Source organism: Burkholderia paludis, assembly GCF_000732615.1.
GTDB classification, from domain to species: Bacteria; Pseudomonadota; Gammaproteobacteria; order Burkholderiales; family Burkholderiaceae; genus Burkholderia; species Burkholderia paludis.
The window spans coordinates 112,634-156,119 of the sequence record NZ_JPGL01000015.1; the positions used below are offsets into that span (position 1 = coordinate 112,634).

General features: G+C 62.1%; 45 protein-coding genes and 2 pseudogenes (1 of these 47 only partly in view). 37 read left to right on the forward strand and 10 right to left on the reverse strand.

What is annotated here, in order from left to right; genetic code table 11:
- Positions 1-840, reverse strand: partial view of a helix-turn-helix domain-containing protein gene (locus GQ56_RS0111520; RefSeq protein WP_052007248.1) — the 5' portion only. It extends 60 nt beyond the left edge of the window; 840 of the gene's 900 nt are visible here — the first part of the coding sequence; the start codon lies at positions 838-840; its stop codon lies beyond the left edge, outside the window.
- 188 nt (positions 841-1,028) lie between these two features.
- Positions 1,029-1,247 carry a hypothetical protein gene (locus GQ56_RS47210; protein ID WP_152601738.1) on the reverse strand — a complete coding sequence of 73 codons (219 nt, stop codon included), beginning with the start codon at positions 1,245-1,247 and terminating at the stop codon, positions 1,029-1,031.
- 563 nt (positions 1,248-1,810) lie between these two features.
- Here GQ56_RS47210 and GQ56_RS0111525 point away from each other — a divergent pair.
- The 10 genes from GQ56_RS0111525 to GQ56_RS0111570 all read left to right on the forward strand — a co-directional run bounded on the left by GQ56_RS0111525 (position 1,811) and on the right by GQ56_RS0111570 (position 10,508).
- On the forward strand, positions 1,811-2,956 hold the full coding sequence (locus GQ56_RS0111525) for a helix-turn-helix transcriptional regulator (protein WP_031398800.1): 1,146 nt from the start codon (positions 1,811-1,813) through the stop codon (positions 2,954-2,956).
- Between the two features lie 322 nt (positions 2,957-3,278).
- The gene (locus GQ56_RS45855) at positions 3,279-3,722 is read left to right on the forward strand and encodes a hypothetical protein (protein WP_152601727.1); all 444 of its coding nucleotides are present in this window, start codon (positions 3,279-3,281) and stop codon (positions 3,720-3,722) included.
- A 138-nt stretch (positions 3,723-3,860) separates the two neighbouring features.
- Entirely contained in the window at positions 3,861-4,292 is a 432-nt protein-coding gene (locus GQ56_RS0111535; protein ID WP_031398802.1) for a hypothetical protein, read from the forward strand.
- Positions 4,293-4,415: 123 nt separating this feature from the next.
- Complete coding sequence (locus tag GQ56_RS0111540) at positions 4,416-4,691, forward strand: hypothetical protein (RefSeq protein WP_052007249.1); 276 nt, start codon at positions 4,416-4,418, stop codon at positions 4,689-4,691.
- A 122-nt stretch (positions 4,692-4,813) separates the two neighbouring features.
- Positions 4,814-5,878 (forward strand): helix-turn-helix domain-containing protein, encoded by a 1,065-nt coding sequence (locus tag GQ56_RS0111545; RefSeq protein ID WP_031398804.1) that lies wholly within the window; start codon positions 4,814-4,816, stop codon positions 5,876-5,878.
- A 144-nt stretch (positions 5,879-6,022) separates the two neighbouring features.
- A complete protein-coding gene (locus GQ56_RS0111550; RefSeq protein ID WP_031398805.1) occupies positions 6,023-6,574 on the forward strand; it encodes a hypothetical protein in 552 nt (183 codons plus the stop codon).
- Between the two features lie 419 nt (positions 6,575-6,993).
- Complete coding sequence (locus GQ56_RS0111555) at positions 6,994-7,536, forward strand: hypothetical protein (protein WP_031398806.1); 543 nt, start codon at positions 6,994-6,996, stop codon at positions 7,534-7,536.
- A gap of 340 nt (positions 7,537-7,876) precedes the next feature.
- Positions 7,877-8,236, forward strand: a complete 360-nt coding sequence (locus GQ56_RS47215) for a DUF4189 domain-containing protein (RefSeq protein WP_075122919.1) — start codon at positions 7,877-7,879, stop codon at positions 8,234-8,236.
- Between the two features lie 762 nt (positions 8,237-8,998).
- Positions 8,999-10,015 carry a helix-turn-helix domain-containing protein gene (locus GQ56_RS0111565; RefSeq protein ID WP_031398807.1) on the forward strand — a complete coding sequence of 339 codons (1,017 nt, stop codon included), beginning with the start codon at positions 8,999-9,001 and terminating at the stop codon, positions 10,013-10,015.
- A 148-nt stretch (positions 10,016-10,163) separates the two neighbouring features.
- Entirely contained in the window at positions 10,164-10,508 is a 345-nt protein-coding gene (locus GQ56_RS0111570; protein ID WP_031398808.1) for a hypothetical protein, read from the forward strand.
- A 603-nt stretch (positions 10,509-11,111) separates the two neighbouring features.
- Here GQ56_RS0111570 and GQ56_RS44170 read toward each other — a convergent pair.
- Positions 11,112-11,324, reverse strand: a complete 213-nt coding sequence (locus GQ56_RS44170) for a hypothetical protein (RefSeq protein WP_152601728.1) — start codon at positions 11,322-11,324, stop codon at positions 11,112-11,114.
- Between the two features lie 9 nt (positions 11,325-11,333).
- On the opposite strand from GQ56_RS44170, the gene GQ56_RS0111575 reads away from it, so the two are divergent.
- Positions 11,334-11,831: a hypothetical protein gene (locus GQ56_RS0111575; protein ID WP_031398809.1), complete on the forward strand. Its 498-nt coding sequence runs from the start codon at positions 11,334-11,336 to the stop codon at positions 11,829-11,831.
- A 98-nt stretch (positions 11,832-11,929) separates the two neighbouring features.
- Positions 11,930-12,547, forward strand: a complete 618-nt coding sequence (locus tag GQ56_RS0111580) for a hypothetical protein (protein ID WP_031398810.1) — start codon at positions 11,930-11,932, stop codon at positions 12,545-12,547.
- Between the two features lie 27 nt (positions 12,548-12,574).
- Here the strand turns inward: GQ56_RS0111580 and GQ56_RS0111585 are convergent, their stop codons facing one another.
- The gene (locus GQ56_RS0111585) at positions 12,575-13,318 is read right to left on the reverse strand and encodes a helix-turn-helix domain-containing protein (protein WP_031398811.1); all 744 of its coding nucleotides are present in this window, start codon (positions 13,316-13,318) and stop codon (positions 12,575-12,577) included.
- Positions 13,319-13,399: 81 nt separating this feature from the next.
- Here GQ56_RS0111585 and GQ56_RS0111590 point away from each other — a divergent pair, with 81 nt between their 5' ends.
- The 13 genes and pseudogenes from GQ56_RS0111590 (at position 13,400) to GQ56_RS44180 (ending at position 22,727) form a co-directional block, all read left to right on the forward strand.
- Entirely contained in the window at positions 13,400-14,218 is an 819-nt protein-coding gene (locus GQ56_RS0111590) for a hypothetical protein (protein WP_152601729.1), read from the forward strand.
- Between the two features lie 132 nt (positions 14,219-14,350).
- Positions 14,351-14,983, forward strand: a complete 633-nt coding sequence (locus GQ56_RS40110; protein WP_052001395.1) for a hypothetical protein — start codon at positions 14,351-14,353, stop codon at positions 14,981-14,983.
- Between the two features lie 264 nt (positions 14,984-15,247).
- Complete coding sequence (locus GQ56_RS0111600) at positions 15,248-15,934, forward strand: lysozyme inhibitor LprI family protein (RefSeq protein ID WP_031398814.1); 687 nt, start codon at positions 15,248-15,250, stop codon at positions 15,932-15,934.
- Positions 15,934-16,458, forward strand: coding sequence for a hypothetical protein (locus tag GQ56_RS0111605; protein ID WP_031398815.1), 525 nt, complete (start codon positions 15,934-15,936; stop codon positions 16,456-16,458). Before GQ56_RS0111600 ends, GQ56_RS0111605 begins: the two co-directional genes overlap by 1 nt.
- Positions 16,459-16,581: 123 nt before the next feature.
- On the forward strand, positions 16,582-16,965 hold the full coding sequence (locus GQ56_RS0111610; RefSeq protein WP_031398816.1) for a DUF4087 domain-containing protein: 384 nt from the start codon (positions 16,582-16,584) through the stop codon (positions 16,963-16,965).
- 146 nt (positions 16,966-17,111) lie between these two features.
- Positions 17,112-17,531 carry a hypothetical protein gene (locus GQ56_RS0111615; protein WP_152601731.1) on the forward strand — a complete coding sequence of 140 codons (420 nt, stop codon included), beginning with the start codon at positions 17,112-17,114 and terminating at the stop codon, positions 17,529-17,531.
- Between the two features lie 238 nt (positions 17,532-17,769).
- Positions 17,770-18,165 carry a hypothetical protein gene (locus GQ56_RS0111620; RefSeq protein WP_152601732.1) on the forward strand — a complete coding sequence of 132 codons (396 nt, stop codon included), beginning with the start codon at positions 17,770-17,772 and terminating at the stop codon, positions 18,163-18,165.
- Positions 18,166-18,237: 72 nt separating this feature from the next.
- Positions 18,238-18,921 (forward strand): lysozyme inhibitor LprI family protein, encoded by a 684-nt coding sequence (locus GQ56_RS40115; RefSeq protein ID WP_152601733.1) that lies wholly within the window; start codon positions 18,238-18,240, stop codon positions 18,919-18,921.
- 141 nt (positions 18,922-19,062) lie between these two features.
- Positions 19,063-19,746 carry a hypothetical protein gene (locus GQ56_RS0111630; RefSeq protein WP_031398820.1) on the forward strand — a complete coding sequence of 228 codons (684 nt, stop codon included), beginning with the start codon at positions 19,063-19,065 and terminating at the stop codon, positions 19,744-19,746.
- Between the two features lie 331 nt (positions 19,747-20,077).
- Positions 20,078-20,530: a DUF805 domain-containing protein gene (locus GQ56_RS0111635; RefSeq protein ID WP_265183111.1), complete on the forward strand. Its 453-nt coding sequence runs from the start codon at positions 20,078-20,080 to the stop codon at positions 20,528-20,530.
- A 60-nt stretch (positions 20,531-20,590) separates the two neighbouring features.
- Positions 20,591-21,001 (forward strand): annotated as a pseudogene (locus GQ56_RS46490) (integrase); the annotation flags it as partial.
- Positions 21,002-21,259: 258 nt separating this feature from the next.
- Complete coding sequence (locus tag GQ56_RS44175; RefSeq protein ID WP_152601734.1) at positions 21,260-21,799, forward strand: hypothetical protein; 540 nt, start codon at positions 21,260-21,262, stop codon at positions 21,797-21,799.
- Positions 21,800-22,064: 265 nt separating this feature from the next.
- On the forward strand, positions 22,065-22,727 hold the full coding sequence (locus tag GQ56_RS44180; protein ID WP_152601735.1) for a hypothetical protein: 663 nt from the start codon (positions 22,065-22,067) through the stop codon (positions 22,725-22,727).
- A 31-nt stretch (positions 22,728-22,758) separates the two neighbouring features.
- Here the strand turns inward: GQ56_RS44180 and GQ56_RS0111650 are convergent, their stop codons facing one another.
- Positions 22,759-22,998 carry a hypothetical protein gene (locus tag GQ56_RS0111650; protein WP_152601736.1) on the reverse strand — a complete coding sequence of 80 codons (240 nt, stop codon included), beginning with the start codon at positions 22,996-22,998 and terminating at the stop codon, positions 22,759-22,761.
- 87 nt (positions 22,999-23,085) lie between these two features.
- On the opposite strand from GQ56_RS0111650, the gene GQ56_RS44185 reads away from it, so the two are divergent.
- Positions 23,086-23,571, forward strand: a complete 486-nt coding sequence (locus tag GQ56_RS44185; protein WP_031398823.1) for a hypothetical protein — start codon at positions 23,086-23,088, stop codon at positions 23,569-23,571.
- A complete protein-coding gene (locus tag GQ56_RS40120; RefSeq protein WP_081894896.1) occupies positions 23,540-25,057 on the forward strand; it encodes a DKNYY domain-containing protein in 1,518 nt (505 codons plus the stop codon). Before GQ56_RS44185 ends, GQ56_RS40120 begins: the two co-directional genes overlap by 32 nt.
- A gap of 361 nt (positions 25,058-25,418) precedes the next feature.
- Here GQ56_RS40120 and GQ56_RS41130 read toward each other — a convergent pair whose 3' ends face one another.
- The gene (locus GQ56_RS41130) at positions 25,419-25,904 is read right to left on the reverse strand and encodes a YunG family protein (protein ID WP_235212689.1); all 486 of its coding nucleotides are present in this window, start codon (positions 25,902-25,904) and stop codon (positions 25,419-25,421) included.
- Between the two features lie 359 nt (positions 25,905-26,263).
- On the opposite strand from GQ56_RS41130, the gene GQ56_RS0111665 reads away from it, so the two are divergent.
- Positions 26,264-26,932 (forward strand): HAD family hydrolase, encoded by a 669-nt coding sequence (locus GQ56_RS0111665; protein WP_031398825.1) that lies wholly within the window; start codon positions 26,264-26,266, stop codon positions 26,930-26,932.
- 218 nt (positions 26,933-27,150) lie between these two features.
- Here the strand turns inward: GQ56_RS0111665 and GQ56_RS0111670 are convergent, their stop codons facing one another.
- Entirely contained in the window at positions 27,151-27,552 is a 402-nt protein-coding gene (locus GQ56_RS0111670; RefSeq protein ID WP_031398826.1) for a hypothetical protein, read from the reverse strand.
- Positions 27,553-27,716: 164 nt separating this feature from the next.
- Between GQ56_RS0111670 and GQ56_RS39305 the strand changes: the two are divergent.
- Both GQ56_RS39305 and GQ56_RS44190 read left to right on the forward strand, forming a co-directional pair.
- A pseudogene (locus GQ56_RS39305) lies at positions 27,717-28,344 on the forward strand (tyrosine-type recombinase/integrase).
- Positions 28,345-28,504: 160 nt separating this feature from the next.
- Positions 28,505-29,053: a hypothetical protein gene (locus GQ56_RS44190; RefSeq protein ID WP_152601737.1), complete on the forward strand. Its 549-nt coding sequence runs from the start codon at positions 28,505-28,507 to the stop codon at positions 29,051-29,053.
- A 318-nt stretch (positions 29,054-29,371) separates the two neighbouring features.
- On the opposite strand, the gene GQ56_RS0111680 is transcribed toward GQ56_RS44190, so the two are convergent.
- A complete protein-coding gene (locus GQ56_RS0111680; protein WP_011549124.1) occupies positions 29,372-29,605 on the reverse strand; it encodes a hypothetical protein in 234 nt (77 codons plus the stop codon).
- A 520-nt stretch (positions 29,606-30,125) separates the two neighbouring features.
- Between GQ56_RS0111680 and GQ56_RS39310 the strand changes: the two genes are divergently transcribed.
- Positions 30,126-30,422 carry a YrhB domain-containing protein gene (locus GQ56_RS39310; protein ID WP_043301305.1) on the forward strand — a complete coding sequence of 99 codons (297 nt, stop codon included), beginning with the start codon at positions 30,126-30,128 and terminating at the stop codon, positions 30,420-30,422.
- A gap of 160 nt (positions 30,423-30,582) precedes the next feature.
- On the opposite strand, the gene GQ56_RS0111690 is transcribed toward GQ56_RS39310, so the two are convergent.
- Complete coding sequence (locus GQ56_RS0111690) at positions 30,583-31,497, reverse strand: glutaminase (protein ID WP_031398827.1); 915 nt, start codon at positions 31,495-31,497, stop codon at positions 30,583-30,585.
- Between the two features lie 220 nt (positions 31,498-31,717).
- On the opposite strand from GQ56_RS0111690, the gene GQ56_RS0111695 reads away from it, so the two are divergent.
- The 3 genes from GQ56_RS0111695 to GQ56_RS0111705 all read left to right on the forward strand — a co-directional run bounded on the left by GQ56_RS0111695 (position 31,718) and on the right by GQ56_RS0111705 (position 34,541).
- A complete protein-coding gene (locus tag GQ56_RS0111695) occupies positions 31,718-32,428 on the forward strand; it encodes a response regulator (RefSeq protein ID WP_031398828.1) in 711 nt (236 codons plus the stop codon).
- Positions 32,429-32,492: 64 nt separating this feature from the next.
- Positions 32,493-33,623, forward strand: a complete 1,131-nt coding sequence (locus GQ56_RS0111700; RefSeq protein WP_031398829.1) for an ATP-binding protein — start codon at positions 32,493-32,495, stop codon at positions 33,621-33,623.
- 294 nt (positions 33,624-33,917) lie between these two features.
- Positions 33,918-34,541: an FMN-dependent NADH-azoreductase gene (locus GQ56_RS0111705; RefSeq protein WP_031398830.1), complete on the forward strand. Its 624-nt coding sequence runs from the start codon at positions 33,918-33,920 to the stop codon at positions 34,539-34,541.
- 57 nt (positions 34,542-34,598) lie between these two features.
- Here GQ56_RS0111705 and GQ56_RS0111710 read toward each other — a convergent pair whose 3' ends face one another.
- Positions 34,599-36,986, reverse strand: coding sequence for a patatin-like phospholipase family protein (locus GQ56_RS0111710; protein WP_031398831.1), 2,388 nt, complete (start codon positions 36,984-36,986; stop codon positions 34,599-34,601).
- Between the two features lie 270 nt (positions 36,987-37,256).
- Between GQ56_RS0111710 and mreB the strand changes: the two genes are divergently transcribed.
- The 3 genes from mreB to GQ56_RS0111725 all read left to right on the forward strand — a co-directional run.
- On the forward strand, positions 37,257-38,291 hold the full coding sequence (gene mreB, locus GQ56_RS0111715; RefSeq protein WP_031398832.1) for a rod shape-determining protein: 1,035 nt from the start codon (positions 37,257-37,259) through the stop codon (positions 38,289-38,291).
- Positions 38,292-38,562: 271 nt separating this feature from the next.
- Positions 38,563-39,195 (forward strand): YdcF family protein, encoded by a 633-nt coding sequence (locus GQ56_RS0111720; RefSeq protein WP_052007251.1) that lies wholly within the window; start codon positions 38,563-38,565, stop codon positions 39,193-39,195.
- Between the two features lie 659 nt (positions 39,196-39,854).
- Positions 39,855-43,486 (forward strand): beta strand repeat-containing protein (locus GQ56_RS0111725; RefSeq protein ID WP_043301311.1); only part of this gene is annotated, 3,632 nt, incomplete at its 3' end.

Below are 43,486 nucleotides of genomic sequence, written 5' to 3' on the forward strand. Positions count from 1 at the left end.
CTTGAAAATCCGGCTGAAGTATTTCTCGTCGATGAAGCCGAAGCGTCGTGCGATAGTCCGGATTTTCTCGCTGCTCCGCTGGCCGCTCGAAAGCACCTGATGAGCCAGATGGAGCCGACGCTGACGGATCTCGCGCATGACGCCGCCGGAAGGGGTGAAAAGCTGATACAGCTTGGCACGTGATATTCCCGCTTCCCGGCAGATACGATCGGGCGTCAGGTCGGCCTCGAGCAAATGCATGTCGATGTAGTGACGTATGCGCCGGGCAAGCAGTTCGTCGACGACGTGAGGGGATTCCGGGAGCCCGTCGGACGCATTCTGCACGCAGGCCAGAAGCAGTTGCGTCGTTGCATCGGCAATGTAGGGAAGCTCGGCCGCGCTCAGTCCGGGCAGGTTTTCGCGAAGCGAAAGCAGGTGGTCCCGTAGCAGGGCGACCGACCCTTGGGATAGCGAATACCCGTGTAGCCGCTCTACCTTCGGAGGTAGCAGTGAGCGCGGCACCGCGAGGGAAATCTCGTGGCCGCTGGTGGCGATGTACTCGAACGGTCGTCCGTAGTCGAGCAGGTACAAGTCGGCGGCCCGCTTGATCTGCGAGACGGATCGGGTGCGAAGGCTGAGCGATCCGCTGACTTGCAGGTTGAAGCAGTAATAGTCGTGATAGTCCGCACGGACATGGCGCGGGGTTCGAGCGGCGCCGAAGCTTGCCGCAGCCGGCCCGCCTTTTCCTTTCCAGACGCGATTTTCGAGGACGAACGGTCCGAACGAGACATGCTGGCAGTGCAGGTCGAACGCAGCACGTGCGCTCCCGTCCGGAGAAAAATCGAAGAACGGCACTTCCACCGCCCATGCTTCGAATTGCTCGTCAGGCGGGGCATCGGACGTCGAAAATCGTTCGACATGCGGACGCGATGGGTCGCTTGGCATAGGAAGTCAAGATCGTTGGCAGACAAGCCAACATGCTCGCGCGGCATCGTGCGGCCAGTCAGTTCATCCGCGGTAGCGATACTGCCGGCGCCGCAGGCCGGTGGTCATCCGACGAGGCGCCAGCAGGGTCTTGCCACGATAGCATGCCTGGTGAAGAAAGCGAAAACCATGGCGGCACGATGATTGCAATAAGTTAGTTCGACTTTGCAGTCGGCCCCACACCCGTCGCGGCAATCCGGCACAGCCAACTGCACGGCGTTACTTTCGGATGACTGATTGGTTAATGCGCCCGACACGGCGTTGGGCGCGACGGGCGGTGCGATTGCTCCCCAAGTCGTGACCCGTCGCTGAAAGGTTTACCTTTCTGTGTTGTAAAAATCATGACCGCCCGGGCGTCAATCGTCAGTGGGTACGTAAAAAATTTATCGTTCAGTAGCTAATTCGTGTTTATTAAAACGCGTGTCCACCAAGTGTAGACGCTACGCTACCTTCAATTGAAACAGTATGGATTAAGATGCTTCCGGTGTCATCTCTGCCTCTAAAATCGACTCCCTGGCGCCTTCTCCCGCGCTGGCGGGCCGCGAGCACGGTCGTGGCATACGTCGGAGCATGAATAAAAAGCGTGGATTTTAGATGAAATGAAGTGACGAGATTAAATGAATTCGAATTTGGGTATTTAAAAATTATAGGCCTGGTGCCTTGGAGTGTCGGCAGCGGTATCTCCTGGATGGGAGATGTTTTGAAAAGCGTGGCAAGCATTAACCTGTCGCGCGTTATTTGACAATGAAAGGTCCAGCTTGCGGTGGGCATGACGGCATGTCGCTTTTGCCGGCGATTGTGTTGCCCGGCCCGGCGGACCGGAAACCCACGGAATGGGGAAGCGGGTATGACATTCCTCGATAACGGTCTGTCCGCCCTGGTCGGCCGGCTTTACGACGCCTCGCTTGACGGTAGTCGATGGGCAGGGATGGCCTCGACGATCGCAGCGACGTTCAACGCGAATAGTGCCGTTCTGAAGCTCCATGACGGTGCGAGCGTGCAATTGCTCGAGTGCACCGATAATCTGCAGATACCACCGGCACGCCTGGATTGGGCAAACCACTGGCACCAGAACGATCTTTGGGTCAATCGCGCGGTGGCGCGCAGCGTTGAGACCATCTTTACGGATCGCGATCTCGTTACGCCGCGCGAGCAGCGCGAAAGCGGTTTCTATCAGGAGTGGCTGTGTGAACTCGACATCCATCATGTCGTCGGCACGCTGTTTCCGGTCGGTGACGGTGCGCTTGGGGTGCTGGGTATTCACCGCCCGAAATCGGCGCGCCACTTCGGCGCCAGGGACCGCCGGAGGGCAGCGTTTCTCCTTCCGCATATCCAGCGCGCTTTCCAGTTGAGCCAACGCTTGTCCACCGTCCGGCACGAAGCCGCGCTGGAAGCGCTGAACCGCGTCGATACGGGCGTGCTGGTCACGAATCAATCGTGTCATGTGCTGTACGCGAACGCGATGGCGGAGTATCTGCTTCGCGCGAGCCAGGCAATTCATGGTCTGGCAGGACGCGTACGCCTTGACGATAGTGCGTTGCACGAGCGGCTTGTGCAGTTGATCCGGTCCTCGGTGTCGACGGCGTCCGGCCGGGCGAAACCGCTGGGCCGGACGTTGAAGGTTCCACGCACCGGTCGTTTGCCCCTGACGCTGAGCGTCAGTCCGTTGAGGCCGAGCGGCCTGATCAGGACGGCCACGCCGCTGGCGCTCGTTTTGCTGCGCGACCCGGAATATCCGACAGCGAGCGTGTGCCATTTGCGAGAGTTGTTCGGCTTTACCCCGACCGAAGCAGCCATTGCCGCCGACCTCGGGACGGGGCTTTCGCTGGATGAGATTGCCCGACGCAAGGGTATTGGCATGGGCACGGTCCGATCCCATCTGAAGCGAATCCTGTTCAAGACCGGCACGAATCGACAGGCTGAAGTGGCAGTGCTCGTGGCGCGAAGCGTGGCGTTGTTTCGACCGCCGGAAGAGGAAATCTCTCCCAAATGAGAGGCGACAAGTATCCCCGTCGTCGGTAATCTCGTGCCTGAAAACGGGAGCGCGGCTTGCCTCGCTCCATACATCGCCGATGGGATTCGGACGGCGATGGCGAGACGCGAAGAATCATGTCGAGCGATGACCGGAAATTTAATGCAGGAATACTGATTAGCTGTCGAGGTGACCATGCAATGTGGTGAGTGTTCGGCGTCTGTCGATTCCAGGCGGTTGAGCGAGGCGCCGCGATGGATGATCCAGGCACGCGATACAGCATGCTTGCAAGTCTGGAGAGCACGGCCGCGCCGGCTGGAGATTGAATAAAAAAGGGACGCTTATGAAACCCATTGCATGGATGGCGATGGCTACCTGTCTCGCGCTCACTGCGTGTGGCGGCGATGATGCTTCGACGGGGAGCGGTTCCGCCTCGTCGCTTTCGGGGCCGTCGTCTTCGGGCGGGGGCACGGCGCAGGCGCTGTCGACGAAACCGGACCTCGGCGAAAACCATCCGCCGCAACTTGCCCTCGACGATGCCGGGAATGCCACGGTGGCGTGGAGCGATGTGGGCACACCGGGTTCGACGCATATCTTTGCGAGCCGCTACGTGAACAATGCCTGGAGCACGCCGACGCTGTTCGGCAAAGATCCGCAGGGCGCGTTTGCGGCAGCCCTGGCAGGCAACTCGGCCGGCAATCTCGCGCTGCTGTATGTCCTTGACGTCATGGAGCAGGGGGTGACGGTCAGTGAGGTGCAGACGAGCTTCCTTACCCCCGGATCGTGAGTCCGCCACCGAGTACGTGAGGCTGGCTGCTACGCCCTTGGGGGCGGCGGCCTGGTCCTCATCGTCCGAACGGCTGTTTGCTTGTACGGCGCGTTCTTCGGTTCGCATGTCGCAACACCTATCTTTCAGGAATTCAGCATGCTTCGCAAAATCGTGTGTATCGGACTCTGTGTCGGGATGTCCGCCTGTTCAGGTATGGGGGGCGATGATGCCAGTCGTCCGTCGCCATTCGACAGCGCTTATCTCAAGGCCCATGTCATTCCGGGCAAGACCACCGAAAGCGACGTCGCGCAGATGTTCGGCGACCCCTTCCAGAAAAAGAGCTTCCCTCAACTGGGCAAGGACATGTGGGTGTACTCCAACGTCCATATGCCGGGGCAGGGAAACCGGTTGCTGTCGATGGCGGGCATGGCCGCGGGCTTCATCCCCGGTGCGGGGCTTCTCGCCCAGGCGACCAACGCCGGACAGATGGTGGATGCAACGTCGGGGCCGACCAAGGCCAAGACGATGCAGTTCGAATTCAACAGCAGCAACGGCACGGTCAAGGACTGGTTCGGCGACGTGCAGTAAGACGAACCCGGGTAATGGAGAGGTCGCCGCGACATGCTGGCGTGTTGCGGCGCGTGTGAGGGCATGAAACCTCGGGAAGTTGATAGAACATGACCATGCGGAAGGCGTTGCAGCCGACACGGAATGCCCCTCGTCTTGTCGGCGCGCGGATCCACGCAGATCGACATGGCTTGCGTCGAGAAGTCGACGGCGCGGACGTTGGGGTCGGGATCGTCCGACGACGTCATGCTTGGCAACGCGCAGGATGGACCGACCGGGATGTCGGGCGGAAGGAACGTCGGGTACGACGCGACCGCCGGCAAGGGAAGGCGTTTCGGCTGCACGGTTTTCATCGTGCCGGGCATGACGCCGATCGCCTACCCGATCGGCAGGGACCGGGAATGCTTATCGGCGGATTGATCGAGTCGACGCATGCGATGTGCCCGGCAAGACAGATATCGGCGGCACGAGCCGGTCGTGCCTGTCGTCGTTGCGTGGGCGATCGTCGCGTCGGCGCCGGCTTCCGGTATCGGTGATCCACGATGGTTGCGGATTTCCCGCTGGATACCTATCGGTTCACCACGCTGGGCGTGCCGGAAAGCGAACGCTTCGACGCATGGGCTGCGGCGCTGTCGCTCTGCGATTGCGACTCGCCCACCGACGCAACGGTGCCTTTCGATGCCGAATTTCATGCGATGCGTTTCGGGCCCTTCGTGCTGACATCGCAGCGCTGGGTGCGAACGGAGCATCCCGTGTCTTACCGCGCCGTGCGAAGCGCTCGGAAGATCGTGGCCGATGGCCTCGATTACTTTCACGTGATGTGTCAGTTGACGGGCAGCGCGGTGGGCGAGTTCGGATCCAGGCGGGTTCATGCCGAGGGTGGGGCGCTTTATGTATGTGACATGAGTCTGCCGTTTGATTGTGTCGTGACGGCGGGCGATGCCATCGGCTTGCTGGTTCGCCGCGATATGCTCCAGGACCTGGATCCGAATCGACGCGGCGACATCGTCAATCCGACCATGGGTGCCATTCTCACCGAGCATTTGCTTACCCTGCGAGGCAACATGGAAAAGCTGGGCGTTGGCGATATCCCGTACATCGTGCGGGCCACCAATACGCTTCTGCGTGCAGGGTTGACGCGACCCGGCGAGGTGCTGCCCGATGGCCTTTCCGAGGTTGATTTCGCGTTGATTCGTCGTGCAAGGCAATTCATTGACGCGAACCTGCCACGGGCCGATTTGACGCCCGAGAAGATCAGCGACGCTATCGGTATCTCGCGCTCCAGGCTATACAAGCTTTTGCAGGGCAGTGGCGGCATCATGCGCCAGATTCAGCGGCGGCGACTGTCTCGTGCGTATGACGTGCTGACGGATCCGGATCTGCCGAAAGAGCGTATTGTTCAGGTGGCCCGGCGTCATGGTTTCGTTGACGAAAAATACTTCAGCCGGATTTTCCGGGCGACGTTCGGTTGCACGCCACGGGAAGCCATGGCGCGTCGACGCACCGTGCAATTTCAACCACGCGCGTCTGTAATTGACATATCCGGTCCGACGTTTGTTCAATGGCTCAAGGCCGATGGAGACATGCCCGTGTCGTTCGGGATCTGACGACGACGCGCGTGGCGAACGCGCAAGCAACGGTGACGCGTCCGGACGGAAGTCGCACGACTGGACACTGACGGTTCCGCGCTCGCTGTCTTGTGCAGGTCGTATGACAGAGACGGAACTCGATATTTTTCGCAGGGGAAATTGATGCGCACATCGATCATGGCCGCCGGGCTGATTCTGGCAGGGGTTGGCGTTGCCGGCTGTGTTGCGCCGCGACAGCCTTGGGTGGCTCAACCGGCGCTCACTCAGCCCGCCGCGCCTGCCGCGGCCAAGGCGCCACCGACGCTAGAAGAAGTAGACAAGGCAATCGAAGCGATCGACAAGATCACCGCGGATGACCGTGACAGGATTGCGCGGGATTTCGCTCCCAAGGAAGACCTGGAGATCGATCGCGAAATGCGCCAATTGCTGATCGAAGCCAGGCCCATCGTGATCTCGCGTGACAAGGACAAGGCGCGCGATTGGCGAGCGAAATACAACGCGCTCGCGGCGCGACGGAATCAGGCCGAAAAGCGCTTTACCTACGACTGGTTCAGGCGGCATCCGGGTATGGCCTCGCAAGATACCGGCTCGCCGTTCGCCGGACGCACGGACCCGGGCTGCATCGGTGGACATTGCCAGTGGACGCCCCCTCCGGCTGAACCGCGGACATGTACCGTCAATGGGATCGGGTGGGTCGGGCAGGCGCCGTGCTGAACACGCGGATTGCATGAGCGATCAAGCGCTCCGGAACAACTCTTTCAGGGCAATGGCGGCATCTTGCGGCAGATCCGGCGACAGTGGCTGAATGGTGCTCATGATGTGTTGACTGACCCGGATATACCGAAAGAGCGCATCGTCCAGATGCGTCCGGTGTTGCGGCTTGGGTGACGAGAACTATTTCAGCCGTAGATGACTGCATCGCGAGTGTCGGGTCCGACGTTTTTCAAGGACTTGAAGATCGCGGGAAAATGTCGGTATAGCTCAGGCTCAGAAAATAGCGCACGTGTCGGGTGTGGAAATGAAAGCAATGCGTAATAAATTTTCCGGTCGAGAGGACATCCCGTCTCGCGCCCGATGCGCCGCGTATGTCGCATGACCGGGATGGGAATCGATAATTTTCACAGGGGAATTCGATGCGTACCTCGATCGTGGCCATGGGGCTGATTCTTGCAGCGGCCGGTCTTGCCGGCTGTGTAGCAACGGGGCAGCCCTGGGCGGCTCAACCCGCGAAATCTCAAGCTGCCAACGGGAAGGCGCCTGTCTCGACGCCGGCCCAGATAGATGCGGCGATCGCGGCGATGGACAAGATCACCGAAGGGGATCGGGATTCGGTCGCGAAAGATCTTGTTCCCAAGGAAGATATCCAATTCGATCAGGAAAAGCGGCAATTGCTGGTGGAGGTTAAATCCGTTCTGGCTTCCGGTGACAAGACCAGGGCGCGAGACTGGAAAAGACGATGGGACGAGCTTGAAGCCCGGAAGGCCGAGGTCGACAAGCGCTTCCTGAATGCCTGGTTTGCCAGGCATCCGGGTATGGCCGGGCAAGATACCGGTTCGCCATTCGCGGGGCGAACGGACCCGGGTTGCATAGGCGGACGTTGCGAGTCTCCGCCGCCCGGGCCGTCGCGGACATGCATCGTCAACGGGAACGGGTGGGTCGGGCAGGTACCGTGTTGAGCCGATTGCCCGGCAGCCGGATCGGGGTGCATTGGCGCGCCGCAGCAACGGTAGCTGAAGCCATCCCCAAAGCCATGGCGGCCCGCACCGGAGGCGGTGCCTCCGAATTGCCGTGTCCATGACTCCGGTGTGGCGTCCCTGTTCGCGTTCAATCAATTCGAGAGCGTAATGAAGAAGATCCGCATCGTGAGCTGGCTGCTGGTGCGGGGATCGGAGTGGCGTTCAGCACCGGCGCGCGTGCCGAAGGAGGCTGTCCATCAGGCATGATTCCGTACAGCGGCAGCGATTTCAGAGTTGCGGACCTGCTCCGGGTTCGGGCGGTTCCGGACCGGGCGGCCAGGTGTCCGGTCCAGTCGAAGGCCCGGCGGTTCGCTGGAATGACCATTGGCGTGCCCAGGCGACCGATGGACCCAGCGGCAGTCTGGGGGCAGTCGAGAATGCGGTCAGCCAGGGTGAAGCCACTCGCCCGGCATTGGCCAGGTGCCATGCTCGGCATGGAGCCTCATGTGTTGTTCAATCCGTTTACCGAAACGGATGCGGGTCCATGGTCATAGGGGACGGCGGAAAGTTTTTTGCCAACAACTCCGATCAGGAATTGGATAAGGCGATACAGAAGAGCACGGCTGCATGCACGGCTCACGGCTATCCGGATTGCCACGTCTATTGTTTGGGCGGCAGCCTTCCGGAACGCGTTCAATAGTTCTTCAGACTCCGCGCCGAGGGGTAGCCGCCCCCCGCTCCTTGTCGAGACGCCATGACAATGCGGGGCGTTCCTTGATTCTTCCTCGCGTCGTGGCGACGGCCTTTGCAGGCACCTCGTCCCGCGCCCAGCGTGTCGATCCCCGCAGTTCTACAGGCGCGACGATGCCGTGCAATTCCGGCTATTCCGGCTATTCCGAGGCGGGCCACCTGAAACCTGACGAGCACGACGCATTGTCTGCAACGACGATTCCCGGTCGTCGCAGGTGCGTTCTCCATGCGTCTCGAGGTTTGTCCGGCCTCGCAAATTGGTAGTCAGGTGCCGGGCCGACAGGGCCCTCCCGGCGCGCGGAAAGCGTCGATGAAAAGTATTGGAATTTGATGCCGGAAAGCATTTCCGGCGATCTTCCGGCCCGTTGTGCGTGCCTTTCGCCGATGCATGGCGCAGAGTGCACGCACGACGAAGAAGGCAATTGCCACACGGTTCGCGTGATCCGGAACGAGTGGGCAAAGAATCGCGAATTCATTGTCGCGCCGCAATCGGAACCGTCGAACGCTTCGAGCGACTTGGCGGGATATGGGCAGGCAGCGGGAAGTCGGCGCCCGCGATTGAAAATCGAGGAACCTCATGAAACCAGTAGCGTCGCCGGTAACGGCTTCTCGCTGTCATCCGCCCGGCATGCGCGACGGCGATGCATCGACGAGGGACGACTTTTTCAACATGCGTACGGTTCAGGCCGGCGCGGAATATCGGTGACCTGCGATGTCTTCCCGTTCGGACGCCGATACCTACCGATTCACGACGATCGATACGCCGGAAAACCGGCGATTCAACGCATGGGCCGCGGCAATCTCGACCTGCGACTACGAGTTGTCGGCCGATGCGATCATGCCTTTCGACGCCGAATTCCGCGCGATGCGATTTGGACCGTTTGTGCTCCTGTGGCATCAGTGGCTGCGCCGCGATCACGCCGCGTCGTATCGGGCGATCCGGACGCAGCGGAAGATTCGCGCGGACGGTGTCGATCATTTTTATCTGAGGCTGCAGTTGACAGCTAGCCCGGCGGACGAAGGCCGCCTTTGCCTCTTCGACATGAGCCGGCCTTTCGACTGCATGTCCACCGCCGGCGACGTGGTGGGATTGATGATTCGCCGCGACACGCTGCATTCGTTGAGCCCGGATCGACTCGGCGTCGCCGTCCATCCCGCGATGAGCGCGGTCCTGGCGGAGCATCTGCTGACCTTGCGTCGCAACATGGAAAAGCTGGGTGCCGGCGACATTCCTCATGTCATGCGTGCTACCGACAATCTTCTGCGTGCCGGGCTGATGCGCCCGGGCGATACGCGGAACGACGGCTGGTCGGCGGGCGACCTCGCGTCGTTCCGTCGCGCCAGGCAATACATCGACGCGAACATGGCGCGCGCGGATCTGACTCCCGGGAAAATCGGCGAGGCTATCGGCGTCTCCCGGGCTAAACTCTATCAACTCTTTCGGGGCGATGGCGGCATCATGCGACAGATTCAGCGGCAGCGACTGGATCGCGCCCATGACGTGCTGATGAATCCGGACATGCCGAAAGCGCGCATCTCCGACATTGCCTGGCAGCACGGGTTCGCCGATGAAAAGTATTTCAGTCGGGTCTTTCGCGCCAGGTTTGGTTGCATGCCGCGCGAAGTCATGGGCCTTCGCCATGCTCAGCGGCCAGCCGTGAGCGCTGCCGATGCCGATCCGGTGCAATACGGCCCGACCTTCGTGCAATGGCTCAAGGCAGCGCGATGAGATCGCTCGAGAGGCTGTCACGCGCGACACCACGGCGGCGGGACCTTGCAGGCGGCACGTTCGACGCAGTCGTACCTGGCCGTTGCCGCACCTGCGCATCAAGGGTGTTGAACAACGAGAACGAATAGTCGGATCCAGGAGATTCGGAATGGAAGACAAGAAAAAGGGCGGATTCCTGATCGTCGCGGGAAAAGTCGCCTACTTTCCGCTTGCATTGATCGCCTGTTGTCAACTGGCGCTATGGGCGTCGGTCGGAACGGATACTTTTCTGCTGGGCGACCCGGCCAGGTTGAGCGGGGGGCACTTCGTGCTCAGTGCGGGGCTGCTGTTCGTACTCTTGCCGATATGGTTCGTCGTATTTCTGATCTTGTTTGTCGTGGCGTTTTTTAGGTTGCGGAGAAGAAATTCTGCGTTCGGCTGTCTCGTCGCGGCGCTGTCGGCACTATCGGTTTTCTTTTTCCTGAGCGTAACGGAGAGTTTGCCCTGGTCCTGAAAGCGATCGTGAGGGCGTGCAGTCATGCGCGCGATGCGACGGATTCGACGGCTGCAAGGACTGGCATGGCTGGCAAGGGCCATGGGTGCCCATGCCGAAGGGCAATACCGCTCCAGTGTGCAAGGGTGGCAGGCCTGCGTTCCTGCTCCGGGCTATGGTGACAACGCCCGGCGATCCGGGTGCGTTCCTCGCGCCGGACCACTGAAGTTCAGGCAAGAGAGCCGATACAACCCTCGACAAAGCAATTCAGAAAACGGTGAACACTGTAATGGCAACGGATATGCAGATCGCCATGTGTATTACGCCGGTTGCAGCTTTCCGGTGCGTACCCAATAGACGGCGTGCCAGGCGTCCCGTGCGGATCCGGCCGCAGCGATGTGCAGTCGCCTTGCCGGACAAGCGTCGTACTGACGAAAGCCGGTCGAGGGATCGCACACGGGATGGACGACGGGCGGGGGTGCACGGCTCGTGGTTGGCGGCGGGTGCATCGTGCAACGAACGAATGTGGCAGTTCAGTACCGGCGACCGGCTGGAGTTGTCGGACTCCGTTATCGCATGGCAACGAATCCGGAATGTTCAATTGCGTCCACAAAAGGTGGAGATTCATCCGCGACATGGAAATTCTTCGCATTTCTTCGCGATATCCGGATACGCTTCGCTCGACGTGAGCGGAGCGACGATCGTTCGAGTCATGTTGCTAGAGATCGGAATCCGCAGGCGTTTTCCGCTTCCGCGACGATTGCTCTTGGTCGTTCCGGCATGCAAGGTTTTCGCTCGCAACCCAAGCGGCACGTACCACGTCACTTTTTCGAACATAGGCGCTCCATGCTTGCCGGAAACCTGATCGCAGCGAGGTTCTGCATCGCAATCGCGTCGACGGTGATGATGCTCGCGATGCCGGTGCGCGCGGAAGTGCCGCCGATGAGCGACGACCAGCTCGCGAGTCAGGCCGATCTGATTGCAACGGGCTATGTGGATTCGGTGGTCGAGCACGACGAGGTCCGATATCCGGACGAGGAGTCGGTGGAGCGGTCCGCCGTCGATGCGTTGGTCGATTTCTTCCGCCCGCGTCCCAGGCTCGTGACGGCCATCTACACGGTCACGATGGAAGTGCAGCAGATCGACAAAGGGGCGCTTCCGCCGGGCGAGCGGCGGCTTCAATTTACGGCGCGGGAAAACGTGCAAACGCCAAAGCACTGGATGGGAGGGACCAACACGTTGCGCTTGTCGCTGCAATCCGGCGACACGATCAGGGTCTATCTCGAGCGGAATGACGATCAGTGGGTGTTGTTCCACCATATGGGGCTGTGGCTGAGGCGCTGAATTGCCGCCCGGCTGGCTTGGCGTTTGCGTTCCGGTCGCGCCGTTGAGTGTGTACCGGTTGTCTGAATGAGTCGGCGGATCGGGAGGGCGAGACGGTGATGTTCTTGAAGGAAGCATGGCTGGCCATGCTCGTGATCGCGCCTTCGCTTGCCGCGCATGCGGCGTTACCGGTACCGCCGGCAGGCGCCGGCGCGACGGAGATCGTGAAATTCGCTGTTGGTTACGAAGGGCGTGCCGACGACGCCAGCGAGCTGTTGCGAGGCGCCAGTCGCGCACCGACCGATCTGGAGGCCGGTCTTTTCACGCGCGCTTTCCTGCGTGCCTGGTATGACTTGAAAGCGAAGGAGGCGGCGAATCCGGATATCGTGTCCACGCCGAACGGCAGCCCCGGCATCGATAACGTCACGAACGGCGAGACGGACTATCTGATTGATGCTGAATCCAGCGGCAATTGCGCAAGAAAAGACCGATTCGATGACGTTTCGAATGGTATCAACGGCACGGTGGTTGCCGTTCGGGGTTGCGCGCGCAATCGATACGTTTCCTTGTTCTTCTTGAAGAATGAAGCGGGTCGTCTGAAGATCGACGATGTCGTGCAGGGTGCGTTTGCGAGCGATCCGCTCAATCCCGCCGCGCTTCATCGTGCGGGTGTGTCTCAAGGCATGCGAAATGAAATTGAAAGAAAGCTGGGTGTGTTCGGGGTGTCGAAAAAATAGCACGGCGGGTTGGAGCGGTCCGGGCGCTTACCCGTGCGAAGCGCGTTTGAGCTTCCGGAACGCATCGGGCTCCCAGACGCGGGTGGTCAGCAGGAGGGCGGTGCCGCGTCGTTCCTGCAAAGGGGCGCTGGCCGACTGATCGTGCAATGCGGCAAATCGGGTGCGCAACTTACGCAGCTCGGTTTGCAATTGCTGGTAGGCGGCCTTTGTCAGCATGCCGTGGACGAACCCCATCGCTTCGTCGGGAATGTCGAACCGGCTTTCCATGAAGTCGGGCAGCGCCTGGCGCACGAAGAATTGCTGGATGGGTCCGTTCACGAGCCATTCGAAATCCCGCGCAATCCGGAGCCGGATGCGGTTGCCGGGCTTCAGTTCGATGATGCCCATCCGGTCGAGCGCGAGCAGGTTCTTGATGCACTCGGCTTCCGTCAACCGGTAGTGAGAAACCATGTCGGAAACGGACCAGTGATTGAACGCGCAAACGGTAACCAGAAGCTGCTTTTCGTCGGCGACGAGCCGTGCTTCCTGCTCGTGGGTCAACGTGTGCAGCAAAGGAAGGGATGCCTCGGCCTCCTGCAGCAATTCGATCATCGTCAGTCCGACGAGATCGCAAAACTGGGAAAGCCGTTCGACGGTCAGGTTGCCGTCCGTCAGCAGGCGTTTCACGCTGGGCTCGGACAGATCGAGTGCTTGCGCGGCGTCGCGGTAGGTGAGGCCCGCGGCCTTGAGCCGGCGTTTGAGGGTAGCGACGAGTCGGGGCAATTCGGTCATGGGAGTATCGGAATCCGCGACGGGGAGTGTTATTTTATTTAAGGAATGGCGAGGCGGGTGCGGAAACCGAAGTCTTTTGGCATGCTGACTTCCGTTGATCGATTGCGGACCGATGGTCCATCGGGGGATGCGTTGAATATCAATGAATTGCGATCGGGAGTGAAGGCGTGGATCGCCGCATGTGTATCGGTCGCCTTTTTGCATGCCGGCTTGGCGCACGCCGGCGACGCGCGGCCGTTCTGTGCGTCCGCAACGGATACGCTGGAGAAAGACGCCGCGACGCGTGACGCCGTTTCCATGATCTTCGGGCGGAATCCCGCCTATGTGCCGGAGCAAGGTCCGGCGCGCGCATGCATTTTTCCCGTGGCAACGCTCATGTATCCGGACGCGCGCGTGCTGATCATGGGCTCGGTGCCGGGTGAAGTCTATCCCGTTACCGAAGCCCGGCTGTCGGCGTATTTCCTGAGATCGGAGAACGGGGCGTTTCGGCTGGTGACGGTCCGGCGCGATTTCGCGGATGGTGGAAGCGGGATGGGTAACGTCGGGAAAATCACGGCGATTCGGTACGGCGCGGACGAGGGTATGACGATCGCCGGCGATGGCAACGGGCAGGGTTACGACTACGGCTCCGTCGCGCTGTTCGTGTTCCGGAGCGACGGCATCGCGTCACTTGGCACGATTCCGACGAGCTATAGCGACGGCGGTGCCGTGGACGACCCGGCGAAGGAGACGCAGATCGAAGGCAAGGTCGAGATCGGACAGCCGCAACCCGATCAGGTCCGCGTCGTCTATTCGATCAGGCGCAGTGGGAAAGTCGCGCAGCAGGCCGTGGTGTGGAAGTTGCGGAACGGCCGGTTCGTTGCGGCTTCGGGTTCGGTTCCGGCGGAGCTGCGTCGTTAGTCAGGACGCGCGTCGAATCGCGGTGACTGCACCGGTAGTCGGAAGCGGGGCGTCGGCGCGTCGCTCGGGGCGACGCGTGTCGACGACGGGAGGGTGCTGACGATCTGTGCATCACAACAGACGGAGCGGTTCATGGCGGCGATGAAAGGTTCGAGCGGCGTTGACGGATGGACACCGTCGCCGCATGGCTGGCGAGTAGCCGTTGCGCTGCTGATTCTGGCCGCGTGCACGCGCACGGCCATGAGCCGCGAACCCGCCTTCAGGCTGAATCCGCATCCGAGTCGGCCGTACGAGATCACGGTGACGGTCAAGGACGCTCCGGCGCCGTTCGATTCGATCGGTATCCATGTGCTGTACCAGGTCGTGAACGACCGCTGCATCAGGGTGTTGAGAGGCAGCGGCGCGACGCCGGTCCTTGAGAGGTCAGTGCCCGTCGAATTGACGCGCGTGGGCGGGAATCGCTACACGGGCACGATGTTCGCGGATCTGATGCAGGACGAAGACTATTTCGGCCTTGGAACGTGCCACTGGACGGTGGAAAGCGCCAATGCCGAAGCCCGGATCAATCGCCTCGTGCTGAGTACCGGCGTGATGCCGGCCGACAGCGGTGCGCCGGCAAGCGTCGAGCGTTTCTTTTCGAATCGCTCCTTCGTCGATTCGCAGCGGTCACGCGTGAGTATCGGCAATGCGCGCCGCTCGGATTTCGGACCCGACGCAAGCAATACGTTTTCGATCGTTCTGACGGTCGTGGGCAAGCCCCGGTGACAGGCTGACGGCATCGGATCGTCGTTATGAAGTGCCGGTATGCGATTCCGGAAAGTCGGTTCGAGCGAGCGGGGCGAAGCTTGCCGATGCGCTTCGTGTATGGGGTCGAATATATGCATGAGTGGAAACGGGCGGCGCGTGTGCAGGATGGGCTTGAATCAAGCGTCATTCAAGCGGGATGTCGAACATGACGCCGGTTCGCAGGCCGTGTGGGCGCGTCGTCGTTCGGCGCGGCTGTCATATGAATCCAGTGAGGTGGGTGGTATGGGGAAGCAGGTTGTCACCGGGTGGGCGGGATGTCTGCTCGGTATCGCGCTCGTGTTGCCGGTCGTATCCCGGGCCGCGGCACCGTCGTTCGACTGCGCGCATGCGTCGACGAGTGTCGAGACCGCGATTTGCGGGAGTCCTGCGCTGACGGGGGCCGATCGCGCAATGGCCGACGCATACCGTGTCGCGCGTGAGCGTCTCGATCGCGATGCCGGCCGGAAGCTCGTTGAGGATCAGAAGGCTTATCTCGTTGCGCGCGACCAGGCGTTTCACGATGCTTCGAGCCGCGCCGACGAGAAGGGATTGCGCGAGAACATGGAAAGCCGGACCCGATTCCTGCGAGGTATCCCTGCTCGCGCACCGGCGGGTTTTTCCGGTCGTTGGGGCAGTGTCGGCGGTCTTGTCGTCGTGGATGCGGCGGACGGCGCCTACAAGGTATCGGTCAACACGGTCGAACCAGACATGGGGCGATGGGTTTGCGATGCCGGCGGTATTGGCGCGATCGTCGACGGCAAGCTGGTGGTGAAGGTCGACGGAGGCGCGGTGGTGCGGCTAAGCCGCGACGGGCCGTTACTGAAAGTCGAGACGCAACCTCCGTCGAACGTGCAGGATTGGCACGCGCCTTACTGCGGCACCAGCGGGTCGCTGGATGGCGAGTATTTCCCTTCTTCGGGAGCGAACTGATGCGGGCGCACCTTGAAGGTGGCGGCGTGACCGATTCGTCGCAACGGCGTAACGGCGCGGCGACGCTCGCGTGCCGACGCGCTCGCGTGCTGGCGTTCGCGGTGTCGATCGCAGGCGCATCAGTGTCGACGCAGGTGTCGGCGAGCGGCCACATCCCGCCGCGCGCGCTGCCATCGCGTGACTTCGACAGCTTCGAGTCCTGCCGTGCCTACCTGCAGCAGGTTCACGCCGACGACGTGAATGGCACGACGGATGGCGACGTTCCGATGGAGAACGGTGGAACGCGCCGAAAGACACTCGATACGAACGGTGTCGTGTCGACGGGTGCCGATACGGTGCGGTACGAGGCAACGGTCGGTATGGCGACGCGGGGTGTCGAGCAGCAATTCGGCGAATCGTACAGATGCGTGCCGACTCATTTCTCGTACACCCATACGGTGCTGGCGTGCTCGGGCGCGAAACTGTCCGGCGTGCAGGACAGCGGCTTCACGCTGCCGGGCTGCGATCCCGTCACGGGCAAGTAGGCAGTGGCCGCACGCGAGAGCTCGCGGATAGGCGTGCGACGAACGCGGACCGGTGGCGGCGCGAAGATCGGGGCCGGTATCGAGCGGGATTCATCACGTCACATTTCGATCGGGGTTTTCACGATGAATCGACATTCCGGCGGCGCCACTATCGGCGCCGCAATCGGCGCGATGCTGCTGCTCTCATGCGTGACCGTGCATGCGGAGCAACGCTGCGGGTATTACATCAGTTCGGCCCCGAACGACCTCGAACTCATCGACAAGGACGCGACTTGGACGATCAAGACGCCGAACCGGCAAGGCGGAAAGGATGCCGATGGACTCGAGAACCTGCCGTCTGTAACCGATCGGCGTTACATGTTCAGGCATTTCGACACGCGGGTCGGATGCGCTTGCCTGAATGTGGAAACGGACGCGCGGCGCGCCAGGATTACACGGGTCGATTCCGGCAAAGGCGTTCCGTGGAAACGCTGCGAATCCGACAAGGCGTTGCCGAAGCCGGACTGAACGGCGATGCTCGGATCGCCCGCCGCGTAAGGAGCGCGACCCGCATGCGGGCGATGCGCCGGCAGTGCGATACCCGGTGAATCAGGCCTCGTGCAAGGGGCGAAACCTGAGGGCCGGAAGTAACTGACCGGAAACTGGAGCGTTCGATGACGGTAACTACGGAAGAAGGCGCAATGAAAAGACCGACTTCGCTGACTATCCTGGGCTGGCTTCTTGTCGTACTGGATGTGGGGAATCTCGTCTACTTGCCGCTTTTGCTGAGTAATCCGCTGGCGATCGAGTTGCTCAGCCAATACCGCGTGAGGCCCGGCGTGACGATTCTGGTCGGATTGATCGTCGCGGTGTCATGTATCGTGGCCGGCGTCGCGATACTCAAGGGGCGAGAGTGGGGGCGCACGCTGTACGTGGGTGCGAGCGTGGCGGGGCTGGCGATCTCGGCGGTCACCATGCCGACCGACATGACCATGGTCGTCGCGCTCGTTCCTTCGGCACTGCTGTTCGCGCTGTTTGCCTGTCTGCTGTATCGCCGACCGGCGACCGAATACTTGCGCCAGGCCAGATCGTGACGGCGATGCCGTGTTGCCGTGCGCTCGAAAAAGTCGCGTAATTCGATACGTTCGGTATCCCCTGCGAGCTTCGCCAAGGAAAAAGAGTGCACATGACCCGTTTGCGCGATGATGGCGCCGGGATGGAGGTCGACGGAATCGATCTTCACCGCGCTGGAGGCCGCTGGCGCGCGAATCGATACACGGCCGCGACTCGCAGCGACAAGGGCGGGTCGCATCGTCGAACGGGAGGGCGATCGTGAGAGGAAAGTATGGCGACATTTGCGAAGCGTATTGCGTACGATTCGGTACCGCGGTTTTCGTTGCGGTGTCGTTCGGAGCGATGCTGACGGCGGCCGACGCGTCGAATCTTGTGCGTCGCACGACGGATGAACTGACGACGATGGCGTTCTATTGGGGTTATCTGTTGCTTCCCGCAGCCTTGTTGCCCGTGGTGCGCGTCATGGGGTTGCTGGGGAAAGTGCAGGTTGCCCTGTTGTTGATCGCGCAGTGTCTGCTGTGCGTCGGTTTCGCATGGTACGCAGTTGCCGAGCAAAACGAGTGGGTTTGGGTGGAGTACTGGCCGGCCTGCGCGGCCTGCCTGGTTCTCGCGGTGCTGGCGTATCTCGTGCGCGGCCGATTCAGCGAGAAATGACGCGGCACGCGACTGACGGGACGGGCTTGCGGTATCGGCCGCGTATCGACGGCGCTGTTCAAGGAGGGGTTCGTGAGAGCAACCAGGAAGAGATCGTCGGGATTGCCGGATGCGGGTGCGCCGGTCGGCGTGCGTGGCATGCCTCATGCCGCGAAGGTCCTGTTCGTGTGGAGTGCGATGACGTGGGCGTCGGGCTCCTTTGCCGCAGGCCTCGATTGCGCGGCGGCGAGCTCCGGCGTCGAGAAGCTGATCTGTGCAAATCCGTCCCTGACGGCACGCGATGCCGCGCTCAATCGGCTGTATGGCTGGACGATCGCCGATGCGGCGCCGATCGACAAGCAGAAATTGACCACCATCCAGAAACAATGGATCGGGCACGTGCGCGACGTCTGTACCACGGCGGCCTGTGTCGGGGATGCCTACGATGCGCGCATCAAGGCGCTCGCGTCGATCCGTTTCGACGGCGGCTCCGCGACCTATGTCCGCGATGTCGCAGCGGCTGCCCGCGTGACCCGGCAGATACAGCAGGATCTGAGAAAGGTCGGCATCACGCAATCGCTCGGTGCGTGCTCGCGGATCGTGTCGCTCGACTCGCATCCCGACAGCTACGGCGCGCTTTGCGATCTCGGCAGCCAGCGGCCGGTTCAGGTGTGCGACGAGGACAGGGTCGGCAACCTCGCGGTCAATTTCTATGGCTTCTCGGAAACCGGCGGCGGTCTTGCGGCGTTTACGCAGGCCGTGTGCCCCGGCGGCTAACCCGTCGAAGACGGATTCATCGAATGCCTGTGACGGCGCGGCTTCCGTGCGGGAGGTTGCGCCACCGCGTATCGTGCCGGTCGACGCGGGATCGAGCCGGAACATCGCGGTTCGACCGGAGGCTATCGAACGGCAAGGGTCATGAGGATACGGAAATTTCTGTTTGCCTTCGTAGCAATCGCGGCGCTCGGAGCCGGTTACGTGCTGCGGCCCAGGCACGATACGCTGCCGGCCTATCGTTGCGACCGGCTGGAAGGTGCATCCGCCGTGGACGATTGCATGAATCACGTCTTTCCCTCGCGAGAACAGATACTGGCCTACCTGAACGACGCGACGTTCGGGCAACCGAAGAGAGGCGACGACTACGGCTTGCAGTATTTCGGTCGTGATGGTCGCTATGTGCTGTTGAGTGTCGGAGGCGAGTCGGTCTCCTGGGGAACTGCGTTCATCGACAGCGGGCGCTGGTGGCTGCGCGATGCCGTGCTGCCGTTGCAGGATGGGCGCAAGACAAGAACCGTGGTCGTGCAGGAGATGTGCAGCCTGGAATATGCGTGGACCGATCAGCCTCGCCGTATCGATGACGAGGATCCGGACGTTGCCTGCGAAGCGATGTGGGATACGCGCTTCAACACGTTCCAGGAAGGCAGCGCGCCGCAGATCAGGACTGCCGGCGATGTCTATGACCTGCTGGACCTCTATCGCATGGACGGCCATCAGTTTCATGTTCAGGATTTTTCTCCGGTCGCGCCGGGCTTGAAGATTCCTCCCGAAACGCTGACGCGTGCCGCCCATCTCTACAAGAAAAGCAGGCCGGGATTGTCTTGAATCGCAATTGCGCGTGGTACCGAAGCGCCGGCGGCGAATGTCGTTCCGGCTCAGACGGTGCAAACGAGAGGTGGCTGTGTGAATTCGGACAGTCGGGTAAGTGGTGGAGCCGGGGTGATTGCCGACGGCGGAATTCCACGATGAGCCGTCGGGCAATAGTGTTGGGCTTCGCTTGCGAGCAGGTGGGGCAGTCTCCATGAGCGGGCGCAGTGGTTTTTTTGGGGGAGCGCGCGACTAGCAGAGTGCTTGCGGCGTTCACGCCAGTGCCAGCCGTCGTCAGTATCTGGCGGCGGGCATGGCGAGATCGACATGACAATTGTCAGAAATGTTTATGGCAACAGGAATCCCTATTGCGCCAGTTGATGTGCTGAATCATTATTCCAATGTTCCGGGCCAGGATTGTAAAAGCGAGAAAATAATGAAATGGTATTTAAAGGTTCTAAAAAATTACGCTATTTTTAACGGGCGTGCACGTCGCAAAGAGTACTGGATGTTCCTCCTGGTCAACACAATTATTGCGGGGGTAATCGGTGCCATCCTGGGTTTTATTGCTGTAAGGGTAGGAAACGTTGCGCTCGTCAATTGGGCGCAACTCTATAACCTGGCGCTCTTGATTCCGAGCGTTGCGGTCGGAGTACGGCGCATGCACGATACGGATCACAGCGGCTGGTGGCTGCTCTGCCCGGTCGTTAACCTGGTCTATCTGTTCATCCCTGGTACTGTCGGAGAGAATCGTTTCGGCGACGATCCCAAGGCGGCAACGATCGGGGGTAGTGCTGCGTAACGGGGTATCTGGATTTCGAATTACGTTTTATTGATCTGGCGCCAGCATGAACGAGTGGCTGTCCGTCACGGAAGCCACTCGGCTTCCAGCGCGGCAATCATGGCGCAGAAGACTCGGCAGCCGGTGCACTCGAGATCACGGAACAGATTCGTCGGAACCCCGGGGCTTGGATCGAAGCGCGAGGACTGAAGGCGGCGGGTTTCCTGCTTCCGAGCTGGTTGTTACATCGCTGCATTTGCCGACGCGTCAATGTGCCCGGTTGATACGTTGCCGGGCTGCGTCGGTCGGCCCGGACGATACCGCATACGCTACACGATGCGCCGCACAAAAGCGTCACCGATCTATCTGCGGACGAAAAGCCTCCGGGCGGTGCGGTTGCGACTCGGCCATACGAAGCTAGAAAGCACGGTTCGCTATCTCGGCATCGATGTCAACGACGCCCTTGAGGCGACGGAGCAGACGGGGGTTTGACGGCATCGTGGCCAGCGGGCGGTCGCTTGCCGGCCAGGAGCAGCCACTCGACGTCGCTCGCTGAATCATTTCTATCTCGCCTTCTGCGTTCGGGAGGCCGCACTCTATCAGGAGGGCTTTGCCTTGCCGTTCAAAACACGGTTGTTGGTCGTTGCTTCCTGCCTGTTGTGCGCACACGCATGCGCTTCGACTCTGACGTTGAATTGTGCAGATGCGCAAGCAGGCACTCTGAACCAGAAGGCAGCGGAATCCCGTCTTATGGCAGAGTCGCACGGACTCGCAGAGAGAATTGCACCACATGTTCTGCGCGTCAATGTCGCGGGGAAGGCATTACTGTTCAAGGACATTCCGGCCGCTGGGCTTGACAACATCGCCTACACATTCTGCGGGAGTCTGGGAGGGTACTCGCTGATTGGATGGGACGACGGGGACGAATTTACCGGCAAGCTGATTGACGAACGCACTGGACGGATATTGCCCGCGGGACAAGAAGTGATCTTCTCCCCTGATGGTCGTGCCTATCTGGCGATTGGGCAGGAAGATGGCCTTGATGGCGAGGATTGGGCGGTTCGCTATGCGAATGATGGACGGGTGTCGTGGCAGGGCCATAGCTTCATCGTGTCCGGAAATGTCGGCGCTGCTCCGTTACACGAGCTCTCTAACCCCCGCTGGGGCGAAAGTGGCAAACTCGAGGCTGAAGCCTCGTGCCGGGATTCGCCGAACGCGGTCGTAGGGTTGATCAAGACCCAGGGGCGGTGGTCATGGCATGTGCCTGCCGGTTGCCATCCGGTGCGCTGAGCTCGAAAGACCTTGCCCGAAGCGCATTGTGTGGCCACTTTTCAGAGCGTCGGACGACCGAAATGGGCGGTGGATTCAACCGGTCGCTTCCACGACTACCGGCCACAAACGGTCAGTCGGCAGCGACGTCAAGATCATTTTGAATTGAAACGTGTGCGTCGGGTCGCTGGCCGCGAAAACCTGCATCGAATCAGAAATGACATCCGAAATGAGAGCAACAACACCCAGTGCCACTGCGGGTCGAAAGCGATATATCGAACGCTGCATGCTCGCGCTTGTCGCCTTCATGGTTGCGACAGCCGCGCGTGCAGTCGACTCGGGCATGCCGGAGTCCCCATGTGGCGAGCTTGACACGGGATATTCGATCGACGACAGCGTACGCGGTTCGCTAGGGACAAGCCCCCCTATAAGTGCGTGCGTTGACGTGCTTCGCGCGCCACATGGTTCGCGTCGCCGCTTACGCATCTTCGTTGGTGGAAAACAGGTCTTCGGTAATGACGTCATCGTGCTCGGACCGGATGACGGCGGCATCCAGGGCGACCCGTTCCAGCCGCTCACCATCAAGCATGGTTCCTTGATCGTGCAGAACTCGGGTGGTGGTGGCCGACTTCGGTGGTCTGAAACATGGCGTTTGACAATACGTAACAAACAATGGGTCCTGGCCGGATGGGATGAATACGGATATGACATGTATGGTGGCACCGCAAGCGGCGCCAAGGAATCCATTACAAGCATCAATGCTTTAACCGGCGCTATACATGACGACGGGACCGATTATCCTGGCGATGGGGAGCCGAATATATCGACTCACTACGCCTGCAAACTGCCCGCCAAGTGGGTCAGCCCGGCTGCTTCGAAAATTGAGGAAATTCGCAACCGTAGCTTTAAATGCGGAAAGAATATTGGGAAATTGATAAAAATTAATTGAGCGGATGATTGTAGGATATTCGTAGGATTGTTCAGGATTCCTGTTGTGCTATCTGTGTGTGGCGACTATCGGAAAGGGCAATGTCTGGAACGGTTGGCTGGCCGTTGGTTTCAGGGGCGCTCAGGCGTTCGGAGTGCACGACGATGGTCAGGAGACGCTCTTCGAGCCGGCGCTCGCTCGCGAACTGGCCCGGACGTAGGGCCGCGGTAACTTCGGAGCGGGGCAATATGAGGTGCTCCTGGCTATAGCGGATAGCCGACTCCAGTTCCATGCCATCATCGAGCGCGGTCAGTTTCCTTTTCCCGAGCAGGGCAGACGCAACCCTCAATTCCTTCCATCGGGTTTCGACGCCTGGCACATGGATGACATTGCACGACTGGAGACGTTAGCCGGCAGGCTTGGATTGGCGAACGAGGCCGATGTCGTCAAGGCGTTCGGGCGGGTGGTCGAGTATGGCGAGGGTTATTTCCGTATGCTCGCCTCACATGCCGGTTACGACGAATGGCATTGCACCGACGCAAATTTTTACGTGTTGGCGCTGATCTGCAATTTTGTCGAGCAACTTGCCGTCGACGATCTTATGGCCTTGAACTGGGACGAGACCTTCGCCAAGCGAGTGCTAACCACGACGCTGCGTTCGTTCGACGCCGCGCGCCGGGATAAATTTCCTGAGGAGGGGCAGGAAAAGAGGGGGCGGATAGCCCGCGTGTGTCTATCCGGATGCGATGAACCTTCCGGATCGATTGGGAATGAGCCGGCGCTTCGTTTCAATCGAGCGATAGGCCGAATTGAGAGATTAACGAATATCGGTGATGAAAATCCGGGTCACCGATTTTATTATTGAGTTTAACGAAGAAACAGGATGGGCAGTCACCATGAGCGAATCGGTTTCCGTTGCGGCCCAGATACGTTTAAGCGAAGCGGCACTGGCGCGCTGGTTCAAGCACAGCATAGCTCCGGGGAACAAGGTGCTCGATGTGCTCGCCGGGATGCTTGACGAAGCCGATCTGAACCCGCAGGAGACGCTGTATATCTGCCAGTACCTACCGGCCACGCAAACGCTCGTATTCTTCCTGAGTAACAGCGGCGCCCGCGGATCTGCGACGGTCCCGGTCGTGTCTCTGCTTGAACTGCTGACGCAATACACCGATATGGACGACGATGGTTACCTGGCGATCGGCACCTATCCCTTCGGGAGCTTCGCGGAGATCTCCGCATCCATCATGCGCCGGCATGCGGTCGTGCCAGTGGAGACGTCGCATCCGCATGCACTTGATGAACTCGAACCGTTGCTGGTCAAGCTGCTGAAATGGATGCCGGAGCAGTATCGCCATTATCCCGCCTTGTATCACCGCAAGATCGTGCTTTGCTTTAAACGAATGGGCAATTCATTTGTCCGTCGAGCAACGCCGGATGATCCTGTTTTGATCGGAGACGATTACTTTACCGACGGTAAGCGCGTGCTGTGGAATGATCGCGACGACGAAAGCGCGGTGCCGGTACCTGAGGCGGACCCTTACACCTTCAGGCGGCTCGCAGGACGACTCTGGGCCGATGCGATACATCTGTATTGTGAAGGTCAACTGATTCTAAAGCTGGAAGGAAAGCCCAAAGTAGTGGGTGACGTCGTCATCGTTGGCCGGCGAGGGTTGTTTGCTCAACTCGACAGCAGCGGGCTGGAGCAGGATGAAGTGGATCCTGCCACGCTGAAGCGCATCGATAGCCGTAGCGACTATTACGAAGATGCCACGCATGTGTGGCATGGGATGAGACGCATGCCGGAGCTTCCCGGCGACGTGACCATCCTTTTCACTCCAGGCGCGATCGCTCGCGGTCGCAATGCGATATACCGGTTTGGCGCGCCTTTGGAACATGCCGTGCCGGAACAGTTCGAGTTTCTCGGGCAGGGCTATTTTCGTGATGGCGGTGCACTATGGCACTACGATTCAAACCTCGCCCGGCTCGTTCGCATGCCGTCTTCCGCCGCTCATGCCCTGCGCCTGGCAGGGCCGTTCTGTACCGACGGCTTCAGCGTGTGGTGGGAGGCGCAAGTATTGGAAGGTGCGGATCCCGCCACCTTTCGCGCGATTGGCTTCAGCTATGCGATCGATCGCAACAATGTGTGGTTTCAGGCAGACCGGATCGACGGCGCTGACCTCGACAGCTTCCAGAATCTGGCAGGCAGCATCTATGCACGGGACGGGACGTGTGTTTATGCTTACGGCAAAGTCATCCCCGATGCGTTACCCGATAGCTTGCGGGTACTCAACTGGTTCGAAGCCCGGGACGATCGGCAACTTTACGTATACGGGATCGCGTCCGGTGAATGACCGTGATGCAGGGCGGATGAAAGCATGGCGAGCCGTTTGCGAATCATGTTCGTCGGTGCGGCGATTCGCTTGTTGCAGGTCGATTCAAGCTATCGCAAGCCCGGATTTCCCGAGCAGTGCCGGGCGAGTGCGCCAGCGTGCCTGGTCCTCGAGCGCCTCGCGGGATTGATTCCGATAATATCGACGCGAGACTCACTGCCTGACTGGCTACAAAATTCCGCCGCAGGTCAAGCCGACGTTCGATCTTGCCGCCAAGATCGTCAACAACCTGCTCTACCGATACGTCGAATGCTACCGACGGCGATGATCGCCGTCGGCAGGCCGCAATGCTAAGTGGCGTTACATCCTTCGCGCATTCACGTTATCTAACTAGTTCTTCCAGTCGGGACGTTAGAAGCTCGTATTTTCTTTCCGAAGTATCTGCCAATGCCTCATCGCGAGTGGATTGAGTGTCGTCATACGGTACCGGTTCGACAAACTGGCTCACCGTCAGATCCCACTTCTTTCCGTCGATGAGATTGTAGAAGTGCTTACCACCCGATGTTCGCGTAGTGAGAATCTGACCGCCGAAATAATCTTGGACGACAAGCGAGGTGACACTGCAGTGATTCTGCGCTGGATTCGATGGTGACCAAGCATCGGTCGGGCTTGACGTGTCTCCCGCCCAAACACGTGAAATTGCTCTGTACAAGTCGAGGGGTGTCGCAAAGGCTTTCGATACAGAAGTCATGTGATTTTGCTCTCTAGTTGAGCCGACGACCGATGGAGCACCCAAAAAAGACAAAAGCCCCGTCGTTGCCGGCGGGGCTTCGAAGCGCATGTCGCTGCGAATTTCTAGCGTATGCACGTCCCCAGCGGTAGTCCCGAATGGGAATGCGCATGATGGTGGGTCGCAACGGCGAAGGACGTGAAGGCTTGCATAGATAGTGAGTCTGCCTTCAGTTATTAAGTCCGTCAATGGATGTTTTATTGTTCTGCTTGCGTCCTGTATGGCCGCTTTCGAGCACAACGACTGGCAGCTCAGGGTCGACTACACCCGGTCGCGACCGGCGACTGCCCCCAGTTGATCCGGTTTCAGTCAACCGCAAAGCACTGGCCGCCATTCGCGTACGGCCGCGCGCCGGTCATTCACGTTTCACCGTAGAATGGCCGCTGCCCTAAGCTTCGGGCATTCGTTTCCCATGTCCTTCACGTTGCTGGTGATTAATGAAAGCTGAACGCATACTCGTTTTGGATATCGACGGCACGCTGACGGATTCAGTCGCAGTGCATCAGTCTGCGTTCCTGGCTGCGATGCAGGCCTTGAGGCTGCCTGCCCTCGACACTGACTGGGGGAGCTATCCACATCACACCGACACGGGAATCCTCGCACACGCGCTATCGTCCAACGGTTGGGGTCCGATGAGTGCATCGGCCGTTGCGTCGTTCGAGCAGGACGTGGATCGTCATTTTGTGGACGCGCTTTCCCGCCAAGAGCTCAGAGAAATCCGTGGAGCGGGCATATTCGTGCGGGAGGCTATGGCGTCAGGATGGGGAATCGTGTTCGCGACTGGGGGCGGGAGGCGTGTCAGCGAGCGGAAACTGAGGGCTGTCGGTATCCCATTTGACGACGACCTGCTTGTTACGGCGTCCGAGTATCCCTCGCGTACGGATCTTGTCGCTGCCGCCGTCGAGCGTGCTCGGCGACACTATAGCGTTGGAGCGGCTTGCCGTACCGTTTCAGTCGGAGACGGGCGCTGGGACCTTGAAGTGGCCGAATATCTCGGCCTCGAATTTGTTGGCATCGGCATTCCGCCAAAATCGGACGTCCTGACAACGCGCGGCGCTCTTGTCTTTCCGGATCTCGAGCAAGCATTACCATTCTTGTCGAGCTGAGGGAAGCCGGCCAGACGTTGCGAGCCCATGAAAGTCACGCCTGCTTTCAGGGCAAAGGCGGTCGTTGGTGCTGACAGTGTTGAATGCCTGCTTCGGGTCGGCTACAGGCGGTCGCGACCGGCGGCATCCGGCCACTTTCAGACATCCGGAATCACCGCCTAGATCGTCATCAATCGGGCTTAGGTCAGCTTTTCGAATAATTGCCGCGATCGCTCCGATCAAGATACCGCCAAGGTGCCATCGTCGCCAACCCATATCACCGCCGGGATGCTGTAAAAGTAATCGAGCAGTAGCAGATCGTGCTCATGGCATGCGGCCTTCGGCCACCTGTCTCGGAGGTAAGAGATGATCTCGTCAGGCGAAGCGTGCCACTGGGCTTCGTGATCGTTGATCGTAAATCGAGGATTCGGATGTGCGGGCGAGACATAGCAATCCGCGCCCGGGGCAACGAACTTGATCCTTCCCGTCTGAAGAAGATGCTCGACGACTCGAAAGAATGCATCTCTATGGCTATGGAAGGCCATACCCGGTGAGTTGCCGCTGATCGCGCTGAAAAGACCCGTAATCCAAAGGCCAAACGAATCTTTCACGATTTTGTCGATTTGAGCGGAGTCATCCATGATAAAGCGGGATCGAAAGAAAGCTCGATAGGGGAAGGTAAGTCGTAGACCAAGTGTAATGTTGAATGGCCGCTTCCGGCAAACCGGACCGTCTCTTCAGGGTCGGGTTGCGACCGCCCGACGCGGCGCACACTCAATCTCCATTCTCTTGAAAGGAAATTGTCATGGAATCCGAGAGGGTCGTGGTTGTCCACCGCGTGCCGTGGAACAAGGGCACGCTGCACCGGGCAGAAGCAGCCGTTAAAGCTCCGGGAAATCTGGGCGATCCGGACGAGACTCCAGATGGCGTCGAACCTTCGCGAGCTCGCGATGTTCAATCTCGCAATTGATAGCAAGCTCCGAGCGTGCGACCTTACGCGGTTGCAGGTCCAGGATGTCCGTCACGGCAGCCATGTGGCGTCCAGGGCGACTGTCATGCAGCAGAAGACCCAGCGGCCGGTGCAATTCGAGATCACGGAACAGACCCGTGAGAGCCTCGAGGCATGGATCGAAGCGCGGGGACTGAAGGCGGCGGATTTTCTGTTCCCGAGCCGGGCGCATACGTCACCGCACCTGTCGACGCGGCAATATGCTCGGCTGGTACATCGCTGGATTGCATCGATTGGCCTGGACGACACCGCATACGGTACCCATACGACGCGCCGCACGAAAGCTTCGCTGATCTATCGGCGGACAAAGAACCTTCGAGCGGTGCAGTTGCTGCTCGGACATTCCAAGTTGGAGAGTACGGTGCGCTATCTCGGCATTGAGGTCGACGATGCCCTTGAGATGGCGGAGCAGACCGAGGTTTGACGGCGTCGCGGCCGGCGAGCGGTCGCTTGCCGGCCAACACAGGTCGTTCAACATGGGTGCCTGAATCGTCGACAATCTCAGAGTTCACTCAATTAGAGTTGGCCCAACCCTACCAGCATAGACCAGACGGATGACGGTCATTTAATCAAGGATTTCCCTGTTGATTTCAGCAGCGAAGCACGGGCATGACAAATCAACCCAAAAAAATAAAAGCACAATGAAAAATATTGCAATATTTTTGAAATTAATAATGGCGCTCGGGCTGTCGACGTGGGCATTGAACGGCGCTGCATTCTTACCGGTCATGTATTCGAAGGCAATATCGATTCGCTTCGACGAGGGGAGCTTCGATCTATCAGCTGACGAGAAAGCTCGCTTGATCAAGCTTATTGAACACAAAGATGACTTTCTATCATTGAACGCTTTTCTCGTCATTGCACATGGAGACGAGGAGTCAAGCGAGGCAAATCGAGAGGCTCAGGCGATGCTTGCCGGTGCGCGGGCAAATTCGGTCAACAACTTCTATGCTGAGCACGCGGCACTTGAGTTCCATGAGCTAATTCACACGTTCACGGAGCCAATAACACACAAAAACGTTGCGAACGAAGCCGGTCGTGCGACCGTCTTGATCCAGGGATTCTGTCGGCCCGGAAATGATACGGTATGTAAAGAACATTGGCCTCCGAGCCAGACTATAGAGCGCGAATAGGCATCGATTGGTAGAGGAAGGTCAGAAGGAGTGTGTGGCGTAGGTCCAGGCGTAGGTTTGCGCCCGTGGCCTTATCAGAGAAGCCGCAGGTACTGCTGCATCGTTGGGGTGACGGGTGCAGGTGTTGCTGCGGGTTGCGTGCTCATGTGACCGGGAAAAGTTGCTTTGGCCGCCCGAGTTTACCAGTGGGCTGGACGGGATCGAAGTTCGCCATCCGGCCATGCGTTGGGGAGGCCAAGCGGCGGCATCCGGCCAGGAACGGCCGTTCGACACAGCTTTTTAGATCGTCGACAATCGGTGCAGATAAGGGCGTAGCCTTTAGCGGTTACCGTCGATCAGATCGTTCAGCAGCGCATCGAACGCGGCCTGTGCGTCTTCAAGTTCCTGCAGGGCGGCATCAAAGGTTTGCAGCGCGAACGGCGAAGGCTCGCCGCTGCCTTGCGGCGGAAATTGCTTCTGCATCGAGGCGAACGTACTCTGCACGCGCAGCGTGGCGGCCACCATGCGCTCCATCGCCTGGGTTTCTTCGGCTCGGGCCTGTTCCGGATTCATTCCACTCTCCTTGGATGGTTTTCTTGAGGACCAGATCGTACACGCTGTGTCCGTTCTTGCCGCCCTTGGCAGAACGACACCATTGAAGGTTCCAACGGCACGCTGCGCGAGAAGCGATTTAATCGGGAATGATTCCGCAGTCGCGCCGGGGCCAAGATACTCATCGAGCGTGGCTACAAAATCCCGCCGCAGGTCACAACGATTGGCCGCTTTGGATGAATCTGAAGAGCCGTTCAGGGTCGGTCACGGCCAATCCCCAAAAGGGCAGGCGTAGGTCTTGACGTAGCTTTTGGCGCCGGGCCTTGTCACTTAAGGTGCGGGCTACTGCATCATTGTAGTGACCGTCGCAGGTGCCGCTGCGTGCTCACGTGACCGGAAAAATTTGCTTTGGCAGCCCGAGCTTACCAACGGCCCTAAAACGGGATCGCTCGAAGTTCGCCATCCGGCCACAATCGGCCATTCGACTTCGGTATCAGAATTGTTGACAATCGGTTCGCACATACAACCACACCAACGTCTGATGGAACTAACAGCCGAGCAAGCAAAGGAAGTTGCGCAACGCGCCATCACCAAGGCGGGTTGGGAAGGCAGCGACGCGGTTGTCGTCGACAAATACACCCAAGAGTTCGATGTCGGCTGGGTCTTCTACTACCAGTCAGCTCGTTTTCTCGAAACGGGAGAGTTTGGTTTCTCGCTGGTCGGAAACGCTCCCATCTTTGTTGGTCGCGTGGGTGGGTATTCCGCCTTCATCAGCTACCTCAGGCCCGTTGTCGAATCCATCGAAGCCTTCCGCGCCTGCGGAAATGCAAACGCGTAGTCGACAATGGCAAATACGGCACAAATTTTTGAGTGGCCGCTTGTGAGGGGCGCGTGAAGGGCTGCCCGGAGGCGACTGCGGCCAAATGGCCCCCCCATTGAGCACGCCAAGATTCCCCTCCCGCCGTTATACGGAAAGAGACCCGCTCGACTCCGCCCCCTCAAAAAATCGACCTCCCGGTATAAGTCGTCAACCACTCCAGCGCCAACGTCCCCGCCAGCGAATTCCCGTTCGCATCGAGCCCCGGCGCCCACACGCACACCGCCATCTCCCCAGGCAGCACCGCCACAATCCCGCCCCCGACACCGCTTTTCGCCGGCAGCCCGACGCGATACACGAAATCGCCGGCCGCATCGTAGGTGCCGCAGGTCAGCATCAGCGCCGACAGCCGTTTCGCGGAACTCGAGTCGACGATCTGCTCGCCCGTCACCGGCGCGACGCCGCCGTTCGCGAGGAACAGCGCGGCGCGCGCGAGTTCCACGCAGTTCATCGTGATCGCACACTGCCGGCAATATGCATCGATCACCGTGTCGGGCGGCATCTGCATGTTGCCGAAGCTCGCCATGAAGTGCGCCATCGCGCGATTGCGTTCCGCGTGCTGCAGCTCCGACAGCGCGACGCGCGAATCGTAGTCGATGTCGGTCGCGCCGATCAGCCGCCGCACGAATTCCACGAGCGCCGTTTCGGCCTTCACGAAGCGGCGGCACAGCACGTCGGTGACGACCAGCGCGCCGGCGTTGATGAACGGATTGCGCGGCTTGCCGCGCTCGCTTTCGAGCTGGACCAGCGAATTGAACGCGTTGCCGGACGGCTCGCGGCCGACCCGTTCCCACAGCGCGTCACCCAGCAGCTGGAAGGCGAGCGTGCACGCGAACAGCTTCGAAATGCTCTGGATCGAAAAGCGCTCGTACGCGTCGCCGACGGTGCAAACGGCTCCGTCCAGCGTCACCACGGCCATCCCGAACTTGTCGGCGGGCACTTTCGCGAGTTCGGGAATGTAGTCTGCAACCCGCCCCTGGCCGATCCAGGGGGCGAGTTCGGTGTGGATGCGTTCGAGAATCGGTTGGTAATTCATCACGTCTGGCAGGGTAGGGGCGCGGTCCGGATTTCGGCGAGCCCGTATGGAACCGTCCCCACGCCGATTCGTCAAGCACGGGTGATGTCGCCCCGTTATTTTCAAGACCTCCAAACGGGCAACCGGCGGGCGCAGTATCATGCGGTACGTTTCGGCCAATGGCCGGCGTCCGGCATCGGCCGGCGCCGCCTCGGCTTCCCCGTTGAACCGACCGCTGCCCATGTCTTTTCGCATCCTGCTCGTCGAAGACGACACCCGCTTGTCCACGCTGATCGCTGGCTACCTGCGCAAGAACGACTACGACGTCGATACTGTGCTGCATGGTGACGCCGCGGTGCCGGCGATCCTGTCCCTTCGTCCCGATCTCGTCATCCTCGACGTGAACCTGCCAGGCAAGGACGGTTTCGAAATCTGCCGTGAAGCGCGCAAGCAGTACGATGGCGTGATCATCATGGTGACGGCCCGCGACGAGCCGTTCGACGAACTGCTCGGCCTCGAGTTCGGCGCGGACGACTACGTGCACAAGCCGGTCGAGCCGCGCATCCTGCTCGCGCGGATCAAGGCGCAGTTGCGCCGCGCGCCGGCGCGCGCGGTCGAGAGCACCGCACCGCAGCCCGAGCGCTACGCGTTCGGCAAGTTCTCGATCGACCGCACCGACCGCACGGTCGTGCTGCCCGACGGCAGCACGCCCGATCTGACGTCGGCCGAATTCGACCTGCTGTGGGCGCTGGTGTGCCATGCGGGCGAAGTCGTCAGCCGCGACGACCTGATGCTGCAGTTGCGCGGCGTCGAGTTCGACGGCCTCGACCGGACGATCGACGGGCGCATCTCGAAGCTGCGCCGCAAGCTGCGCGACGATGCGAGCAACCCGCAGCGCATCAAGACGATCCGCAGCAAGGGCTACCAATTCAGCAAGCACGCATGGGAATGACACTGCCTTCGCGCGACGCCGTCACGATCCTTGCGGGCGTTGCGCCGGCCGGCCGGGAGCCGCGATGATCCGACGCACCGGTTCGCACCCCGATGCACCGCCGCTGCCGACGCTGCGCTACGTCAAATGGCGCTGGCTGCATTTCCGCCGCGCGTGGACCGACACGCGCGCGGACCGCATCCCGAGCTGGTCGCGCCTGTACGTGCGCACCTATCTGCATCTGCTCGGGCTCGTGCTGCTGACCGCGCTCGTGCCGGCGCTCGCGCTGTGCGTCGAACTGTCGCCGCAGGTCGTGTGGCACGCGTTCGACCCGCTGCCGGGCGACATCTGGGTCGTGCTGGTATTCGTGTTCGCCGCGCCCGCGCTCGCGGCGTACCGCTGGATGCGGCCCGTGTGGTCGGATCTCGTGATGGTGCGCGAACGCGCGATCGATTTCACGGGCGGGCGCTTCAATACACGCGCGCGCGAATCGCACAGCGTGATCATCGGTCCGCTCGCACGGACGCTGAACGCACTCGCGATGCGCATGGAGCGGCTGATCGCCGCGCAGCGCGATCTCACGAACGGCATCTCGCACGAGTTGCGTACGCCGCTCGCGCGCGTGCGTTTCGCGCTCGAAATGCTGCGCGAGCCCGGCTCCGCGGCGGAATACCACGGGGCGCTCGAAAGCATCGCGCAAGACGTGACCGAACTTGAGGAGCTGATCGACATGAGCCTCACGTATGCGCGGCTCGAATACAGCTCGCTGCAGTCGAATCTCGAGATGACGGCGCCCGTTGCATGGTTCGAGCACCAGATCAGCGACGCCCAGTTGCTGTATCCGGAGCGCGCGATCGAATCGCGCATCGCGATCGCGTCGGACCTGCGCGTGAAGATGGACCGGCGCCTGATGTCGTACGCGATGCGCAACCTGCTGCGCAATGCCAGCAAGTACGCGAAATCGCAGATCGTCGTCGGGATCTCGCTCGTGCACGGCAACATCGAAATCTTCGTCGAGGACGACGGCCCCGGCGTGCCGGAGAGCGAGCGCGAGCGGATCTTCGACGCGTTCGTGCGCCTCGACCGCCGCACCGGCGGCTACGGGCTCGGCCTGTCGATCACGCGGCAGGTGCTCCACGCCCACAACGGGCGGATCGCGGTGGTCGATCCGGTCGAACTCGGCGGCGCGCGCTTCGAGATCAGCTGGCCGGTCTAGCCGGACGCCGCGCGAGGTCCTTCCTCGCCGCGCCGGCCTTGCCCGGCCATTCCTGTCCTGTCGTTCCTTTTCCGCCGCACTTTCCCCGTACCGATTTCGTCACCGGCGCAATCGCATGAGGATTCGTTTGCCGCGCGTGCGCGCTTTGCATTACGATTGCAATTGCAACTATCTGGGCGGGCCGCGCCGTGAACGCCGAGGCGGGCAGCCCGCGATGCAGCAACGCAGCAGCGAAGCCGGGGCCGCCATGCGTGCCGCCCCTTTGTTCATGCCTTTCAGCACGGGTCATCCATCATGCGGTTATTGAATATCGTGTCTTCTCCCCGCGGCGCCAGGTCGGCGTCGGTTGCTGTCGCCAACGCGTTCGTCGATGCGTATCGCGATGCGGGCGCGCCGGTCGACGTCGATACGCTGAACGTCTGGGAAGAGGATTTGCCGGACTTCGGCAGCGACGCGATCGGCGCAAAGTACAAGGGCGTCGCCAACGCGCCGATGGATGAGGCCGAACAGTCGGTCTGGCGGCGGATCCAGTCGCTCGTGACGCGGTTTCAGGAAGCGGACCGGATCGTCGTCGGCGTGCCGATGTGGAATTTCGGCTATCCGTACAAGCTGAAGCAGCTGATCGATCTCGTCAGCCAGCGGAACATGTTGTTTACCTTCGACGGCAACGCCTACGGCCCGCTGCTGAAGATTCCGCGCGCGCTCGTCATTCATGTGCGCGGGCAAAGCCGGGAAACCGGCGCGGGCGCCGACAATCCGGGGTTTCGGCACCAGGCCGACTACCTCGAATTCTGGCTGAAGTTCATCGGCGTGCAGGAGGTCAGAAGCCTGACCGTCGAACACACGTGGAATGCGATGGCCAGCGACAGCATCGGGCGGGCGCGGGCGCGGGCGGTCGCGATGGCGGCGGATTTCTGATCCGCCGGCGCGGCGCGACGGATGCGCGGATGCCGCCGAAGCGGCATCCGCATGCACTCAGTAGGTACGGCCGAGCTGCAGGTAGAAGTTGCGCCGGCCGCTCGGGGCGAGCGCGACGCCCATGTACACGGGGCCGAACGACGTCGAAAGGCTCACGAAGAACGTATAGCTCTGCTTGAGGGCGCCGCCGCCGACCTTCACGCCGCTCGACCAGACGTTGCCGACTTCCGCGCTGGCGCCGACCGACAGGGCCTTGACCGGCGATGCGTTGAACGACATCAGCTGGTTCATGTAGGTCACGTTCCCGTACGCGAGTTCGTTGCCGTTCAACTGGTCGGCCGCGTAGGCGGCCAGGTGCTGGAAGCCGCCGAGCGTGAAGTTGAACGCATTGATCAGGTTGGTGCCGCCGATGCTCTTGCCGCCCTCGATCGTCGCGCTGATGCTGTGCCGGCCGAACTGCTGCGCGACCATCGCCTTGCCGTAGATCTCCGTGTACGGCGTGTTGGAGATGTTGTCGGCGAAGTCCTGTGCCGACTGGCTGTTGTTCGATATGAGCGAGCGTTCGACGCGCAGGTCGGCGTAGTAGCCCCGGCGCGGGAACATCGGATCGTCGAGCTGATCGATCACGAGCCGCGCGCGGGCCGTCAGCGCCTGCGACGTGAAGCTCGGCCACAGCAACGTCTGGCCGCCGTCGTCGAGGCCGAACGGCAGGTTGTAGGTCGGCGTGCCATGCCCGGCCGAATAACCGATACCGATCCGGAAATCGCCGAGCCGCGCGATCGGCAGGCCGAAATCGATCCCGACGCGGGTCGTCTGCATCTGGTACTGCGTCAGCTTCACGTCGCCGCTGTCGTCGTACAGGTTCGCGTAGCGGCGCTGGTACTCGGCGTAGGGCGACAGGTAGAAGCCGTAGGTCGACGACAGCGGCTGGCGCAACTCGACGCGCGCCGACTGCAGGTCGCTGCCGATCGTCGTATCCGCACGGAATTCGAGCCCCGATTCGGTGAGCCACGGCCGCCGGTAGCCGACGTGCAGGCGGAAGCCGCCTTCGTCGGTCGAACTGCTCGACAGGCCGAGCCCGAACAGCAGGAAGTTCGGTCCCCAGTATTTTTCCCGCGCGTTGATCTCGAGCACGTTGTCGTCGCCGTGGCTCACGATCTGCTGCGTGACGCTCTCGAAGTTGCCGCCCGTCGTCAGCCCGAGCAGGTCCTGGCTGACCTCCTTCGGGTCGTAGATGTCGCCGGGCTTCACGTGCAGCGCGTTGCTGACGACCCGCTTCGGCACGCCGCCGGAGGTCTGGATGACGATGCGCGTGATCCGGATCGGCGGCGGCAGCGGCTGTGCGTGCGCGGACCGGTAGACGGCGTAATCCTCAGGGGAAAGCGCGAATTGCCTGAGCCGCGGCAGCGCCGCGGTGGCGGCGGCCGCGCCGGCGGCGATCGCCTGCTTCGCGTTCTGGAAATCGGTGAACGCGAGCGAGCCGAGGTCCGGCGTGAGCAGCACGTCCTGTGCGTCGAGCTGCTTGCGCTGGGCGGTCACGTTCTGGCGGATCAGGATGCCGACCATCTGCTGCATCACGTCGGCGGGCGACGCGAGCGCATCGAGCGGGCGCAGTTGCGAACCGATGTCGACGGCGATCACGACGTTCGAGCCCATCTGCCGCACGGTGTCGACGGGCAGGTTGCTGACGAGGCCGCCATCCACAAGCGCGCGCCCGTTGATCTCGGCCGGTGCGAACAGGCCGGGCATCGCCATGCTCGCGCGGATCGCGAGCGGCAGCGAGCCGTGGTCGAGCACCACCATCTGGCCCGTCTGCAGATCGGTCGCGACCGCGCGGTACGGGATCGGCAGGCGGTCGAACGGCTGGTTGGTCGGCACGGCGGCCGTCCAGTCCGCGAGCAGCGCCTGCAGCCGGTTGCCCTGCACGAGGCCGACCGGCGCCTTCACGCCTTTCTTGCCGAAGCCGAGCGTCAGCCCGTTGATGTACAGGCGTTCGTCCTCCCGGCTGGTTTGCGGCAGGTCCGCGCGGTCCGTCACGTCGAACGCGATATCCGCGAGGTCGACCTCCGACAGCCGCTTCTGCATCTCGCCGGCGGCCATCCCGCTCGCATACAGGCCGCCGACCACGGCGCCCATGCTGGTGGCCGCGATGCAGTCGATCGGAATCCGGTTGTCCTCCAGCACCTTCAGGACCCCGAGGTGTGCGTAGCCGCGCGCGCCGCCGCCGGACAGCACGAGGCCGACCGACGGCCGGCCGGCCGGGCCGCCGTCGGCCTTGCAGGACTGGACGGGCTCGACAGCCGGCGCGCTTGCGGCGGCGATCGGGGCGGCGGCGGGTTGGGCGGCCGGCAGCGGTTGTGCGGCGGCCGTGCAGCACCAGAAGGCGACGAGCGTCGTGCAAAGCGGGCGCACCCGCGCCCAGCGGAGGAAAACGTTCGCTGTCATGGAGGACATACCTGGCGTGATCGGGCGTCTGAAGCCTGCCGGGAGCAGGCAAGACCGAGAGATTACCGTGTTTTACAGAGGTAATGCGAGCGGTCGTTGCGTAGCCAGATGCGCGCCGAACGGCATTTTTGACAATTGAGTCGCGAAAAAATCATCGGAATTGCCTAAAGTATCGGAACGATTTGCCGCTAAGGTCGTGATGGGGCGGCACGGACGCGCTGCGGGAATGCGGTGCGGCTGCCCGGCCCGTTCGCTTACAAAGGTTTTGATATGTCGACACCGCTGTTCGGAAAGTTGTTTGCGCAACCCGTTGCGATCGACCCTGGAACGGCGAGTACACGGATTTACACGCACGAGCGCGGCGTGGTGCTGAACCAGCCGTCGGTCGTCTGTTTCCGCAAGGCCGGCGCGACCGACGCGCGGCCGACGCTCGAAGCCGTCGGCGAACTCGCGAAGGCGCTGCTGGGCCGTGAGCCGGGGCATCTGGAAGCCGTGCGGCCGATGCGGCACGGGGTGATCGCCGACGCGCACGCGGCCGAGCAGATGATCCGCAGTTTCATCGACATGTCGCGTACGCGTTCGCGCTTCGGCCGCCGCGTGGAGGTCACGCTGTGCGTGCCGTCCGACGCCACGGCGGTGGAGCGGCGCGCGATCCGCGAGGCCGCGTTCGCGGCTGGCGTATCGGAGGTCGAACTGATCGAGGAGTCGCTGGCCGCCGGGCTCGGCGCGGGCCTGCCGGTTACCGAGGCGGTCGGCTCGATGGTCGTCGACATCGGCGGCGGGACGACCGAAGTCGCGGTGATCGCGCTCGGCGGCATCGTCTACCGCGAGGCGATCCGCGTCGGCGGCAGCCAGTTCGACGCGGCGATCGTCAACCACGTGCGCAACCTGTACGGCGTGCTGCTCGGCGAGCAGACGGCCGAGCACGTGAAGAAGACGATCGGCTCGGCCACCAGCGCGTTGCCGCGCACGTCGACGCGTGCGGTCGGGCGCGGCGTCGGCGACGGCCTGCCGCGCTCGGTCGAGCTGTCGAACCATGACGTCGCGGATGCGTTGGCCGCGCCGCTCAAGCAGGTGATCGGCGCGGTGAAGTCGGTGCTGGAAAACGCGCCGGCCGAGCTCGTGACCGACATCGCGAATCGCGGCGTGGTGCTGACCGGCGGCGGCGCGCTGCTCGCGGGCCTCGAGCGCCTGCTGTACGACGAGACCGGGCTCGCGGCCCGGATCGCCGACGAGCCGGCCACCTGCGCGGTGCGTGGCGCCGGCGAGGCGATGGGGCGGCTCGCGATGTGCCCGGTCGACTGATTCGGGCCGCGACGGGCCGACCAGGCCGTCAGTCTTGGCACGGTAGTCCGTACGCTTTCAGTTTCCCTTCGGTTTCCTGATGGCCGGCCCGCGTCGCCGGGCATTTGTTCCGGCCCTCTTGCCGGAAAGCCGCGCCGTCCGGCTGCGGCCTGTCGCGTGGACACCCGGGCATGCGTCATGCTAGCGTTACGCGCCCGTGCGGGGCGGGTCCGCCCACGCCCGACGACCTGAGAGACCGACTACCTTGAAAATCCAAACCAAACGGGGCTTCATGGCCCGAACCGGCCGTGTGCTGGCCGCCGTCGCATGCATCTGGATCGCCGCCGCCGTGGTGCTCGTCGCGTACGGGATGCGGATGCCGAGCGAGCCGGCCGACGTCGCCGTGATCTTCGGCAACGCGCTCGACGAGACCGGCGCGCCGAAGCCGGTGCTGGCCGCGCGGCTCGACGTCGGCGTGCGCTGCTACCGCACGGGGCAGTGCCCGGCGTTTCTGGTCAGCGGCGCGATCGACGGCCCGGGGCTGAACGAGGCGACCGCGATGCGCGACTATCTCGTGGCGCGCGGCGTGCCGGCGGACCGGATCGCCGTCGACGACCAGGGCGACAACACGCTCGCCACCGCGCAGCACACGCTCGCGTTTCTGCAGGCGCACCGCCTGTCGCGGGTTCTGATCGTCAGCCAGTACTACCACCTCGCACGGGTGCGCCTCGCGTTCGAGCGCGTGGGCATCGCACGGGCGAACATCTCCGCCGCCTATCCGCGCCGCTTTCAGTGGCGCGACGTCTATTCGAGCTGGCGCGAAGTGCCGGCCTATGTGGTGTACGCGGTGCGCCTGTGGGTGAATCCCGATGCCCGGCCGGTTTCGTTCCGGCCGATGCTTTACCTGATGAGCCTGTTTTCCTGAGACGGCGCGCCGTTCAGTCGGCCGGGACGATGTGTTCGATGCTTTCGACGCTTTCGATCCGAATCGGTCGAGCGCGGCGCGGGTTTTCCGGCCGATGCGCAGCAGAAATCTCAGCCGGCGATATAGGCCGGATCGACGGCTTTCGGAGAGGTGGCCGACCGGATGTGAATCGTATTGTTTCGGGTTTATCCGGATGCGGAATTGTTGTGTCGTGGAAAATGACAGGGGTAATTGGTGCGTAATTTCGTTTCCGTGTAAGGATATGGTGATTGTCGATTTAATTAAATGAAAACAAGCTGACGAAGGATGTGTGAATTTCTTTGTATTAAGCGCTTTCTGAAATAAAATAATTCGCGCTTGTTTGTCATCGATTCAATTGTAAAAAGATCGACTGGAAAACCCTGTTTTTTTGATGTAGCCTTGTCTGACAAAAGCAGGGCGGTAATCAAATCAACCAGAAAGTCGCTGCAAAAGAAAACAGGGGCCATCGACATGTCAATCGAGTAGTTTCACGCCTGCCTTCAAGGGCCAATTCAAGATTCATCCATCAATAAGCCGACGTCGCATTGCGACGGCCGGAGCGGATGATTTCGTCTGCGATTTCCTGCCGGCGACCGTCCAATTCCGCGGTAATACCAATTCCAATAACGAGGAAAAGCATGAACCTTGCGCGCTCCAGAAAGGCAGGCGAGCCGTTTCCGAGAATCCTGTTGCCGACCGGCATGTTCCTGGCGCTGTCTGGCGCGGGCATCGTCCCGGCATATGCGGTCTGCTCGTCGGCGGGGCCCACCGTGAGCTGCTCGGGTGTCGCGAATCCGCTCGCCCCCAGCTACTCGAACGCCGGCAGCGGCCTGAACGTCACCGTGAACAACGGCGCGTCCCTCGGCGTGCTGCTCGGCGTCGGCGGAACCGCGCTGTCGCTCTCGGGCAGCGGCAACACCGTGGTCAACAACGGCACGATCGACCCGTCCGCGCTCGGCACCGGGCTCGGCGTGCTGTCGAGCGGCATGCTGGTCGGCAACGCGTCGGCGAGCACGACGACCGTCACCAACAACGGCACGATGAAGGGCTCGACCGGCGTCGCCCTGTCGGGCGTCACCGGGATGGCGCTCGGCGTGCAGAACGGCACGGGCGGCACGTCCAATATCACCAACACCGGGGTCATCAGTTCGAACGGGCTGGTCGGCGCGACCCTGGTCGGCTCGGACGCGCCCGTCGTGGTCGCGTATGGCGGCGGGCAGGTCAACTTCAACAACAGCGGCACGATCACGGGCCGCGTGGGGTTCGAGGCGAACGGCACGCCGGGCGCGGGCAATACCTTCACCAACTCGGGCACGATCAACGGCAGCGTGTCGATGGGCGCGAACAGCAACAATACGTTTACCGCGACCACCGGCTCGTCCGTCAATGCAGCCGGCGGCACCGGGGTGGCGCTGAACCTCGGGGTCGGGGTCGTCACGATCGGCCTCGCGGCCACCGGCACGGTGGACGGCGGGCAGGGCGGCAACAACACGCTGGTGCTGACGCAGAACGGCGGCGGGCCGGCGAACGGCTCGATCAACAACAGCAGCTACATCAACTTCCAGAACCTGCAGGTCAACAGCGGGACCTGGACCACGACCGGCGCGTCGAGCGCGACGAATGCCACGCTGAACGGCGGCGTGGCGATCGTCGACAACAATGCGGGGCTCGGCACCGGCACGATCACGGGCAACGGCGGCACGATCCAGGCCGCGAACTCCGGCGTCAGCCTGAGCAACAACGTGACGGTCAACGGGGGCGGGCTGACGGTGCAGGGCGCCAACAATCTCGGGCTGTCGGGCACGGTGAGCGGCAGCGGCGGGATTACGCAGGGCGGCACCGGCACGCTTACGCTGTCGGGCGCGAATACGTATACGGGCGGCACCACGCTGAACAGCGGCGGCATTGTGCTCGGCAACGGCTCGGCGCTGGGTTCCGGCACGCTGACCGTGGCCGGATCGGGCACGCTCGACACCACCGCCAACGTGACGGTCGCCAACAACATCTCGACCAACAGCGGTACGACGCTCACGCTCGGCGGCAGCAACAATCTCGGGCTGTCGGGCGCGATCTCGGGCGCGGGCGGGCTCGTGAAGAACGGCGCGGGCACGACCACGCTGACGGGCGCGAACTCGTACACCGGCAGCACGACGGTCAACAGCGGAACGCTGGCGGTCGGGCCGGGCGGCAGCCTCGCGCCGACGAGCGCGGTCAACATGGCCGGTGTGGGCGCGACGCTCGACATCAGCGGCGCGAACACGAATCAGACGGTGGGCGCGTTGAGCGGGGTGGCGGGTTCGACGGTCTCGCTGGGCGGCAACGGGCTGACGTTCGGCGACAGTACGAACCAGACGTTCGGCGGCACGATCAACGGAACGGGCGGCGTGACGAAGCAAGGCAGCGGCACGGAGACGCTGACGGGCGTGAGCACCTACACGGGCGGCACGACGGTGACGGGGGGCACGCTGGCGATCGGCGCGGGCGGGGGGCTCGCGTCGACGGGCACGGTGACGCTCGCGAACGCGGGGACGGCGCTCGACATCAGCGGCGCGGGCGCGAACCAGTCGATCGGCACGCTGAATGGCGCGGCGGGTTCGAACGTGACGCTCGGCGGCAACTCGCTGACGCTGGGCGGCACCGCGAACGGCACGTTCGGCGGCGCGATCGGCGGCACGGGCGGGATCACGAAGCAAGGTGCAGGCACGGAGACGCTCACGGGTGCGAACACGTACACGGGCGGCACGACGGTGACGGGCGGCACGCTGGCGATCGGCGCGGGCGGGAGTCTGGCGTCGACGGGTGCGGTGACGCTCGCGAACGCGGGCGCGACGCTCGACATCAGCGGCGCGGGCGCGAACCAGACGGTGGGCGCGCTGAGCGGCGTGACGGGCTCGGCGGTCTCGCTGGGCGGCAACGGACTGACCTTCGGCGACAGCACGAACCAGACCTTCGGCGGCGCGATCACCGGCACGGGCGGAATCACGAAGCAGGGCGCGGGCACGGAAACGCTGACGGGCGCGAATACGTACACGGGCGGCACGACGGTCAACGCGGGCATGCTGGCGCTGGGCGCGGGCGGCAGTCTCGCGTCGACCGGCACCGTGAATCTCGCGAATTCGGGCACGACGTTCGACATCAGCGCGTCCGGCGCGAACCAGACGATCGGCGCGCTGACCGGCGCGGCGGGTTCGAACGTCACGCTGGGCAGCAATACGCTGACGCTGGGCGGCAGCACGAACGGTACGTTCGGCGGCACGATCACCGGCACGGGCGGGATCACGAAGCAAGGCGCCGGCACGGAGACGCTGACGGGCACGAATACGTACACGGGCGGCACGACGGTGGCGGGCGGCACGCTGGCGGTGAGCGGGGGCGGCAGCCTCTCGTCGACGGGCGCGGTGAGTCTGACGGGGGCGGGCACGACGCTCGACCTGAGCGGCGCGAGCGCAAACCAGACGATCGGCGCGCTGTCCGGCGCGAGCAATACGACGATTTCGCTGGGCGGCAACAAGCTGACCTTCGGCGACGGGACGAACCAGACCTTCGGCGGCACGATCACCGGCACGGGCGGGATCACCAAGCAGGGCGTGGGCACGGAGACGCTGACGGGCGCGAACACGTACACGGGCGGCACGACGATCAACGGGGGCAAGCTGGCGCTGGGCGCGGGCGGCAGTCTCGGGACGGGCACGGTGTTGCTCGGGAATCCGGGGACGACGCTCGACATCAGCGGTGCAAGCGGCAACCAGACGATCGGCACGCTGATCGGCGCGATGAATTCGAACCTGACGCTCGGCGGCAATTCGCTGACGCTGGGCGGCAGCACGAACGGTACGTTCGGCGGCGCGATCACCGGCACGGGCGGGATCACGAAGCAAGGCGCCGGCACGGAGACGCTGACGGGCACGAATACGTACACGGGCGGCACGACGGTGGCGGGCGGCACGCTGGCGGTGAGCGGGGGCGGCAGCCTCGCATCGACGGGCGCGGTGAGTCTGACGGGGACGGGCACGACGCTCGACCTGAGCGGCGCGAGCACGAACCAGACGATCGGCGCGCTGAGCGGCGTGACGGGCTCGACGGTTTCGCTGGGCGGCAACGGGCTGACGTTCGGCGATAGCACGAACCAGACCTTCGGCGGCGCGATCATCGGCACGGGCGGTGTGACGAAGAATGGTTCGGGAACCGAAACGTTGACCGGCACGAATACGTACACGGGCGGCACGACGATCGCGAACGGCACGCTGGCGGTGGGGGCGGGCGGCAGTCT

Excerpts from the sequence above, each read along its gene's own strand:
- GQ56_RS45855 (WP_152601727.1), top strand. The coding sequence starts at position 3,279 with ATGAAACCCATTGCATGGATGGCGATGGCTACCTGTCTCGCGCTCACT.
- mreB (WP_031398832.1), top strand. The coding sequence starts at position 37,257 with ATGTCGACACCGCTGTTCGGAAAGTTGTTTGCGCAACCCGTTGCGATC.
- GQ56_RS44180 (WP_152601735.1), top strand. The coding sequence starts at position 22,065 with ATGCTCGCGCTTGTCGCCTTCATGGTTGCGACAGCCGCGCGTGCAGTC.
- GQ56_RS0111540 (WP_052007249.1), top strand. The coding sequence starts at position 4,416 with ATGCCCCTCGTCTTGTCGGCGCGCGGATCCACGCAGATCGACATGGCT.
- GQ56_RS0111580 (WP_031398810.1), top strand. The coding sequence starts at position 11,930 with ATGTTCTTGAAGGAAGCATGGCTGGCCATGCTCGTGATCGCGCCTTCG.
- GQ56_RS0111650 (WP_152601736.1), bottom strand. The coding sequence starts at position 22,998 with ATGGAACTGGAGTCGGCTATCCGCTATAGCCAGGAGCACCTCATATTG.
- GQ56_RS0111535 (WP_031398802.1), top strand. The coding sequence starts at position 3,861 with ATGCTTCGCAAAATCGTGTGTATCGGACTCTGTGTCGGGATGTCCGCC.
- GQ56_RS0111695 (WP_031398828.1), top strand. The coding sequence starts at position 31,718 with ATGTCTTTTCGCATCCTGCTCGTCGAAGACGACACCCGCTTGTCCACG.
- GQ56_RS40120 (WP_081894896.1), top strand. The coding sequence starts at position 23,540 with ATGAAAATCCGGGTCACCGATTTTATTATTGAGTTTAACGAAGAAACA.
- GQ56_RS0111550 (WP_031398805.1), top strand. The coding sequence starts at position 6,023 with ATGCGCACATCGATCATGGCCGCCGGGCTGATTCTGGCAGGGGTTGGC.
- GQ56_RS0111705 (WP_031398830.1), top strand. The coding sequence starts at position 33,918 with ATGCGGTTATTGAATATCGTGTCTTCTCCCCGCGGCGCCAGGTCGGCG.
- GQ56_RS0111570 (WP_031398808.1), top strand. The coding sequence starts at position 10,164 with ATGGAAGACAAGAAAAAGGGCGGATTCCTGATCGTCGCGGGAAAAGTC.
- GQ56_RS44175 (WP_152601734.1), top strand. The coding sequence starts at position 21,260 with ATGGCAGAGTCGCACGGACTCGCAGAGAGAATTGCACCACATGTTCTG.
- GQ56_RS0111680 (WP_011549124.1), bottom strand. The coding sequence starts at position 29,605 with ATGAATCCGGAACAGGCCCGAGCCGAAGAAACCCAGGCGATGGAGCGC.
- GQ56_RS0111545 (WP_031398804.1), top strand. The coding sequence starts at position 4,814 with ATGGTTGCGGATTTCCCGCTGGATACCTATCGGTTCACCACGCTGGGC.
- GQ56_RS39310 (WP_043301305.1), top strand. The coding sequence starts at position 30,126 with ATGGAACTAACAGCCGAGCAAGCAAAGGAAGTTGCGCAACGCGCCATC.
- GQ56_RS0111575 (WP_031398809.1), top strand. The coding sequence starts at position 11,334 with ATGCTTGCCGGAAACCTGATCGCAGCGAGGTTCTGCATCGCAATCGCG.
- GQ56_RS0111635 (WP_265183111.1), top strand. The coding sequence starts at position 20,078 with ATGGCAACAGGAATCCCTATTGCGCCAGTTGATGTGCTGAATCATTAT.
- GQ56_RS0111665 (WP_031398825.1), top strand. The coding sequence starts at position 26,264 with ATGAAAGCTGAACGCATACTCGTTTTGGATATCGACGGCACGCTGACG.
- GQ56_RS0111690 (WP_031398827.1), bottom strand. The coding sequence starts at position 31,497 with ATGAATTACCAACCGATTCTCGAACGCATCCACACCGAACTCGCCCCC.
- GQ56_RS44170 (WP_152601728.1), bottom strand. The coding sequence starts at position 11,324 with ATGTTCGAAAAAGTGACGTGGTACGTGCCGCTTGGGTTGCGAGCGAAA.
- GQ56_RS44185 (WP_031398823.1), top strand. The coding sequence starts at position 23,086 with ATGGATGACATTGCACGACTGGAGACGTTAGCCGGCAGGCTTGGATTG.
- GQ56_RS0111610 (WP_031398816.1), top strand. The coding sequence starts at position 16,582 with ATGAATCGACATTCCGGCGGCGCCACTATCGGCGCCGCAATCGGCGCG.
- GQ56_RS0111525 (WP_031398800.1), top strand. The coding sequence starts at position 1,811 with ATGACATTCCTCGATAACGGTCTGTCCGCCCTGGTCGGCCGGCTTTAC.
- GQ56_RS0111555 (WP_031398806.1), top strand. The coding sequence starts at position 6,994 with ATGCGTACCTCGATCGTGGCCATGGGGCTGATTCTTGCAGCGGCCGGT.
- GQ56_RS0111615 (WP_152601731.1), top strand. The coding sequence starts at position 17,112 with ATGACGGTAACTACGGAAGAAGGCGCAATGAAAAGACCGACTTCGCTG.
- GQ56_RS0111565 (WP_031398807.1), top strand. The coding sequence starts at position 8,999 with ATGTCTTCCCGTTCGGACGCCGATACCTACCGATTCACGACGATCGAT.
- GQ56_RS0111600 (WP_031398814.1), top strand. The coding sequence starts at position 15,248 with ATGGGGAAGCAGGTTGTCACCGGGTGGGCGGGATGTCTGCTCGGTATC.
- GQ56_RS40110 (WP_052001395.1), top strand. The coding sequence starts at position 14,351 with ATGGCGGCGATGAAAGGTTCGAGCGGCGTTGACGGATGGACACCGTCG.
- GQ56_RS0111630 (WP_031398820.1), top strand. The coding sequence starts at position 19,063 with ATGAGGATACGGAAATTTCTGTTTGCCTTCGTAGCAATCGCGGCGCTC.
- GQ56_RS0111605 (WP_031398815.1), top strand. The coding sequence starts at position 15,934 with ATGCGGGCGCACCTTGAAGGTGGCGGCGTGACCGATTCGTCGCAACGG.
- GQ56_RS0111700 (WP_031398829.1), top strand. The coding sequence starts at position 32,493 with ATGATCCGACGCACCGGTTCGCACCCCGATGCACCGCCGCTGCCGACG.
- GQ56_RS0111670 (WP_031398826.1), bottom strand. The coding sequence starts at position 27,552 with ATGGATGACTCCGCTCAAATCGACAAAATCGTGAAAGATTCGTTTGGC.
- GQ56_RS0111720 (WP_052007251.1), top strand. The coding sequence starts at position 38,563 with ATGGCCCGAACCGGCCGTGTGCTGGCCGCCGTCGCATGCATCTGGATC.
- GQ56_RS0111585 (WP_031398811.1), bottom strand. The coding sequence starts at position 13,318 with ATGACCGAATTGCCCCGACTCGTCGCTACCCTCAAACGCCGGCTCAAG.
- GQ56_RS0111710 (WP_031398831.1), bottom strand. The coding sequence starts at position 36,986 with ATGACAGCGAACGTTTTCCTCCGCTGGGCGCGGGTGCGCCCGCTTTGC.
- GQ56_RS0111590 (WP_152601729.1), top strand. The coding sequence starts at position 13,400 with ATGCTGACTTCCGTTGATCGATTGCGGACCGATGGTCCATCGGGGGAT.